The following is a 57,671-nucleotide window of genomic DNA, read 5'->3' as shown; positions in this document are numbered from 1 at the left end:
GTGCAAATTATGTATAACAGGGACCGCCTTGATGTTGTCAGCCTCAAGCCTCATTAACCGTGTAAGGTTGTGAGTGAAGCCATTCGGAGTAAAGTCGTCGTCGAAACTGAACAAAAAGTCGTATCTGCCTTGCGCAATCTTCGTATAGTCTCGATATTTGAAGAATAGCTTGTCGCTTTCGATCAAGCGAGACTGAACGCTGAGTTTCTTGTCGTTGTTGATACTGAAAGCGCCACAGTCAAGGATTAACTCATTGATCATGCTCCTGTAGGTAATGGTGTAGTCCCTAGGACGCTGGAGTCCGTAGAAGGTGACGAGAACGTTGGGCTTCAAGTTCGGGTTGATCTTGTGCAGCCGCTTAATTACGGGGATACTTAAAGAAGAAAGGAATATCTTCATGGGGTGTTCTCCTGGGGGATGGCTCCTCCTGGTAATCCAGGAGGAACCTTGGCTTGTTGTTAATGGCACTATTCCGAGGAGTAGGGCTCGCCTTCTTCTAAGACGCCACGCATACATTCCCTTGTGACTTCTCCTGAGATGACACGCTGGAGAAGTTTGGCTGGCGCATCCGGGGCCGCGAGAGAAAGACTTTCCAGGTAGCGCATTTCCTCGTCCGTAAGATTCCCTTCAACCTGCAGGAATGCGCGGACTACTTCGAATGGCACATGAATGCCGACCTTCTTCAAGTTGTGAAACTGCATCGCCTCATTGACACGCCTGTTGTACTCATGACGAAGGGGCATCAATTTCGCCTCGTCTAAAAACGAGAACAGACTTGGCTCTTCATGGTCATCTTCTCTGAAGCGGAGGTGCGGAACAAGTTTCATTGAGCGCTCCTTATGGCCCCTCCGGCAGATTCCAGAGGGGCCTTGTCAGTACTTGGGGGCTAGGCAGCAACTTCCTGGACGCTCTGAGCATCCTGGACATCATGGCCCACCGTCAGCAGGCGGTCGATGTAATCTCTGAGCTTGATCAGATGATCGCGGTCGACCGTGGTATCCAGCTTGATGCCCTGAGTGGCTATTGATTCCAGCGAGTTGTAGAGTGTGAGAACCTGTTGCTCGATGTTCGGACCTGAAGAAGCATTGCCAGAACTGGCATCGGCAGAGGAGCCCTGGCTGCTTGTTTCGGAATTGTCAGAGGCCCCTATGAAGTTTTTGCGCTCCAAATCGCCCACGATAATCCATTCAAGGAGCTTGACCGCCTCTTCCTTGCCCAGCTTCACTAGGTGCTTGCGTTCCTTGGGAGTCAAGGAAGCCTGCTTTCGCAGGAATGAAACCATCACGTCCAAGGGGAACTCAAGGTTCAGGCGGTTCAGCGCCTTGACTTCAAGAATGGCATTGAACCGAAGGACGCGCTCATCATACGAGGCCTCCTCCAAGTCAAAATCCTCGCCCTCCAAGTAGGACTTCAGGGGATCAAGACCCATCTTTTTCTGTTCCGTGTCGCTCTTGGAGGCATACAAAGAGCCGAACTCCGCCAAACGCTCGACTCCATATTCAAGGTGTGTTTCCACCATGGGAACGTTGGCCAAATTCATGTACTTCTCGCGGCTTCGCTTCTTGATGTTTGGAAGCTTAGCGTGAATCCAGGTTTGCCAGTCACTACGTTGTTTCTCGGTCCTAAGCGCCTTGAGCCTGAGAAGGCGCTTGCCCTGCATGAATGCGTAGAACGCATTGACCGCGTTGGTTTTCTCCAGGACAAGATCCAGAGTGGTCTGGCAGGTGTTTAATTCCTCCACGATTTTGTCGATGCTATTGATCTTATTGACTTGGTCCGAGAACCGCTGGCCCAGAGCTGCAAGCGATTGTTTGTCCTTCGGGATGTTGCCGATTGATCCGGGCTGCCCCTGCCCGCCAGTGGCCCCGTAGAGCCCGGTGCCGGCGACATTCCTGGCAAAGGTGTCAACCCCTTCTTCAATATCCAGAATCGAGCTGATTTTTCCGCCAAGCCCGCCGCCGAAGCCGGAAGCGCCACTGCCGCCAGTGTAACCCGTGCCACCAGTGCCGCCGGTAGAGCTGGTGGAGCTGGTGTCATCCGAATTGTGGGGTTTGCCAGGACCGCCGGTGACGGAGATGTTCGGCTTGTTGTCGTTGCTCATGGTGTCCTCCAAGAATGCCCCCTGTCGGGGGAGGTGGCTCTTTGGGGAGGCGGTCCCTGTGACCGGACCCCATTGCGCCGTTGCTCTTGAAGAACGGTCTAAGCGAGACCCACTTTGTGTTGGGGACAAGAGGTTCAGACACCTTTTGTCTCTCAGAAAACCAAAGAGATCAGATAGATATCTGAAAAAATTGGGGAGAAGTTTTCAGACAGTTCGAAGGCGGGGCTTGGAGCGGGAGGAGAAGCCTCAAAGGCTGAGGACGTCTTTTATCGGGGGGAGTTGCTTCCCGTTTTGCTTAGTGCAAAGGGGGTTCATGGTATCAATCTTGATGCAGAGATTTTCATAGTATTCGAAAAGTCTCTGCCTCTTCTGAAGGAGAGTGGCTATCTTGTCATTATGTCTGTGTTTCAAAGGAATTGCTTTTTTGAGCAGCTCATGAACTTCATTAAAATCTAAAGGATTATCTTCATCGTCTTCATGGGCCTTGTCCCACATCCACAAAAGAATCAATCGAGTCATATCAGCGCTTACGATGTGATCACCAGAAAGGCAGAGTTTGTAAACAGCTTCCAGGGTTTCATCGCTTATGCGCTTGTTCGAAAAAATGCTGTCGATTGTGGCATTGAATATTTTAACGGCATGAAGTTCGAGCATAACCTGTTCAGGGTCTTTGAGTGCTTGCTTGTGGTCCAGCAGGATGCCAGACGTCTTGTCCAGGTCTGACATGTAATGATTTGGTGCGTCATCATCTATGCTCATTGCCCACTTGTAATACGAACGAAGCAAGGCATTGATGTCGGCGTGGTCTTTGCTTTCAAATTTAACAGATTTCCCATTGAGGATGGCATCAAGGGCCTCTTCAGTATTCAAACCAATGTAGGCGTTGCGATAAAGCCTATGAAAGCGCCGTCGCACTGCTTCTTCCAGACAAGACAATCTGAAAAAAGCGATGCGAGCTTTCACTTCATATTGTTCCTCAAGGTACAGAGCATAAGGATGGTTCTTCGGATTGGGGTCCTCCATGTCAATCGAGTCTGAATTGAACCCCTTGCAACCCTCCTCTGACTCGATGACCTCCAACTCGCCAAGCGCATCGAAGTAAGCCCTATAATTTTCAATGACATGGGAGAAATGGCGATAGGCAGGGTTCCTCCTTTGATACTCCCAAAACCAAAAGGCGACGCTCCTGATCCTGTGGGAGTCAAAGCGAAGAACTTTTTTCTCGTCAGACTTCTTGGGCATGGTCCAGACGTAGCAAAAGCGCCTCTGAGCGACAACCCAGGCTGGCTCAGGGGAGTCGCCGCCGACTGAATCCAGAAGCGCAGGATACTGCGCATACGGTCATAGCCTCTATCGAATCGCTGCCCAGACGGGGGACACTGAAAACGGACGTTGGGCCATACCTGCGATTTCCTGCGGTTTTGCTCAAGGGGGGATACCCAAACCCCAGGACCAGCCCCCAATCCCAGGAAGGGGTTGTCCCGCGCAAATCCGGGGCCAGGGGGACAAGGGGGACGGGGGGCCGGGGTAGGAAGCCCAAGTCGGCGAAGGGGGAAGGGTTGATTCCCGCCCCCTTTGTTCTCTTACAGGCAGGGTCTACGTCTTTCCTTGGGCTGGTGTCAGGCAAGATGCCCACGGACCAGGGGCGGCGAATCCGTCATGTGCTGGAACTATCCCTGGATCAACTGAAGCGCCATCTTGGGCAGGGAGTTTGCCTGGGCCAACATGGCTGTCGCAGATTGCGCAAGGATTTGGTTCGTGACCATGGCTGTCATCTCCTGGGCAACGTCCACGTCAGATATCTGCGACTCGGCAGCCTGGAGATTTTCAGCCTGAATTTCTAGGTTCTGGATCGTGTTGGACAAGCGATTCTGTGTAGCGCCCAATGATGCACGGATTTTATCTTTCTGCACAATCACACTATTGAGCACGTCAAGGCTTTTCTGAGCCCTTCCCTGCGTCTGAATATCGACAACTGGTGTATATATTGTTGCCAAAGCTCCTGCTGCGGACGGATCAATGGATCCATCATCAGACTGATATGCTACGGCAAACCCTCCGCCTTTTAATGAAGTTACATCAGTTACATATTGATCATTGGCAACAACTTTGTTGACTTGAAACTCGCCTCCGACCTTTGCCCCGTTGTTGTCATACATTTGGCCAAATGTCCCCCAGCCTGATCCGTCTTGCCCGACAGCGCCCCATGTCACTACAAATCCAGTATCATTTACCCTTGCGAGCCTTGGCCACATTTGATTAGACATGTATGTAGTATTGACGGTAAACTCTGCTCCAAATTTTGTTCCATCTGCATTGAAAATCTGTGCAGTCGGATGAAACTCTGGCGACGCAGACGAGGGCTGGTTGTTCCAGGCAACAACAAACTTGCCATCACCTAGGGACGTTGTTGACTGAAAATTCTGCAACCATGTGGTTGTCGTATTTATTCTGTACTCAGACTCAATCAAATTACCATTTCTATCTACAATCTGTCCATATATACCCCAGTTTGAACCGTCTGGAGAAAACCAAGATACAGCATAGTTACCATCTTCTAGCCTGGCAGTCGCAGGATATCTTTGATCAAGATTTGTTGTGGTATTGATTCTGAACTCCGACGTGTGTGAATTCCCTTCAGCATCAAACATCTTGCCGTATATCCCGTCTAAAGACCCATCCTGCCCAGTCGATGTCCACGTGGTAAAAAAACCACCGCCATCTGCTCCAACGGTGTTCGATCTATACTGATTGTTCGCTGTAGTTGAGTTGACTTGAAACTCAGAATTGATTTTGCGTCCATTCATATCGTACAATTGAGCGTAAATCCCTGTCCCTGACCCATCTTGATTGGCCGATGTCCATGAAACTACAAACCCACCATCGTCGCGAGCTGCAACACTGGGTTCGCTTTGGTTGCCATTTGTAAATGTATTAACCTGAAACTCATTTCCGACCTTATTCCCGTCTTGGTCGATTATTTGTCCAAAAATTCCATCACCTGATCCGTCTTGGCTCGAAGAAACCCAAACGGAAACCATATTGCCATTTTCTAGCCCTGCAATCTTTGGTTCCGTTTGATCGTTAGCAGTCGTAGTGTTTAATCGCAAATCCTGCGAAGTTGCCTCAAGGAACATTGGCTTTCCTTCGTCGAACTTGCCGATTGCCATTCCATCAGGATCAAACAAAGACTCAATCTTTGAGCTGTTGATATTTACATAGTAATAATCCTCCGCAGATGAATTCCCGGTGCCAAAATGCACTTTCATTTGGCCTGTTGACTCAAGTCCACTCCCGTCATGGCTACCAGACAGAGATCCATCTAACAGCTTGACTCCATTAAAATCCGTTGCATTTGAAATTCTTTGAATCTCCATAGCCATGGCTTGATATTCGGAATGAATAATTAATCGTTGTTCTTGAGTATATGTTCCTGTCGCCGCTTGTTCCGCAAGCTCCTTCATCCTGATCAACTTCTCGTCGATAACCTGGAGCGCTCCATCAGCGGTCTGGATCATCGAAATGGCGTCATTGGCGTTCCTGACCCCTTGGTTGATGGTGCTAATATCCGAACGCATCATCTCGCGAATCGCCAGCCCAGCGGCATCGTCAGCGGCGGTCCCGATCCTCAAGCCAGACGACAGCCGCCGCGTAGAGGTCGCAATCCCCCCGTACGCGGTGTTCAGATTTCTGGCGGTGTTCATCGCCATTAGGTTCTGGTTGATGGTCAACGCCATGGTCCGGCAACTCCTTCCTGGTTCGCCGGGGCATCAAGCCCAATTCTCACGTATCCACTTTCCCAAGTGGCTCTCCCCATGGGAAAAACCGCCAATAAACACGGCAAAATTTGCGCTATATAAAGTTTACTTTACAATTAACAGCAAGATACATGCCTTGCTTGCTTATTCAGCTGGATTGATGGTCCTAGACTGTCCGAAAAGGACGGTCCCATGGGCGAGATTCTTAAGGTTTTTGGCAAGCGCATGCGGTCCCTTCGCAGGGCGAAGGACATGACCCAGGAGCAACTTGCCGAACGGGCAGGATTGTCCCTACAAAGCGTAGGAGAAATTGAGCGCGGCAGGGGGAATCCTACCTTGGTGAACATTGAGCGGCTATCTGCTGCGCTGGAAGAAGACCTGACCGTCCTCTTCGACGTGGGTGACGTGGGGTTGACCAAGGAGCAGGTCCAGAAAGAGCTGGAACAGCTTCTCGCCGGGGCGTCCGAAGAGCAGGTGCGGGCAGTCCTGACGATGGCCAGGGTCTTGATCCAGAAGTGACGAAGTGAAGCCTCCATCACATCAGCCCTCATTCGTCTTCAACCCTTCGGTGAACACGTTCCAGGGTTTCCCGGAACTGCGCCGACAGGTTCAGCCCGATTTCCGAACAGCCCCTGACCAGTGAAGCTCCTCCGAAGGCATCCGGGGCAACAGCCCCCATCAACTGAAAGAGCTTTTCGATCGGTCGGAAGTGTTCAATGAGGACATCCAACTGATCCAGGTGGTCCGGCTTCTCCTGCCCCGTCTCTCCCTCCAGAGTGTTCACAAGTCCTCCGGCAGACAACAGGTCAGAACAGGTTCGCCATGATCGCCAGGGCCAACATGGAGAACGCACCGGACCTTTTCGTGCTTCCCCAGCTCCATCAGAAACAGCACCTCAAATTCGACTCGATCCTGTTGAAGTCCCGTTCGCGCCGACACCGCAGCAAGGCTCATCAAATCGTGCAGGCGTCCCGCCAGCGACTGCCCCTCCCCTTCCAGCCCCGGCGGCGGAGTGACGTAGCGGTTGAACAATTTGTCGCCGATGACAAATGGCAGCTTGAACCCGTAGAATTTCGCCTCGGCTGTGACGTCGATTAAAACCCCGTCCTCAATGGCCTGGGCGCGTGAGTAACTGAATATGATGGGCCAGGATTCGTCAGACATGGCAACTCCTTCGATTCTTCAGCCTACAAGGGCTACAGGTGGGCTTTTACGCAAAAGCATTTGAGAGCCATCATGGCCCGGTCAATATTCTTCGCAGAGAAGTCCTCAGCCAAGAGGCTGCGCAAGTGTGGAAGAGCGATGAAGCTAATGCTCGGACGATGTGACTTTATTACCACGATGACTCTGTTCAGCGTCTTCGCTGAAAATGCGTCAGCGAGAATCGCTCTAACATCGTAAATACGAACGTCGCCTGAGGCTACATAGTCCGTAGTCATCCTTCCCTCCTCTTATTGAAGGGCGTTAGGGGAGGAAGAAAGGGTAGCCTGGGACAGGCGGGTTGGTCACGGGAGGAGTATGAAAACTGGAAGCGCAGGATCCTGCGCATGCGGTTTGAGCCAGTGATCAAAACTTGGTTTGACCACGGGCGCGGGCACGGGCTATCTAAGGCAGGAATAATGTTGGCTATGTCTCGTCAATTTCAGTCGTAGCGTGCCCTTGGAGCTGTGGATGGATTACTCGGCGGACCAACTTATCGGATTCATGCAGCAGTCGGAGCCGGTTGACGACGCGACACGCATGAAAATTTTCGAGTTCCTATCCCAACGGTTCTCACTGATCCCCGTAAAGGGTGGATTTCCAGCTCCAGGCCAATCTCCCCGAGAGTTCAAGGCTCCTGTCGAGAACAACTGGAGCCAGTGGTGCTCCCAGAAAAGACCATTCGCCAATTCCGACTTCTTCCCAGAACGAGCTGGCATCGCCTGTGGCCCAGCCAGCGGCGTCCTTGTCCTGGACATCGACGACATGTGCAAATTCCAGGAATGGCTTGCCGCCCATAAGCTGCATGAGCTTCCAGCGACGTTGACGATCAAGACTGGCGGCACCGGCGAGCGATACCACTACTACTTCCAGTATCCTCAGGATGGTAAAAGCTACGGGAATCGCTCCGTCAGAGGCGTGTTCGACATCAGAGGCCAGGGAGGACAGGTCCTTTGCCCCGGCTCACTTCACCCTGAGACGCGGATGCCCTACGTCATATCCAATCTTGCTGAAATTGCCGAAGCGCCCTCATGGCTTCTGAACTATACCCTCCACAAGTCCGTTCAGGCAGATAATGCCGCTCCTTCCCTGACGAATGAAGCGACCGAGGTTCCGATTATGACTCAGAGTTCAGCGACTCCCCAGCCCAGCGTTCAGTTTGTTGCAAATCTCCCGGTATCAGACGAGATCAAGCAAATGATCCTGACGCCGTTCCCAAAGGGGCAAAGATCGGAACATTCCATGGCTGTCCTTGTCGGGTTGTTAAGTGCGAACGTCGATGAAAAGACCATTCTCAGCATTTATCATTCCTATCCCATAGGCGAAAAAGCAAAAGAAGTTGGCAACCAGTGGCTTGAACGTGAAATAGAAAAAGCGAAGGAGCACATCGCTAAGGTAAAAACTAGCGCCCCTGTTCCTACTAATCCTTTTGCTCCATCTGGGAATCAAGCACCCAAGGTCAGTTACTGCGTCTTCAATGCCATGGACGTAGTAAATAAGAACATCCAATTTGATTATTTCATCGACAACTTCTGGCCTAAGGGCGAGCCTTTGTTGATTACTGGTCCTGGTGGTTCTGGGAAGTCAATCATGACACTTCAAATTGCCATGGATTTGATTTTTCCTCCTGCGCAGGGCTTCCTGGGTACATTTAATGTGAAGCCAACACCGCATAAGGTTCTTTTCGTCCAGTCGGAGAATACATTCGTCGGAATGAAACAACGATTTGTGGAAGTTCGTTCGCCAAAGTCTGGTTATCAAATCGCTGACCAACTCCTCCAGGACGGGATATTCTTCCTGGGTGTAAACAACGACATCCGGTCGATTGGTGACATGATGAGCCAGTCGTTCTTGGATGCGATCCAAAAGGCTGTCGAAACGCATCAGACGGACATCATCATCCTTGACCCGCTGATCAGCTTCCATGGGCAAGACGAGAACTCAAACGACCAGATGCGCCGCTTGCTCGATCAGGTAGCGGTTTTCACCGAGAGCCTTGGAGCTTCACCGCTCCTGATTCATCACCACGGGAAGTTCACCAGCGAGTCGGGACCTGGAGGAGGAAGAGGAGCCAGCGCCATTGGCGACTGGTCCCCGAACACCTGGGAACTGACATATAATAAGAACCAGAAGCGTTTTACCCTGACCCACAAGAAAGCCAGGAACCTTGCCCTTCAGGGGAGCCTTGACCTTGAGCTTCACCACCTGAGGTTCCGTCCCTTGACGTCTTCATCAGCTTCAGGAGCAGGACAGATAGCTGTAGAAGCTCTTAAAAACCTTGGCGGAACTGCTACTTCTAAAGACCAGCTCAAGAAAGAAGTTCAGGACGTCTACCGCAACCAGAACAAAGGAGAGACCATTTCCTCAAACACTGCTGGCAAGCGTATTGATGAAGCAGTCGCAGCGGGATTGATCAAGGAGAATCCCATTCAAGGTAGCAAAAGCAAAGGATACTCATTTTAATCCAGCAAAGAGACGGACCCTTGGGGAATTTCCGTCAAAGGCAACATCGGCAATTGACGTCAAAACTTATTGTGCCTTAAATCCTCTAAAGATTTCATATGGTTAACTTGAGATTTCAAAGGCAAAAGCAAAATCGCTCTGACGGTGGTAACATATTGATTTTATTTTAAAAGCAAAGGCAAAATCGCTTATATATTTAGGGGTGGGTGCCTTTGCACCCCACCCCCTATCACAATAGTGACGACGACGCTGCAAATGAAGACGACACAAGACAAAGTAGCTATAAAAACGTTATCAAAGAATTTTTCAAAGAATATAATCCAAATAATGTTTGCTTAAAATTGAAATTATTTGACAGAGAATCATAGACAGCGACGACAGTAGCTATATCAATTGACACTGCACCTGGGACATTACTCGTTCAGACAGTACATTCAATCGACGACGTCTCTTGCCTTGAAAAGTCAGAACTTCAAGCCGGTGGAGATCGACATGGGATTCAAAGACAATCTCAAGAAGCTGAAGGAAGTGGCAAGTGCAGCCAAAGACAAAGCTGTCAATTTTGTCTCTGAAGAAGTCATTGAATATGAATCTGGCCCGAACGGCAAGCAGATAAAGACTAGAAGAGTTAAGGAATGGGTTAAAACAGCAGGAGCTGTTGCAGGCACTGTTGTCGCTGTAGTTGCCGCAAAGAAAGGATATGACGCAATCTCTTCCAGTTCAAATGGTGGTCAAAATCCAAAGCTGCCAGGGAATCTCTCGCCTCAGCAAGCTTATTATGAAGCCCACAAGAATAAAATCAAACCAGCGCCTGCCACGTCAAACAATCAGGGCAATAACGGCAGCCAGCCTTCAAAAGCAAAAGAAGTTGCTGGCGCTATAGGTGCATTGTTTGGCGGATTCGCTGCAGGCGTTGCGAGCTTTAACAGTCAAGATATATCACTGGACAACCTTATAAGATCTTCTTCAAACATTGAAAATTTGCTTGAAGAAAAAGGTGCCGTCGGAAAAGGTCTTCATGAAAAAGTTTCAAGCATAGAAAGCGATCTCCCTGAGGGCTCTGTTAAATCCATAAGATTTATAGCGTCAATCAGGAATCAACTTGTTCACGAAGGACCAGACACAGTCTCATTCGAAAAAAAGCGTGACTACCTGGAGGCGTGTCAAAGAGTTGAGCGCGACTTGAATTCATTGAATTAGCATTGCTGACTGTTTGCGTTCTGGCGCGAGAAGGTCCATCGCTGAGGCAAGTGACGCGAGGATTCTGGTGGGTGGCGGGTAACAGGGAGGGCCTGGGACCATCACCTGATTCAGTGAAACCGGAAGCGCAGGATCCTGCGCATGGGGTTCGGGCAGAGATGGGTATGAGGCGGGTCAAGGTTGCCAAGGAGTCCGTGGCAACAAAATCCATCAAGGGACCCTGACAGCCCTTGTAAGTGAGCCGGGGGCGAGGTATTCAAGAACTGCTTAAGCCTTAGAGATCACGACACAAAAAGTCGTAATTGCGCACTTTTCAATGCAGCTTGGGGAGCCACGCGGAATAGCGAGCCAACCCAGCCAAGGGTGACATGTTCGAGCAGGCGTTCAAGAATATTGATGACTTTCTCTGGAAAGAAGCCGGGGCCTCGTCAGACCTGGATCATAACGGGCAGTCCTCGTGGATGCTTTTCTTGAAATGTCTTGATGACCTGGAAGCCGAACGAGCCAATCAGATTCCAAGCCAGAGCCATTCCTACGTTATAGAAGACCTTCGCCGCTGGTCCAAGTGGGCAGCCCCCGAGAGAGCGGGTTGCAGCCCGGACCACGAGACCTCTCTGGCGGGTGACGACCTATTCACCGACGTCAATGACAAGCTATTCCCCTGCCTCAGAGACTTCAAGCAGTGGGCCTCCTCCCCGGACACCATCGAGTACAAGATCGGTGGATTCTTCGTTGAGATAAAGAGTAAGTTCCAGAGCGGCTTCGCCTGCGCACAGGAGAAGGATGGAATCGCATGAATAATTTGTTTTTTGAAAAACCTATCCTTAACTCACCATATGAGTATCCTGCACAACACTGGGAACTCGATGGGCAGGGACAGCCAACACAGAAAATCAATCCTTACCGCCGCCAAGCTGACTTCATAACCCCTATTCCAAAGCCCAAGAAGCAGAAGGCCAAAGCCGAACAAGTCAAGATGGTCTTTGACGAAGGCAAAGGGCTTTCCACTCAAGAGCAGCAGTATTCCAAAACCGCTCGAACCATTAACGCCCTTCGTGAACACGTGGATGCATGGAGGAAGATTCCTGACCCAGGCGAGTGGAAAGTAACGCCTGAAACTGCCCGCCTCCTTCAGCACTGGAGACACCACAAGTTCAGCGGCATTCGCCCTTTCTTCTGTCAGGTCGAAGCAATTGAAGTCGCCATCTGGTTGACCGAGGTCGCCCCTAAGATGGGCAAGACGGGCAAGTCCTTCCTGGAAGTGCTCGAAAACGCCAATAACGACGCGAATCCCGAATTGATGCGATTGGCCCTCAAGCTGGCTACTGGCGCGGGCAAGACTACGGTCATGGCGATGCTCATCATCTGGCAGACCATCAACGCCGTCCGTCACCCAACCAGCAACAAATTCACTCGAGGATTTCTCATCGTAGCTCCAGGACTGACCATCAAGGATCGGCTGCGGGTGCTCCAGCCCAATGATCCCGACAGCTATTATGCCAGTCGTGAACTGGTCCCTAATGACATGATGGTTGACCTTGAGCGGGCCAAGATCGTCATCACCAACTACCACGCCTTCAAACTCCGTGAACGCATGGAGCTGTCCAAGGGGAGTCGCTCCTTGCTCCAGGGACGAGGGGAGGAACTGAACACCCTTGAAACTGAAGGGCAGATGATCCAACGCGTCATGCCAGACCTGATGGGCTTGAAGAATATTCTGGTGATCAACGACGAAGCTCACCATTGCTACCGAGAGCGCCCCGGCAGCACGGATGTTGATGATGCCTCCGGTGATGAGAAGGACGAAGCAAAAAAGAACAACGAAGCCGCACGGCTCTGGATTTCAGGACTTGAGGCGGTGAATCGAAAGCTTGGTCTCACGCGTGTCATTGACCTTTCGGCAACGCCTTTCTTCTTGAGAGGCTCAGGCTATGCTGAGGGAACCCTGTTTCCATGGACAATGAGCGACTTTTCTTTGATGGATGCCATTGAATGCGGCATCGTCAAGCTGCCTCGCGTCCCGGTGGCGGACAACATCCCTGGCGCGGAGATGCCCAAGTTCCGGAACCTCTGGGAGCACATCGGTAAGAAGATGCCCAAGAAAGGGGCGAGAAAAGCTAAGAACCTTGACCCGCTCGCAATTCCGACTGAGCTCCAGACGGCGCTGGAAGCGCTGTATGGTCATTATGCCAAAACCTTTGAGCTATGGAAGGAGAGCGGCATCACTGTACCGCCTTGCTTCATCGTAGTGTGCAACAATACCTCCACGTCCAAGCTCGTTTACGAGTATATTTCCGGATTCACTAGGGAAAATGATGATGGCTCAAAAACTCCAGTTCCGGGTCGGTTGGAATTATTCAGAAATACTGATGAACACGGTAACGCACTCCCCAGGCCAAGAACCCTTCTGATTGATAGCGAGCAGCTTGAGTCTGGAGAAGCGCTGAACGACACATTCAGGGATGTGTACGACGTTGAAATAGAACACTTCCGTCGGGAGATTATCGAACGGACCGGGAGCAAGGAACAGGCGGACAACCTCACCGACCAGGATTTGCTCCGTGAGGTCATGAACACGGTGGGAAAGAAGGACCGTCTCGGGGAATCTATCCGGTGTGTGGTCTCTGTCTCCATGCTGACGGAAGGCTGGGATGCCAACACCGTGACCCATGTCCTCGGCGTTCGGGCTTTCGGAACACAGCTTCTGTGCGAACAGGTCATTGGTCGAGCATTGCGCAGGCAGTCCTATGATCTGAACGAGGAAGGGCTGTTCAATGTCGAGTATGCCGATGTCCTGGGCATTCCCTTTGACTTCACAGCCAAGCCTGTGGTGGCACCTCCGCAGCCTCCGAGAGAAACGATCCAGGTCAAAGCTGTCCGCCCTGAGCGTGACAACCTGGAAATCCGATTCCCACGTGTTGAGGGATACCGTGTTGAGCTACCGGAAGAGCGCCTCGAAGCTGAATTCAATGACGATTCCATCCTGGAATTGACGCCGCTGCTGGTGGGGCCTTCCGTCACCAAGAACCAAGGCATCATCGGCGAGGATGTTGACCTCAGCCTTGAACATCTTGGAGACATGCGCAGGTCCACGCTGCTTTTCCATGTGACCAAGCGGTTGCTTTACACAAAGTGGCGTGATCCTGGGGAAGAACCCAAGATGCACCTGTTTGGTCAGCTCAAGCGCATTACCAAACAATGGCTGGACAACTGCCTCGTATGCAAGGGTGGCACCTACCCCGCTCAGTTGATGTACCAGGAGTTGGCGGACATGGCCTGCGAACGGATCACCGCAGGGATCACCCGCAAGCTGGTGGGGATATGCCCGGTAAAGGCGGTGCTAGATTCGTTTAACCCAGTGGGCTCGACCATACATGTCAATTTCAACACTTCAAAACGGGATCGCTGGCAAACGGACTCGCGCAAGTGCCATGTAAACTGGGCCATCCTGGACAGTGACTGGGAAGGCGAGTTCTGCCGCGTTGTGGAGTCTCATCCCAAGGTCAAAGCATACGTCAAGAACCATAACCTGGGGCTCTTCGTCCCCTACCGCTATGGCTCGATTATGCGCACCTACATCCCGGACTTCATTGTCCAGGTCGATGACGGGCACGAAGACCCGCTGAACCTGATCGTGGAGATCAAGGGCTACCGGGGTGAGGACGCCAAGGAAAAGAAATCGACCATGGAGAACTACTGGATTCCAGGCGTGAACAACCACAAGCAATTTGGGCGATGGGCATTCGTCGAACTGAGGGAAGTCTTCAAAATAGAATCCGATTTCGCTGCCAAGGTGGAATCATCCTTCAATGAAATGATCCTTGGTGCCACTGCCCCTCAAGGTGAAGACTGATGCTTGCCATTGAAGAAGCCATCGCTATCGGCACTAAGGATGGTAGAATATGCCCTCAGCCACAACGCTGGAATGAGCTATGGGGGTTACTACCAAATAGGGAAAGGAAAGGTGCTGGTTGGACTCCTCCTCTGCCACTTATTCTTGCTGCTTGGTGGGAAACCAGCGACTCTCAAAAGCAAGAGCGATTTCATGAGCATCTTCGCTGGGCAGAAAATCATGATGCTATCGGCGCAGTACTCAATTTCTTAAAAACACTTCAAAATAGCGACTGGCATTTCAAGGAATAGATACATGGCAAGCAACAAGATTCTCAAGACTGTTGAAACCATCACGCACGAGGATGCTTCGCGGAAGCATATCCCGACCGCAGAATGCCAGTCCATCTTGCGCAAGGAGCACCAGAACCCCATCCGTGTGGCATATGAACGGCGCAACCGCGACCTTGATCCCCAACTAGTCTGGCGCGGCAAAGATGAACAGGACTGGTCGGACTTGGTGGTTCATGCGCCGCCGTTGTTTATCCAGGAAAAAGTTCACCCAAAGGTGCTCATAGATGACCTGACTGAGCGGACCAGAAAGCAGGAGGGGGCCAAGGTTCCCCAGCAGATGAGTCTTTTTGATGACTTCAATGGCCTCCCAAATGAAGACGCCAAGACGGAATTCTACCAGCACGACGCCAACTGGTCGAACAGGATGATTCTTGGTGACAGCCTTCAGGTCATGGCTTCGCTTGCTGAAAGGGAGGGCCTACGGGGAAAGGTGCAGTGCATTTATTTTGATCCGCCTTATGGCATAAAATTCAACTCGAACTTTCAGTGGTCGACAACTACACGAACTGTATCAGATGGGAAGAAAGAGCACATAACCAGAGAGCCAGAACAAGTAAAAGCATTTAGAGACACATGGAGAGACGGCGTTCACTCATATTTGTCGTATTTGAGGGATAGGCTTACAGTGGCCAGAGATCTGCTAAAGGATAGCGGATCAATATTTGTTCAAATTGGAGACGACAACGTTCATCGAGCTCGCACTTTAATGGATGAGGTTTTTGGCGAGAAGAACTTTATTTCAATGATAACACTCACGAAAGCTGCGTCCCAGAGTTCATCTTTGCTGGCCAATGTGAATGACTACATCCTGTGGTATGGGAGAAACAAGGAGAGCACTAAATATAGACAATTATTTCAAGAAAGACCCCCTATCGAGAACCCAACTCACCGTTATATTTGTGTCGAGGACAGCGAAGGAACTATCCACGATTTAAGTTTAAAGCAGAAAATGGGAGAGGAACCACTGCCAGAGGGTGTATTCCTTAGAATGGTAACTCTTACTTCTCAAACAGGATCGGAATCTTCACGCTTCCCATACCTTTTTAGTGGCAAACAATATCGTCCACCTGGAGCAAGAGGGTGGTCTACTGGGGAGGATGGGCTTTCTCGGGTTGAAAAATCTGGCCGAATGTGGGCAGTTGGCAGCACACTGATGTGGAAGAATTACCACTCAGATTATCCTTACAAACCTAGAGTGTCACTTTGGGATGATATCCGCTCCAGCGGATTTGGCTCAGAGAAATTATATGTTGTCCAAACACAACCAGAAGTGATTCAACGGTGCATCCTTATGGCGAGCGACCCTGGCGATCTTGTCATTGATCCAACTTGCGGTTCAGGAACGACTGCATTCATCGCAGAGCAATGGGGACGTAGATGGATCACTATAGACACGTCAAGAGTTGCCCTTGCCCTTGCTCGTGCACGCATAATGGGAGCAAGATATCCCTACTACTTATTGTCTGACAGCAAAGACGGTAAAGCCAAGCAGGCACAATTGAGTCAAAAGGATGTCTCACAAGCAGTCACACACCTTAAAGTTTCGCACGGGTTTGTTAACAAACAAATCCCGCATGTCACCTTACGATCCATAGCAAACAATGCAGAAATAGACGTAATTTATGAAGAATACAGAAATGAAATTGGATCATTATTAAATGAAATCAATCTTCTACTTGGAGAAAGTTGGAATGAAAGGCAAATGCCGCAAAAGGCTGACAGCGAGTGGCCCGCCAAGGTCAGGCAACTTCACGAGACGTGGCGGAAGCTTTTTGTTGAACGTCAAAACAGAATGGAAAAGTCTATCTCTGTAAATGCAATCTCTGAACAACTTTATGATGTTCCATATGAAGACAATAAAAAAGTCCGTGTAGCTGGCCCTTTCACCGTCGAAAGCCTCTCCCCCCACCGCGTCTTGACCGTGGATGAAAACGACGAGCTTGTGGATGAGCTTGCCAAGCCCGACCAGCAAACAGAGGCGCAGGACTTTGCGCAAATGATTCTGGAGAACCTCAAGACCGCAGGCGTCCAGCAGGCCCACAAGGAAGACAAGATCGTCTTCTCCACCCTCAAACCCTGGCCAGGGCATTACGTCTGCGCCGAAGGGGTGTACTACGAAGGTGAGGATGACTCCGGAATTGAGAAACGAGCAGCCATTTTCATCGGTCCCGAGTTCGGCACTGTCTCACGTCCAGACCTCGTAGCGGCAGCCAGGGAGGCTGGCGACGCGGGATTTGACGCACTCATTGCCTGCGCCTTCAACTACGATGCGCATTCTTCGGAGTTCAACAGCCTGGGGCGGATTCCCGTGCTCAAGGCCCGAATGAACGCCGACTTGCATATGGCGGACGACCTCAAGAACACCGGCAAGGGCAACCTCTTCGTCATCTTCGGCGAACCGGACATCGACATCCTGGAAGCCAAAAACAACCAGGTTCAGGTCAAGATCAACGGCGTGGATGTATTCCACCCCAACACCGGCGAGGTCCGCAGCGACGGTGCAGAAGGCATCGCCTGCTGGTTCATCGACACAGACTACAACGAGGAGAGTTTCTTTGTCCGACACGCCTACTTCCTCGGTGCGAACGATCCTTATCAAGCGCTGAAGACAACCCTCAAAGCGGAAATCAACCAAGAATGCTGGGACTCCCTGAATAGCGACATTTCTCGTCCCTTCGACAAACCCAAGTCTGGACGCATCGCCGTCAAAGTCATCAATCACCTTGGAGATGAAGTCATGAAGGTTTACCGGGTGGAGTAAGATGACTGCTGATTGGGTTGATGGGCTTGGAAGGTATGTCGAGAAGAAGCCACTTACCATTTTGGGGTTTACCCAAGGTGAATGGCTTGCCCTAACTTCATCTCGAAGAGGTCGTAGCGAATTTACTTTTGCACGGGAACATGTTGAATTTGAATTGCTCAAGCCTCAATCTCTGTGCTTGCTAATGGGTGCATCTGAAGATGGAGAATCTCGACTTTACATTGGGCAAGTGCATTCCAAGAAAGCTATCACTACTATTCAAACACGTATTAAAATTACAAATCATGCACGGCTTTGGCCTAATAGCCTCAGAGAGATTGAAGGGCTTTTGACGAAGACTATTCACATTGCCAAATTCAAAGGAATAATTGCAGATCTGGGTGCTGGATGCAGGACGCTAACACCAAAGCTTGGTCGGCATATTATTGAAGTGCTTGCCAATATTGACAGGAATGCCTCACCCTTAAACGGGGCTTACCTGTCAATTGCTCCTCCTGATAATAGACCACCGAATTATGGTTTTCAGAAGAATGCAATCTCAACCGCGCTAAAGATATTTGGACTGCCAGCCAACAGTGAGGCGTATAAACTGGATATCGCAAATCAATCCGAGTCTGCTCTGTCAAGAGTTAGCATTCTCGAGGACGCAGTAATTGAGCATGAGGCAAGATTTGTTGATGGGTATGATTTAATCGGCAGTGATGTCACTGGGCGTGCTGTATTTTTAGGTAACGATGGAAAACTTGAGGTGTATACTGCCAATAGGCGAGAATTAGAGCATTGTCTTGGTGTTGATTTAATATACTTGAATATTACAAAGAAAAATATTGTAATGCTTCAGTACAAGATGCTTGAGTACAGTGGCAAAGACGATGACGACTGGATATACCGACCTGATGCCCAACTTGACAAGGAGATCAGACGGATGAAGGTCTTCTCTCAGACAAATACCCCGCTGCCCCAAGAATACCGTATAAATCCTGCCGTGTTCTTTTTAAAATTTGTTAAAAGAGATGCATACAGTCAAGGGGGCAGCATGATAACACCGCTTGACCACTATGAACAGATAGTCCAATCCCCTGAATGCAAAGGGCCCAGAGGAGGCATCCGAATTAGCTATAAGAGCCTTAGTGGTCGGTATTTACGTCCAGGTGCGTTTATGGACTTGGTTGGTTCCGGATACATCGGTGCTTACGCTGAAACAACAGCTGGTTTTAAGGCTTTGATTGATGCTGTATTAGTTGACAATCAAGCTGTTGTAGCTGCGATTCAACATCCAGTTGAGGATAGGTAGATGGAATTCCGCATAGCCGACACCTTCACTGATAGCCTGGGCAAGCTCACGCCACAGGAACAAAAGGCGGTCAAAACCACTGCCTTTGACCTGCAAATTAACCCGGCGAGTCCAGGGATACGATTTCATAAGCTGGACAAGGCGAAAGACTCAAATTTTTGGTCCGCCACCGTCAGCATGGATATTCGAATCATCGTCCACCGGACTGAGAACAGCATCCTGCTCTGCTACGTGGATCACCATGATAAGGCGTATAGCTGGGCTGAGAGGAGAAAGCTGGAAACGCACCCGAAGACAGGGGCGGCGCAGATCGTCGAGATTCGTGAGACGGTGAAGGAAGTCACCGTTCCGGTCTATGTGAAATCGGAGCAGCCAGCAGGCAAGCCCCTCATCTTTGAACATCTCACCGATGAAGAATTGCTCGCGTATGGTGTTCCATCCAGCTGGTTGGAGGACGTGAAGCAGGCGACTGAGGATTCACTCCTTGAGATAGCTGGCCACCTTCCGAGTGAAGCTTCGGAAGCGCTGCTTGATCTTGCCACTGGCGTCACTCCGCAGGTCCACACCATGCCCGAGGGAAGCGACCCCTTCGCCCATCCTGATGCTCAACGGCGTTTCCGTCTGATGACCGACGTGGAAGAGCTGGAGCGGGCTTTAGACTATCCGTGGGAGAAGTGGACAGTCTTCCTGCATCCAGCTCAGAGGAAGCTTGTTGAAAGGGATTACTCTGGTCCTGCCCGTGTTTCTGGATCGGCTGGGACTGGCAAGACCATCGTTGCCCTACACAGGGCGGCCCATCTGGCTCGGACCAATACGAACGCTCGGGTGTTGCTCACCACTTTTTCCGATCCCTTAGCGTACTCTCTTCAAAACAAGTTGTCCCGGCTTCTTGGCAAAGAACCTCGGCTGGGAGAACGGCTTGAAGTCGCATCCATGAATGCCGTGGGTATGCGTCTATACAAGGCGAACCTGGGCAGTCTCACCATTGCTCCCAAAGAGGTGATCAAGCAGTTCTTGGAGGACGCCTCGGCTCAAGTCCAGAACCACAAGTTTAGCTCTTATTTCCTGCGCACGGAATGGGAGGAAGTCGTTGACGCATGGCAGCTCGACACATGGGAAAAGTATCGTGACGTAGTTCGTCTTGGACGAAAAACGAAACTTCCAGAGCAGCAGCGAAAGGTCCTTTGGGAGATGTTTGAGATTGTCCGTTCCGGCTTGGATAACAAAGGGATGAAGACGCTCTCGCAGATGTTCAGTGAACTTGCCGTTCATCTCGAAGGAAAAACAAACCCTCCATTCGATTATGCCATCTTAGACGAAGCCCAAGACATCAGCATTGCCCAAATTCGGTTTCTGGCTGCATTATCGTCCAGGCCAGACAGCTTGTTCTTTTCAGGAGATCTCGGGCAGAGAATTTTCCAGCAGCCATTTTCTTGGAAGTCGCTTGGCGTGGATATACGTGGTCGATCCTTTACGCTTCGAATCAACTACAGGACATCCCACCAGATTCGGCAGCAGGCGGACAGACTTCTTGCCCCGGAGTTGGCGGACGTGGACGGCATTGTAGAGGAACGCCGCGCCACACAGTCCGTGTTTAATGGCCCTAAGCCCACCATAGAAGTCACTGACAGTCAGGATGAGGAAAAAGCTGTTGTCGCCACTTGGATAAAAGAGCTTTTGAACGATGGTTACAAGCCGGATGAAATCGGAGTTTTTGTCCGCTCAGACAGTGAAATATCAAGAGCACAAAACGCTGTCCAGGAATCAGGCGCCCCCTTTGTAATCCTTGACGAAAAGCTCCTTCCTTCTTCGGAGAAGGTATCCATCTGCTCGATGCACCTCGCCAAGGGTCTGGAGTTCCGGGCTGTAGCTGTCATGGCGTGCGATGATGAGATTATCCCTCTACAGGCTCGCATTGATACCGTGGTCGATGATTCCGACCTTGAAGAGGTCTACAACACGGAGCGACACTTGCTCTATGTCGCCTGCACCCGTGCCAGAGACCATTTACTTGTAACCAGTGTGAGTCCAGAGTCTGAGTTTGTTGACGACCTGAGTATTTGAAATGGTTGGTCCTGGTGCAGGGTCTGAAGCATCTTCTTCGCACAACCTTTGAACGGTTAATATCAATGCTATGCCAATCAGCGAATTCGAACATGCTCGCCTGGAGAAACTTCTACAGAAGTTCTGCGAAGAACAAGGACCACCTGCCCATATCCGCGATCAACTCCGCTGGGGCTTCCGGGTGGACCAGGAGAAGCAAACCATTGAACTTTTCGAAATCCGCCCTCATTTCATGCACAAGGGAAAATTGATCGAGGGCATGGTCGCCAAGGCTGCATACGTGAAGAAGGCAAAGGTCTGGAAAGTTTACTGGATGCGGGGAAATATGAAATGGACCCGTTATGAGCCTTGTCCTGAGGTTCAGACTGCCGAGGAGTTCTTGAGGGTGGTCAAAGAGGATGCCTGGAACTGTTTCTTTGGGTAGCAATTGTTTTTTATAAGAACTTTTTACAAGTGAATGGTAATTTCAATGCCAAACTCAGAGTGTTTTCACTGGTCCCATGGCCTAAATGGACAAGCACTAAGGATCGCACGAGCTGAAGAAAGTCCACTTCGCGTTCTGGCAGGCCCAGGGACTGGAAAAACTTTTTCACTCATGAGGCGCATTGCTCGTATTATTGATGAAGGCACATCACCAGAAAGAATCCTTGTTTGTACATTCACCAGGACAGCAGCAAAGGATTTGCAGTCAGAGTTGAGACGCCTAGGTGCCGCTGGATGCTCGTCTGTTATAGCTGGAACATTGCATTCATTCTGCTATCGTGCATTAAATAGGGCCGGGGTGTATGAACTTATTGGGAGAATTCCAAGGGCATTGCTCGAATTTGAAAAGAGATTCTTGCTAGAAGATTTAAAAAGAGGAAATTTTGGAACCATAAACCAAATGAAGAAAGCTATCCAGGCGTTCAATGCTTCTTGGGCAAGGTTGCAACATGAAGAACCAGGCTGGCCTGTCGAAGTCAACGACAGGCTGTTTCATGAGGCAATAATCGATTGGCTCGCGTTTCACCAGGCAATGTTGATTGGTGAAATTATCCCAGAGACCCTACGTTACTTTAGACTCAATCCCCTTGCCGAAGAGCTTAGTCAATTTAGCCATGTTCTCGTAGACGAATATCAAGATTTAAACAGAGCGGAACAAGTCTTGCTTGACCACATCTCCAGCAATGGTTCTCTAACCGTTATTGGCGATGAAGATCAGTCAATTTACTCATTTAAGTGCGCACATCCCATGGGGATATCTCATTTTGAGGATTATCATGCTGAAACTACAACAGAAACTCTTACTGATTGCCGTAGATGTCCGCATTTAGTTGTAAACCTTGCTAACTCACTGATCAGCCACAACCGATCTCGCGCGCAGAGGCAACTTGTACCTTTTGACGGCAACTCGTTAGGTCAAGTTCTCGTCGTTCAATGGGGCAGCATTGAAGAAGAAGCGACTGGCATAGCACGGTTCATCAAGACGAAGATTGAATCAGGAGAAGTCGACCCTGGGCGCATTCTAGTCCTTTCCCCGATACGTCAAATAGCACAGGCAATACGAGAAAGTCTGTCACTAGAAGGGATTCCATCTTTGAGTTTTTTTCAGGAAGAACTACTTGATGGCAATCCGTCTAAAGTCGCAGAATCATATTCTCAACAGTCTATGTGCTTGTTAAAGCTTATCGTTAACCCTGATGATAGAGTTGCACTGCGGTGCTGGTGTGGCTTTGGTAGCCCAACGCTTAATAGCAGAGCATGGGACAATTTGATAACTTATTCGAAAGACAACAGTTGTTCTCCTAGGGTCGCCCTAGATCGCCTTGCGTCTGGGCAGATACAGATTTCTTACACTTCTCCTGTTATTGAAAGATATCGTTTGCTTTTGTCTGCTATTGAAGATTCCTCTAGGCAGACCGGAGCTGATTTTATTGAATGGTTATTCCCGTCTGGAAACGAATGGGCTGACCCTTTTAGATACTTATTACGCGACATTGCCACTGACAATGTTACCCCAGAAAGCGTCCTTGATCATTTACAAACTGCGGTCACCCAACCAGAATTGCCGACAAAAGTTGACTATGTAAGAATCATGAGTTTGCACAAGTCAAAAGGATTGACTTCTGACCTTGTTGTAGTTGCTGGCTGTGTGCAGGGGCTAATCCCGCGTAGATATAATCCTGATAAAACTGACTTGTCCCAATCGGAATTCGACGAAGAGCAACGACGTCTGTTTTATGTTGCCATAACTAGAACGCGGAACATACTGGTATTATCGAGTGTAAACAGGATTTCATTGCACGATGCGCACAGAATACAAGCTCAGGTTGTGCCTATTCAATACCAAAGTGAAGGGCGAGCGATAACTTCTAATTTCATTTCTGAGCTAGGCCCACAGTGTCCTCGCCCTGTCAATGGGAGGGCTTTAGTTGAATAACACTTTTGTGCGCAGGATCCTGCGCATGCGGTTCAGCTTGCTCGCTGAGCCAAAACCAAATGGTTTGCCTTCATCGAGGGTTCGGAACTAACTGGGATGGGGTCAGCGGCGAGGAATAGACTGTTATTGTCAATAACTTCAAATGCTTGATCGCATCACAGCTTTCTCGGTTCCGTACTTTCTCACTTCTCCCCTGTGAGAAGTCCACACGCGGTCCACACCCTGGGGCGAACACAGCACCTCTCTTGATCGTGGTGCTCGGGTAAAAATCAAAGTATTTGAAGGTGTTTGATAAAGTGTTTAAGTCGGCTCGGCCACTCTCACGCCGCTAACAGGGGTTCAAATCACCCGAGTGACGCTAAAAAATTTAACTTGTTAAGATCACCCTAACCCTGCCAGGAACAGGTCACAGGAGCTGTCTGGGATCGGCTTCAAATTATGGTGAAACCGGAAGCGCAGGATCCTGCGCATGGAGTTCGGGGGGGAGATGGGCAGAAGGAGGGCCACACGTGCCCAGGAAGAAGCAGCGCACGACAAACCTCCAGAGGATGCCCACCCAGCCCTTGTAAAGTCGGTTCTACAAAGTTAAATAGCGGGAACTGTCGGTATAGGTACAGGGAAATGTTGGCGGGATATTCTTCTATACTCTGCCCAAGGGATCAGAATGCCCACAGAGGGAATCAATCCTATAGCCTGCCATTTTAGAGGGTACTCCGGGCTGCGGATGCCTCGCTCTTCCGACCAACATCTTCCCTATTCTAATTTTGCTGGGATTGTCCTGTAACCTGTCCGCCCCAGGTATGCTTTTTGGGTACTTTCAATGGGCTATTCGCATCATGCCGCTTGTGTGGTGCGGATTGCATACAGTGCAAACAAACTGAAGAATCATAGCATTTCACCGGGAGACTATATGGTCAAGCATCTCTTTGTTATCTTAGTGTTCTTGCTTATTCCGTGCTCGCCATTTGCCGAAACAGGATCTTTCGATGATAAAAGTCTACAAGAAATTTCGGGAAAATCAAAAAAGAAAGAGCAAGCCAGGACTATTAATAGTAATACAAAACTTGCATATGAAGGATCTACTCAGCCACTGACGACTACGCCTGTCGTTGGAACGCCACGTCTCAAATATAATGCCACGTTTGTACCTGGAACCGAGTCTTTGGCTCCTGACGAGGTCCGTGTAACCATCCTCGGCAGTGGTGATCCTTTCGTTAAGCCAAGCCAGGCGTCAGCCTCTGTGCTTATGGAGGTGGGAAATGATGAACGTGATTTCTTTTTTTTCGATCTTGGCTCAGGAGCATTGGCACACTTCAATGGGCTGAAGCTTCCGGTCACCGCGACAACGAAAGTGTTTCTGACGCACCTCCATGCCGATCATGTTGGGGATATGCCAACTTTAATATGGAGCCTCGCTAAGTCCGGAAGGTCAGCTCCCGTTGAAGTCTGGGGACCTGCAGGTGAAACTGAAAGGCTTGGGACTCTCGCGTACACGAAGCATCTAGAAGCTGCCCATGCGTGGGACACGGAAACCATGAAAGGGCATCCCGGAGAGGCGGGAGCGCGTACGATAACTACTGAAATTCCGTACGACAAGCCGACAGTCGTTTATGAACGCAATGGAGTAAAGATATCGTCGTTTCCTGTTGTTCACAGCATAAAAGGCGCGATCGGCTATCGGCTCGACTACCGGGGAATATCGGTCGTGTTCTCTGGTGACACGCTTCCTTGTGAGACGATTGTAGAGGCATGCAAAGGGGGCGTAGACCTTCTTATCCACGAGTCCTTTCCTTCAGCCCCTGTTTTCGCAAAAAAAGCTAACGTCTCTGTCGAGCACGCAGAAATAATTGCAAACAAGGGGCACACTACTCCTGTAATGGCGGGAAAAATTTTCAAGAGCGCCAATGCTCGTATGTCTGTGATGTGGCATCTCGTGGTTGATCATGATACGGTTGGACCAGCCTACCAAGAAGTCTGCAGCCAACATGATGGGCCAGTAACTATTGCGCAAGATCTGACTGTCTTCAATATCACGAAAGATGCCATAGTCACTCGCCAAGCAGTTGTTGACCCTGTGGCTTGGCCAACTTTTCGCTCGTCAAATCCAGGTCGTAACAAATGATAAAAGTGACGACTGGATTTGCTAAGCCGAACCTCCGCATCTTCGGAGACTATGTTTTTGCGCTTCGTTGCATTTGAGATTTTCAACTGCAAAATATCAGTAAATGCAATCATGGCATATTTGTTATGCCGAAAGACTGTAGATGTTTTTTCAGAAAACATACTACAGCAGCAAAATCCCAAAGGAGAACGTCCGATGGAAATGAAGCAGATTAGCGCAAGCTGCTATGCGATTATGAATGAGAAAAATCGCGTATGTGACGCTAACTCCGGATTTATCAACAGGGGCGGCGGCGTTGTCGTTGATACTCAGTCAGACTTGGCCCATGCCCAGCAAATGATCAATATGCTGAGCAAAGTGTGGTCAGGAAGTCCGAAACGCGTGCTCATCACACATGAAGATGGTGACCACGTCTGGGGCAACCAACTCTTCCCAGGGGCGGAGTTCATAGCCCATCAATCAGTTCCTGAGAGAATGAAGCACGTTGCCAACCCGGCAGAAACCCAGCACCTGTTGCACGGTGTCGCGAATGAAACCACTAGGATGGCGATCCAGCAAGCCCATCCGGGTGTAGTGGCCCTTGGACAGCAATTGTTAGAAGACTACAACCTCGACGGCATTGAACTTGTCATGCCGACAACGCTGTTTGACGAGCGTTACAGTGTTGACCTGGATGGCATGGACGTCCAAGTGATTTACGTTGGACCATGTCACTCTGCAGGAGATGCGATAGTGTTTATGCCAGATGAAGGAGTATTATTTGCTGGCGATGTAATTTTTCAGCAATGCACACCTATGGGATGGATTGGCTCGTATGAAAAATGGTTTAAGGCTCTTGATCTGATCATTCATTTATCCCCTAAAGTTATCGTTCCAGGGCATGGTCCATGCTGTGGCGTTGAAGGGGCTGTCGCAATGAAGGAATACCTCCAATACGTTCGGAATGAATCAAAGAAATGTTTTGATGCAGGCATCACGTCGCTAGAGGCTTCAAAGCGCATTGAGCTGGGGCCATACGTTGAATGGCGTGCTCCTTGTCGGTTATATATGAACGTCGAGCGGGCTTACCGTGAATTTCGCGATGAGCCGATGAACGCGCCTTGGAACGCACCAGAGGTATTCGATGCTCTCTACGAAGTGGCAAATGCTCGAGGGCTCAAGGTTGAGTACTAAACATAAACTTAACCTATAGGAGCATTGCTATGAAACTAATTCGTTTTTCTTCGGCAGAATCCACCACGCCCCAATTTGGTGTCGTTGTTCGGGAGAAGGCTATCTCGTTTGCTGTGCTTCAAAACAAAGCAGGGAACTCCTCTGCCTTTTTGGCAGACAGTCGGTCCTATCTATCCAACCTTCCGGATAGTGAGCAGGTAGCAAAGGAACTGCTCTCATGGGCTGAAACACACCTTGAAAATTTTGCCAAGAGTGAATGCCATCCTCTTGATGAGGTTCATCTTTGGGAACCGGTGGATGTTACAGCTCTTTTCGACTTTGGACTTACGCCACAACATCTTAAGAACTCAGCTGAAACTCTCATGAAGTATGAGAAGGACAACCCCCAGACAGCGCCACTACTGCAAGCGTTTGCGAAAGCAATCTTAGCCCCTAAACCAACGCCCGCACCAGGTCGACCAGTCCCTCTGTCTTATTATAAATGCAATATGAACACTATCGTTGGTAACGACATAGTTGTTCCTTGGCCTGCTTACACTTCGCGGCTGGACATTGAGCCAGAGCTGGCTGTTGTATACGGAAATGAAAGACAGCCTGTTGCAGGGTTTTGCATATTCAATGATATCTCGGCCCGTGACGTCCAGGCTACAGAGTTCATCGGTGGATTCTGCCTAACCAAGGACATGGCTAAAGGGAATCAACTTGGACCTTATTTGGTGACTCTTGATGAGGTTGGCGACCCGTACAACCTTGAAGTGACCGTTCTCGTGGATGGGCAAGTCAAATACAGAGGGTCGACTTCGGAAATTAGCCATAAAGCAGAGGATATTTTTGCTTGGCTGACGTTCATCGCCCCCCCCAAGCCCGGATCAGTCATGGGCTTCGGAACCATTCCCGGATGCACGGGTTGCGACTTTGACGACTTCCTTGACCCCGGTGCCGAAGTTCAGATCACTATTGAGCGACTCGGAACACTGAAATGCAGCTTTGGCAAGCCAGCTGGCAAGCTGTTGCCGAGCCGATGGCCGGTCCGTGAACAGTTAAAGCCTTATCACGAATAACAAAACATTGACTATAAGAACGGAGACAATGATGTCCCAGGACGACTCCCGATACGATCGTGGGCTGGAGACTATGCGATCAATCTTCGGAACGGGGATTGAATCTGCGCTTAAAGGCCTTGCTGCAACGAGTCCTGACCTTGCACGCTGTCTCGTCGAGTTTCCGTTTGCAGACATCTATCCGCGCCCTGGTCTTGATTTAAAGACTAGAGAGATGCTCACTGTGGCTGCCCTTACCGTCATAGGCTATGCTCAAGCGGAGTTAAAGGAACACATCCAGGGAGCCCTGAACGTTGGCTGTACCCGAGAGGAAATTTTGGAGATAATTCTTCAGATGGCTGTTTACGCAGGTTTTCCTGCTGCACTTGAAGCAGTTAAAACAGCAGCTTCTGTATTTGAGGAGAAACGGTAGTCTTTCCGAGTCGGTATGGTGCGCTACTTGTTGGTCGGTGGAGCAAGCACCCTGCCAACTGGCTCTCCCAAATCACGCTCAACCACTTCGGGTCCAGCAGATCAGTCGGGCCTGTCCCGACTCCGAGGTGGCAAGGTAAGCAAGGCAGGGAGTGAACTGGATGTGAGGTTCAGCCTCAGGGCGAATCTTCAGCAGTTCCTCCCTCCTTAGGGTTGATTACCTCGAGCGCTCCTTGGCCTTCTTCCACTTCGTCAGGCGGTTCAGCTGGATCATTGAGCCAAAACCAAATGGTTTGCCTTCATCGAGAAATCAGAACCATTTGAGATTAGTTCGTCGGTGAAGATCAATCTATTATTGTCAATAATTTCATCGTATAAGCGACGTCATTGATTTCTCGTGTCCGTACTCGGCCACTCCTCCCCTGTGAGAAGTCCACACGCGGTCCACACCCTGGGGCGACCACAGCCCCTCTCTTGCTCGTGGCGCTCATTCAAAAATCAAAGTATTTGAAGGTGTTTGAGTAAGTGTTTGAGTCGGCTCGGCCACTCTCACGCCGTTAACAGGGGTTCAAATCCCCTTGGGGACGCCAAAGAAATCAACGGGTTAGGATGAAAATCCTAACCCGTTTTTCTTTGCGGAAACGGTTACGGAAACGGTTTGTCGAGAATAGTTGCTCTACCTTCGTCGCTCTTCGCTTTCGAATTATGCCTATACGCCTTCAGATCACTTGGCAGACTTCTGCTTGCGTCTGCCCTTCTAAGCGCAGCAAATGACCTCCCACAATTACCTCCCAACACAAGGGAAAAATGTCAGAGCGGCCCTGTTATGTAGGAATGTTTTTAAGGGGGGATGGCCAACCTTTGTGTGTTTGCGGGACGAAGTTGACAGGCTGGAGGAAACCGGTGTGGCGCAGGAAATTCAAAAATTGGACTTGGGTTCTGGCCCACTTGAATTTTTCGCTATGTCTTCCTGTTCAGGGGGCCGAGAGCAAGATCGTCAGTGGCAGGAATAAGGGCCTTGCATAGGTAAACGATGTCGAAGCCCAAGTGCTTACGTTCCCGGCTTGATCTTTGCTGCGCACGCGCCAATACCATTTGCCGTACTTGTTGAGGGCTTCATTCGCGGCCAATTGGTACTTGGTCTGCCCGTTGACGCTCACTTGCACGAGCGGCTGGTTGAAGTCTGAGTTGTCCGCAACCTCCACAAGGTAGGCAGTGAAGTCTCCCGCAGTTGTCCAGGTCAGGGTCGGGCGCTTGTTTGTCACCTTGTTTGGGTTACCCGCCTCCGGGATCGTGGGCATGTTGGGGTCCACAAACCAGGTGTATGTGGTGGGGGTGGAATAGGATTGCCATATATACCACTGATCACACCCTACGATATCAAGCGTGTGGGATCCTCCCTGGACGGTGAAAATGATGGGAGTGTTTATGCCCGCAGCGCTACTCCAGGAGCTTCCATCCAGCCTATATCTATACCAAGTGATATTCGTGCTGTCCACCGTCAGGGAATAGTTTGTCTGGTTAGTGGGTGAAGCAGGTTGACAGGTGAGTGAGGCGGCAACGGTCATGGCCGTTCCAACCTGGATACGGTTGTTATTCGTATCCGCCACGTAGACGTTTCCCGATGCGTCTAAGGACATACCATAGGGATAATTAAATTGCCCGCTGCCTGAACCCTGGGTGCCCCAGGCGGCAAGAACGACGCCGGACGGAGACAGCTTCACGATACGATGGTTGCCTGTGTCCACAACATAAACACTACCTGACGCGTCTACGGACACACCTGAAGGGCCGTTGAACCGCCCAATTCTGGAACTCAGGCTATCCCAAGTGTCCATGTAACCGCCGGACGGAGAGAGCTTCACGATACGATTGTTGCCCGAATCCGCCACGTAGACGTAGCCTGAGGCGTCCACAAACACTCCCGAAGGGAAATGAAATGATAGATAATCCCATTTGGCCAGGACGACGCCGGATGGAGACAGCTTCACGATGCGGTGGTTATACGTATCTGCCACGTAGACGTAGCCCGAGGCGTCCACAACCACTCCTGAAGGGTAATTGAATTGCTCACTGGAATCGTAACTTCCCCACGTGGCCAGGACGACGCCGGACGGAGACAGCTTCACGATACGATTGTTGCCCGAATCCGCCACGTAGACGTAGCCTGAGACGTCCACAAACACTCCCGAAGGGGAATAAAATTGCCCGCTGCCGGAACCGTAACTTCCCCATGCGTCCAGGACGACGCCGGACGGTGAGAGCTTAATGATACGATTGTAATTAGTATCCGCTAAGTAGACGTTGCTAGAAGCGTCCAAGGCTAGCCCCCGGGGGAGATGTAACTGGCTGCCCCAGACGTTTAAAAAAACTCCGGCTGAGGACAGTTTCACCATGCGGAAATTGCCTGAATCAGCGACGTAGAGGTTGCCCGAAGGGTCCACTGACACTCCACGGGGGCCATAGAACTGTCCATTGCTGGAACCGTAACTTCCCCAAGTGGCCAGGACGACGCCGGACGGAGATAGTTTCACGATACGACTGTTGCCCGAATCCGCCACGTAGACGTAGCCCGAGGCGTCCACAACCACTCCAAAAGGGAAATAAAATTGCCCACTGCTGGAATCCTGTCCCCAAGTGGCCAGGACGACGCCGGATGGAGACAGCTTCACGATGCGGTTGTTATACGTATCTGCCACGTAGCAGTTACCTGAGACGTCCACGGACACACCCTGGGGGAAATGAAATTGCCCGCTGCCGGAACCCTGGCTGCCCCAAATGGACTGGAAAACACCGGATTGAGACAACTTCACAATGCGATGGTTGGCTGAATCCGCCACGTAGACGTAGCCCGAGGCATCTACGGACACGCCCTGGGGGGCATTAAAATTCCCACCGCCGGAACCGAAACTTCCCCACGTGGCCAGGACGACGCCGGACGGAGAGAGCTTCACGATACGATTGTTGCCCGAATCCGCCACGTAGACGTAGCCTGAGGCGTCCACAAACACTCCCGAAGGGAAATTAAATTGCCCGCTGCCGGAACCCTGGCTGCCCCAAGTGGCCAGGACGACGCCAGATGGAGACAGCTTCACGATGCGGCTGTTATTAGTGTCCGATACGTAGACGTTGCCTTGTCCGTCATTTGCCGTATTCTGGGGAGTAAGAGATACGTACGTGAAATCGCCGCTATTCTTGGGGGCTAACTGGCTGAACTGCAGGGTGGTTTCGCCCCTGACGGGTAAAGTCAAGGCCAGGAAAGCAAGAAGAAACAAGCCGACGCGCGAGAAGCCGCTCCTTTGCATGGTCCACCTCGTTTGGTTCATCCTTTCGGTGGGTTGCCACCCTGAAACCGAACAATAACATGCAACATGTCGGTATGCAGAACTGAGCGCATGGCTCCAGATTTGCAAAGCTAACAATTAAAATTATATTATAATAATTTGGCTTTGTCCAGCATGAATCTCGGCAATGGTATGCTACCGCTCTATGGTAGAATTGGAGTTGTCGTAGTTAAATGTGATATTCATCTGCGGTGAAATCGCAAGGCGTGGTGAAAGGTATTGCTGTTGGAGCTCAGCCCAAAAGCAAAAAACGACGAAGGTAATCCACGGAGCCGCTTCGTCATCACCGGCCAGCAGCCTTCGCTTTTTCGTCGAACCTGTCGCTCAACAGCATGTTGTCGGAACCGGTTAAGCGATCGTGTAAACCTCCCATCGTTAGTGCCAGTCGAAAGTTGAGACCTCGGGCGAGTTGATGGCGAGGTACTCGGAGGGGGTGAGATCTCCGAGCGACTCATGGGGCCTCTGCTCATTGTATTGCTTCAGCCAGACTTCCACGATTTCCCTGACTTCGCTCGGTCTGCTGAACACATAGAAATCCAGCACCTCGTGGCGAAAGGTCCGGTTGAACCTTTCGATGTACGAGTTCTGCGTTGGCTTGCCGGGCTGGATGAATTCCAACACCACACCACGTTGAGCGCGTCTATCGCCAGGAAGGGCTGTCGTTGCGTCAAAGGCGACGCAGAAAACGTCCGAGTCACCTGCGTCTCGTGAGGCCAGGTCCGACTGAAGCAAACCAGCATTGGGCCATGGATTTTGTGAGCGACAGCTTGGCCGACGGGCGGCGTATGCGGATTCTCACCGTGATGGACCTGTGGGACCGACGAAGCCCCTGCCTGGAGACGGATCGTTCCATCACCGGGGAACGTGTCGCCAGGCGGTTGGACGCACTGCGCCTTCAAGGGCAGTGTCCTCAGGTCATCCGGGTGGATAACGGGCCGGAGTTCACGAGCAAGGCGCTGGATCGGTGGGCGCACGAACATGGCGTACGCCTGGAGTTCATCCGCCCGGGCAAGCCGACGGACAACTGCTTCATCGAAAGCTTCAACGGGCGATTTCGGGACGAATGCCTGGATGCAAACCTGTTCACGAATCTCGCGGAGGCTAAGAGGGTCATCGAGGAGTGGCGGCAGGACTACAATACCCTGCGCCCCCATGGTTCTCTTGGCGGAATGAGCCCGGATGAATACAGAAAAGCCGCGACAGGGGAAAACCTAAACAACCAGAGTCCGAACTTAAGCGCGGTATACCCGGAGGGGTAAGGTCAGGCGTACATCTGCTTCAGGCGACTATGCTCGGCCTCAAGCTCCTTCAAACGGCGCACGTCAGACGCCTCCATGCCGCCGAACTTGGTCTTCCACTTGTAGAATGTCGTCGAGCTAACGCCGTTCTCACGGCAAATGTCCGAGACTGGGCGACCAGCTTCGGCCTCTTTGAGCATCTTGACGATCTGGCTTTCTGAAAACCGAGATTTCCGCATCGTTCCCTCCGGGGCTGCTTTGCTAGAAATCTCAACTTTTGGCTGGTCCTATTCTAGGGGAGGGTTACAGGGCCAGCAGCGCGGGCAGAACGGGGTGAACGTCTGGATCGGCGGCGGGGTGGGGACCCAGACCATGCAGAGCTTCTCGGGCCTGGCCGGCGTCAGCGGCACGCCCTTCACGGGCTCCGTGGGCGCGGACTACCGCATGGGCTGCGGGCTCGTCCTGGGCGCGGCCTTCACAGCCGGGACCCAGGCTCAGCGGTTCTCCATGGGCGGCGGGCGGTTCGACCGCAACGAGCAGGTCTTCAGCCTGTACGGGGCGTACCAAGCCGGACCGGTCTGGGGCGACGTGATCGGCTCCTACGGGCTGTACCAGGGCAAAACCACACGACAGGTTCCCCTGGGCCTCTACACGGACCAGAACACCGCCACACCGGGCGGCGATTCCCTCGGCCTTGCCCTGCGCGCGGGCGGCGATATCAGGCTCGGCCCGCTGGCCACCGGCCCGGTGGCGGGCATGGTGCTGCAGCGCATACGCATCAACCACTTCACGGAATCCGGCGACAGCGGCGTCACAGCCCTGGCCTTCGGCGAGCAGGTGCGGGATTCGGCCTTGCTCCAGCTCGGCTGGCGCGCATCGGCGGAGCTGGGCCGCTGGCGACCCTTCGCCGAGGCCAAGTGGAACCACGAACTGGCCGACACCAAGAGCAGGCAGGTCCAGGCCGCGCTCACCTCGGCGGCGGCCCCGCCCTATTCCATGCAGGCGGCCCCGGCGGCGCTGGACTGGGCCTCCGCAACGCTTGGCACGTCCTTCAAGGTCAACGACAGCCTGATGCTTCGCGTCTCCGGTTCGGCCACCTCCTTCAACCCCCAGACCGTGGGCTACGGCTGCGAGGTCGGCGCGAGCGTCAGCTTCTGACGGCACCCCGCAGCCGCTTGGGTCTGTCGGCGAAGCCCCTGTCAGGGGTGCGGAAACCGGAAAGCCCCCGGAGAACAACGGGAGCCTGACTTTTGCCGCACGCCCATGATGACCGGGGACGGCGCGAAACCCGTGCGTCCTTTGGCGGCGTCGCCCTGCCCGCCCAGACTCCCCCATCCTGAAATCCCGTCCGTGATTCCGACTTTCGTTGACTTCCGCGCTCCGCAATCGTAGTGCTCAATTGAGCAAAACAAGGAGCCCCGATGCCCCGCCCAAGACTCAGCCGGAAGGTGTCCGCAACACCGAAGGCCGCCTATTTCAAGCCCAGCGGGGTGCCCCTGGCCGAGCTCGGGGAGGCCCGCCTCACGGTGGAGGGGCTGGAAGCCCTCAGGCTGGCCGACCTGGAGAGCCTGACCACTTCCGAGGCGGCCCGGCTCATGGGCGTCTCCCGGCATACGTTCGGGCGCATCCTGGCCCAGGCGCGCCGGGCCGTGGCCAACTCCCTGGTGAACGCCCTGGCCTTGCGCATCGAGGGCGGGGAATACTCCGTGGTGGAGCAGGAGCCGGGCGCGACCCCGGAAGCCGCAATACGGCCGGACCCGGGCCTTGTGGCCGTGAGCGCCGCCGGGCCGGGCCTGGACGCCCTGGTGGAGGCGCGCTTCGGGCGCGCGCCGGGGTTCGTGCTGGTGGAGCTCGGCACAATGGCCGCCACCTGGCTGGACAACGGCCCCTCCCTGGCCATGGCGCACGGGGCGGGCATCCAGACCGCCGAGCGCGTGGCCGAAGCCGGAGCGGGGGCGCTGCTCACGGGCGTGGTGGGAGCCAAGGCCTTCCGAGCGCTCAAGGAGGCCGGGGTCGCCATCGGCCTGGAGCTCGGAGGCATGAGCGTGGGGCAGGCCGTGGAACGGTTCAAGGCCGGGCAGGTGCCCGAAGCCCGGGGGCCCAACCGGCCGGGGGACCAATAACCGGGCATCCGGCCCCGACGGTACATTTCGGTACAGCCATCAACCGCGCCAAGCCGGGCGCGGCCACAAGCGACAGGAGCACGTATGACATGGAAGGCCGACAAGGCGAGGAAGCGCATCATCGTGGTGGGAGGCACCGCGGCTGGCCCCAAAGCCGCAGCCAGGGCCAAGCGGCTCAACCAGGAAGCCGAGGTGGTCCTGATCCAGAAGGCCCCGGAGCTTTCCATGGCCTCCTGCGGCTACCCCTATTACGTCTCGGGCGGGGTGGCCAGCCGTGACCAACTGCTGAGCACGCCCGCCGGGGTTGTCCGCGATCCCCTGTTTTTCGCCGGGGCCAAGGGCGTCAAGGCCCTGGTGAACACCGAGGCCACCGCCGTGGACCCCAAGGCCAAATCCGTCACCATCCGCGACGCGGCCGGGAAGCGGTCGACCCTCGAATACGACAAGCTCATCCTCTGCACCGGCTCCGTGCCGCGCGTTCCGCCCTTCCCCGGGGCAGGGCTGGAGGGGATATTCACGCTCCATTCCTTGGCCGACGCCGACGTCCTGCGCGCGGTGGCCGCCGCCTCCGCCGGGAAGCCCGCGGTGGTGGCGGGCGGCGGGCTCATCGGCATGGAGACCTGCGAGGCCCTGGCCGCCAGCGGCATGAAGGTCACCGTGGTGGAGAAGCTGCCCAACATCCTCGGCTTCCTGGACCCGGACCTCTCCCTGCTGGTTCAGAACCACGCCCGGGCCAAGGGGGTCGAGGTCATCACCGGCATGGGCGTGGCCGGTTTCGAGGGCGCGAACGGGCGGGTGAGCGCGGTGCGCCTGGAGGACGGCCGCAGCCTGCCCTGCCATCTGGCCGTGGTGGCCCTGGGCGTGGCCCCCAACGTGGAGCTGGCGCGCGCGGCGGGCCTGGCCATCGGTTCGCTCGGCGGCATCGCCGTCAACGAGCACATGCGCACCTCCGACCCGGACATCTACGCCGCCGGAGATTGTGTTGAAGTTACCTGCCGCCTCACCGGGGCCAAGACCCTGGCCCCCTACGGCGACCTGGCCAACCTGGAAGGCCGCGTGGCGGGCGAGAACGCAGCCGTGGGCGACCGGGCCGCCTTCCCGGGCACCATCGGCAGCGGCATCTGCAAGGTTTTCGACTTCGCGGCGGGCGCCACCGGGCTTTCGGAGCGCCGGGCCAGGAACGCGGGCTACGACGTGGTGACCGCCGTGAACGCCAGCCCGGACAAGCCCGGCTTCATGGGGGCCAAGCTTCTTGTTTCAAAGATGGTCGCGGATAAGGGCACCGGCAGGATCCTGGGCTTCCAGTGCGTGGGCGCCGGCGAGGTGAACCGCCAGGTGGCCGAGGCGGCCGTGGCCGTCATGGCGGGCATGACCGTGGAGGAGGCCGGCATGGCGGACCTGCCCTATGCCCCGCCGTTCTCCCTGGCCATCGACCATTTCATCGCCACGGCGCACATCCTGGACAACAAGATGAAGGGCCTGTTCGAAGGCGAAAGCTGCATCGAGGTGCGCCGCGCCATGGACGAAGGCCGGGAGCAGTTCCTGCTGGACGTGCGCGGCCCCAAGGAATTCGAGGAGATGCGCCTGGGCCGGGGGGAGACGCTCATCCCCCTGGGGCAGCTCCGCAGCCGGTTCGACGAGCTGCCCAAGGACAAGGACGCCCGCATCGTGGCCTTCTGCAAGGTCTCCATGCGCGGCTACGAGGCCCGGCGCATCCTGGAGGGCAAGGGCTACCGCAACGTGGTGGTCATGGAGGGCGGTCTCATGGCCTGGCCTTACGCCCGCGAGAAATGAGCCCCTGCCCGGGCGCGCTGGTGCCGACAATGAAGAAGGCTCCGGGATTTCCCGGAGCCTTTTCGTTTTCACGCGGCAGTTGCGGGGAGGTCTGGCCGATTGTTGTGAATGCCGGTTCTTCCAGCCGGCGGGAACTGTTCGACAGGCTGCTAGCCGAAGCTGTTCCAGGGCCTCCAGGCCAGCGGCTTGTAGCCCTGCTCCTGGGCCAGCACCTCCAGGGGGATCATGCCGAAGGGCGCGAGATCGATGTGGAAGGGGAGCTCCTCGCCGCTCAGGTCGACCACGGGCAGGTAGCGCCCGCAATCCTGGCAGACGTGGATGCGCCGCTCGGGGCGGCCTTCGGCGGTGAGCACCGTGAGGCGCTCGTGATCCTCCTGGCCGCAGGCCGGGCAGACCAGGCGCACGAAGCGCCACTCGTGGGAGCACATGGAGCAGTGCAGCAAGAGCCTGCCCGACTTGGTGACCAGATATTCCGACGTGTTGTCCTTGGGCTTGAGGGTGCCCAGGTCCGGCCGGGAGCCGCACACGGGGCAGTGGCCCTTGAACCAGAGGTCGCCGTCGGCGAGTTTGCCCAGGACCGCGGCGGCCCGGCGCAGGCAGGGCCTGAGGCACTCCTGGAGCAGGAAGCTGAGCGTGGGGGCGTCCATGCCCAACTGCTCGGCCAGGGCGGCCAGGGCTTCCGGGTCCGAAGCCATGACGGCCTTGAGGCCCTTGGCGGCCAGGTCGGGGATTTCCTCCAGGGCCGCGCCGAGCGTCCTGGCCTGCGCGGCTGCGGCCGGGAACAGCCGGGCCACGGCGGGCAGGACGGCCAGGGCCGAGTCCTGGAAGAGCTGCACGAAGGCGTTGTCCACGAGCCCGGCGATCAGGGGGCTGCCTTCGCTGAAGGCCTCCGAGTCCAGTTCGGTGAATGGCGGCCAGGGGGATGCCTCCCCGGTTATCTCCTCGGACGCCCTGCCCAGGGCTGCGAAGGCCTCGGCCACGCCTGCCATTTCCGGCAGCTCCGCGCGCAGGGCTTCCAGGGCCCTCTCATAGGCCGGGCCGGAGTTGGCGTGGGGGGTGTTCATGCTGACGTCTCCCTGCTTGAAGCGATGGAGGCCGGGCCGCCTTGGGGTGACGGCCCGGCCGGGTGGTCCGTACGCCACGGCCCGGGGCCGCGCCTACGAGATTCCAGAGGCCTCTAACCCGCGACGGTCCTTGCGGGCCGGGCGAGGCGCGCGAACAGCGCCCTGGTCAGCGGGCTGAGCTCGCGTTCGACGTACTTGTGGTACATTTTCTTGGGCTGGGTGATGAGGAACACCACGCCCACGTCGTCGGGGTCGACGAGCAGGGCGCCGGGGTGGGCCCTCCTCACGGTTTCGAGGCGTTGCTTGGCCAGGGCCAGCATGTCGGCGCGCTCGCCGAAGTTCATGGTGCCCGTGCAGCAGACCTTGACGCAGGAGGGAATCATGCCCGCCTGCACGCGGTCGATGCACATGTCGCACTTGGTGAGCATGCTGTTCTCCGGGTTGCGCCGGGGAATGTTGTAGGGGCAGGCCTCGGTGATCTCCTTGCACTGGCCGGCGCTGAGCTTCTTGGTGGCCTCGGTGTAGACCACGATGCCGGTGGCCTGGTCCTGCAGGATCGCGTCGGGGACGTAGGCGTCCGAGACGGCCTTGCACGGGGGCTGGACGCAGTGCCTGCACTGGTCGGGGAAGAAGAGCCAGTGGACCCTGCCGTCGATCTTGTGCTCGTTGAAGCGCACGAGCTTGTAGTTGTAGTGGGTGAGGTCCGGGGGGTTCTGGTGGCTGCCGCGCTGCTTGGTGGGAACGGCGGGGAAGCCCTTCCACTCCTTGCAGGCGATCTGGCAGCCCCTGCAGGCGGTGCAGCGCGAGGTGTCTACGAATATCGCCTTGGGCATGATGCAATCTCCCTGCGGGGGGGGGGGGGGGGGGGGGGGGGGGGCCCGGGGGTTAGTGGTGGGGTGGGGGGGGGGGGGGGGGGGGGGGGGTTGTATGGGGCTTGGTGGTTTTTGCCCAACGGGGGGGCCCCCCCCCCCCACCCCGCCGGGGGGATGATCCCCCCGGACCCCGCATCGGCTTCGCGTTCATGGGGATGATAATTCAGGTCTTGGGCCGCTTCGTAAAACAAAGCCCGGGAAGGCTACGCCTTCCCGGGCTTTAAGTGTTGAGTAAGACCGCAATCCATTCGCGCATGCACGCGCAGCTATTGCGGGGTCCAGGGGGATCATCCCCCTGGCGGAGGGGTCCGGGGAGGCTGGCCTCCCCGGCAATCTCACGTTGCCCTAATTGGCGACGATGTTCACCAGCTTGCCGGGCACCACGATGATCTTGCGCACCGTCTTGCCTTCGATGTGGCGGGCCACGTTCTCCTCGGCAAGGGCCTGGGCCTTCACGGACTCCTCGTCCGCGTCGGTGGCAACGTCGATCTTGCCGCGCAGCTTGCCGCAGACCTGCACCACCACGGTCACGGTGTCGGTGGCCAGGGCGGCGGGGTCGTGGGCGGGCCAGGGGGTCTGGGCCAGGAGGGTCTTGTGGCCGAGCATCTCCCACAGCTCCTCGCAGATGTGCGGGGCCATGGGCGAGAGCGCGGTGACCAGCGAGTTCACCGCCGAGGACAGGGCCTCGCCGCCCTCGAGGCGCAGCTCCTCGGCGTTGGCGAACAGGAAGTTCACGAACTCCATGATGGAGGCGATGGCCGTGTTGAACTGGAACTGTCCCTCCACGTCCTTGACCACCTTGGCGATCATGGCGTGCTCGCGGCGGCGCATGTCCTTGGCCAGGGGCGAGAGCGCGGCGGGGTCCAGGGCCAGGCAGGGGCCGGTGGGGGCGACCATGCCGGCGAACTCCTCGGTGACCAGGCGCCAGGTGCGCGAAAGGAAGCGGGCCGCGCCCTCGATGCCCGTGTCGGACCACTCCAGATCCTTCTCGGGCGGGGCGGCGAAGAGCATGAACACGCGCACGGTGTCCGCGCCGTACTTGGCCACCATAACGTCCGGGTCCACCACGTTGCCCTTGGACTTGGACATCTTGGCCCCGTCCTTGATGACCATGCCCTGGGTGAGCAGGTTGGCGAAGGGCTCGGAGTGCTCGATGAAGCCCAGGTCGCGCAGGGCCTTCACCCAGAAGCGCGCGTAGAGCAGGTGCAGGATGGCGTGCTCGATGCCGCCCACGTACTGGTCCACCGGGGACCAGTAGGACACGGCGGCCTTGTCGAAGGGCTCGGTGTCCAGCTTGGGGCAGCAGTAGCGCAGGAAGTACCAGCTCGACTCCACGAAGGTGTCGAGGGTGTCGGTTTCGCGCCGGGCCGGGCCGCCGCAGGTGGGGCACACGGCGTTGACGAAGCCCGGGGTGTCCGCCAGGGGGGAGCGGCCGTCGGGGCGCACCTGGGCGTCCAGGGGCAGCAGCACCGGCAGATCGGACTCATTCACCGGGGTCATGCCGCACTTCTCGCAGTAGACCACGGGGATGGGCGCGCCCCAGTAGCGCTGGCGGGAGATGTTCCAGTCGCGCAGGCGGTAGTTCACGGCGCGGGTGCCCAGGCCCTTGGACTCCAGCCAGTCGGCGATGGCAATCTTGGCCTCGTCGCTGCGCTTGCCGCTGAACTCGCCGGACTCCGTCAGCACGCCGGGGGCGGTGTAGGCCTCGGTGAGGGCGGCGGCGTCCAGGGTCTCGCCCGGCGGGGTGATGACCACCTTGAGGGGCAGATCGTACTTCTTGGCGAACTCGAAGTCGCGCTGGTCGTGGGCGGGCACGGCCATGACCGCGCCGGTGCCGTAGCCCATGAGCACGAAGTTGGCCAGGTAGATGGGCATTTTCACGCCGGTGACCGGGTTCAGGCAGTAGCTGCCGGTGAACACGCCTTCCTTCTCGAGGTCGTCGGCCTGGCGCTTGATACGGTCCAGGTTGCGGATCTTCTCGATGAAGGCCTCGGCCTGGGCCTGCTGGGGCTTGCCCGCGATCAGCTTCTGGGCCAGCGGGTGCTCGGCGGCCAGCGACATGAAGGTCGCGCCCCAGAGGGTGTCCTGCCGGGTGGTGAACACGCGCACGCTGCCGGAGCCGTCCTCCAGGGGGAAGTCGATCTCGCAGCCCACGGATTTGCCGATCCAGTTGCGCTGCATGGTCAGCACGCGCTCGGGCCAGGCCCCGGACAGGGTGTCCAGGTCGGTCAGCAACTCCTCGGCGTAGTCCGTGATGCGCAGGAACCACTGCTCCAGGTCCTTCTGTTCGACCTCGGAGTCGCAGCGCCAGCACTTGCCCTCCTCCACCTGCTCGTTGGCCAGCACGGTGTGGCAATCCGGGCACCAGTTCTGGGGGGAGTTCTTGCGGTAGACGAGCCCCTTTTCCAGGAACTTGAGGAACATGAGCTGCTCCCAGCGGTAGTAGCTGGGGTCGCAGGTGGCCAGTTCGCGCTCCCAGTCCAGGGAGTAGCCCATCTTCTGGAGCTGGGCGCGCATGTTGGCGATGTTCTCGTAGGTCCACTTGGCGGGGTGGAGGTTGTTCTTGATGGCCGCGTTCTCGGCGGGCAGGCCGAAGGCGTCCCAGCCCATGGGATGGAGCACGTTGAACCCCGCCATGCGCTTGATGCGCGCCACCACGTCGCCGATGGTGTAGACGCGCACGTGGCCCATGTGGATGCGCCCGGACGGGTAGGGGAACATCTCCAGCACGTAGTACTTGGGCTTGGAGGGGTCCGCCTCCACGTGGAAGTGGCGGCCTTCGGTCCAGCGCTGTTGCCACTTGGCTTCGATGGAAAGGGGTTCGTAGCGTTTCATCTCAGCTGTCTTCCCTGCTTCGTGAGAGGTCTTTTTTCACGCTGAAGCGGCCCTGGTCCACGGCCTTGGCCACGGCGTCCAGGATGCCGTTGACGAAGCCCGGGGAGTTGTCGTCCCCGAACTCCTTGGAGAGCTCCACGGCCTCGTTGAGGGCAACCCGCAGGGGGATGTCCTCCACGTTCATGATCTCGTAAAGGGCCAGTCGCAGCACGGTGAGCTCCACCTTGCCGATGCGCTCCAGCTTCCAGTTCTGGGAGTGCTGCCCGACGACGCGGTCCAGCTCCTCGTGGCGGGTCCAGACGCCGCGGCAGAGCTCCAGCACGTAGTCGTCGCCGGACTCGGGCACGTTCTCGTCCCTGGGGGCCTCCTTGACGGCCTTGACCAGGGCGCGCTCGTTGACCGGGGGCTCGAAGGCGAAACCGTAAAGGATCTGGAAGGCGCGGCGCCTGGCCTTGCGCCTGGGGGTCTGCGGTCCGGACACTAGCACTGCTCCAGGACGCGGACCAGCTCCAGCGCGGCGGAAGCGGCCTCGACGCCCTTGTTGCCGGCCTTGGTGCCCGCGCGCTCGATGGCCTGCTCCAGGTTGTCGGTGGTCAGCAGGCCGAAGCCCACGGGCACGCCGGTCTCCAGGGAGATCATGGCCAGGCCCTTGGTGCACTCCCCGGCCACGAAGTCGAAGTGGGGGGTGTGGCCGCGGATCACCGCGCCCAGGCAGATCACGGCGCTGTATTTGCCGGAGGCGGCCAGCTTCTTGGCGGCCAGGGGCATCTCGAAGGCGCCGGGAACGCGCACCAGGGTGATCTCCTCGCGGGAGGCACCGTGGCGGGTGAGGTAGTCGATGGCGCCGCCAACCAGGCGGTCCACGATGGTGTCGTTGAAACGGGCGGCCAGGATGGCGAAGGAAAGGCCCGAGGCGTTCATCTGGCCTTCAATGGTGCGGATGTGCGGCATGGCTGCGGCTCCTTACTTGTTCTCGGGGGAGAGGTTGAGCATGTGGCCCATTTTTTCTTTCTTGGTGAGCAGGTAGTCCAGGTTCTGCTCGCAGGCGTCCATCTCGATGGGCACGCGGTCCACCACTTCGAGCCCGTAGCCCTGAAGCCCGATGATCTTCTTGGGGTTGTTGGTCATCAGGCGCATCTTGGTGACGCCCAGGGCCACCAGCATCTGCGCGCCGATGCCGTAATCGCGGAGGTCGGCCTTGAAACCCAGCTTCTGGTTGGCCTCCACGGTGTCGTAGCCCTTGTCCTGCAGGGCGTAGGCCTTGATCTTGTTGGCCAGGCCGATGCCCCGGCCTTCCTGGCGCATGTAGAGCAGCACGCCCTTGCCCTCGCGCTCGATCATGCGCAGGGCCTGGTGCAGCTGGCCGCCGCAGTCGCAGCGCATGGAGCCCAGCACGTCGCCGGTGAGGCACTCGGAGTGCACGCGCACCAGGGTGGGCTCGCCGGGCTTGATGTCGCCCTTGACCACGGCCACGTGGGTCTTGGGGTTCTCCTTGTCGTCGGTCTCGAAGGCCACGACCTTGAAGCCCGTGCCGTAGCAGGTGGGCAGGTCGGCCTCGGCCACCTTGTTCACGGAGAGGTTGCCGAAGCGCATGCGGTAGCGGATGAGGTCGGCGATGGAGGCGATCTTGAGGCCGTGCGTCTTGGCGAACTCGATCAAGTCCGGCATGCGGGCCATGTTGCCGTCCTCGCGCATGATCTCGCAGATGACCGCGCAGGGCTTGAGCCCGGCCAGCTTGGCCAGGTCCACGCTGCCCTCGGTCTGCCCGGCGCGCACGAGCACGCCCCCGGCCTTGGAGCGCAGGGGGAAGATGTGGCCGGGGGAGACCACGTCCTCCGCGACCACGTCGTCGGACACGGCGGTGAGGATGGTGGTGGCGCGGTCGAAGGCGGAGATGCCGGTGGTGACGCCCTTGCGCGCCTCGATGGAGACCGTGAACCCTGTGCCGAACTGGGACTGGTTCTGGTTGGTCATCATGGGGAGCTTCAGCTTGTCGGTCCACTCGGGCGACATGGGCAGACAGATGAGCCCGCGGCCGTGCACGGCCATGAAATTGATTATCTCGGGAGTGACCTTCTCGGCGGCGATGGTCAGGTCGCCTTCGTTCTCGCGGTCCTCGTCGTCCACCAGGATGATCATCTTACCCTGGCGGATCTCCTCGATGGCTTCTTCGGTGGTGCAAAGGGGCATGGGAGTCCTCCTGACGGCGGGCTGGTGAGCGTCGCCGGAACACGTCCTCGTAGTGCAGAGCGGCTAAAAGGGCAAGACGCCCGGGAGGCCGGACCCGGCCTGGGCTAAAAACCGTGCTGCTTCAGGAAATCCTCGGTTATGCGCGAGGGCTTGGCGGCGCCCTGGTAAGGGCCGAGCATCCTGGCCACGTACTTGCCGATGATGTCGGTCTCCATGTTCACGGCGCGCCCGGGAGTCCAGGAGTTGATGGTGGTCTCGCCCTGGGTGGCGGGGATGATGTTCACGCTGAGCCAGTTCTTGCCGCAGCCGTTCACGGTGAGGCTCACGCCGTCCAGGGCGACGGAGCCCTTCTCCACCACCAGGGGGCCGAACTCCTCGGGGAAGTCCATGGTGATGCGCCGGGATTCGCCCGCCGGTTCAACTGCGCGCACGGTGGCCAGGCAGTCCACGTGGCCGCTGACCAGATGCCCGCCCAGACGGTCGCCCACGGCCAGGGCCCGCTCCAGGTTCACCAGCGACCCCGCGCCCAGGGCGCCCAGGCTGGTCTTGTCCAGGGTCTCGGCGGAGGCGTATGCGGTGAAGGCGTTGCTGCCTCCGCTCTCCACGGTGAGGCACGCGCCGTTGACCGCGATGGACTCGCCAAGCACGATGTCCGCAAGTTCGAACAACGCCCTGATGGTCAGCCGCATCTGCCCGCCGCGCGCCTGAAGCGACTCCACCTTCCCCATACCTTGAACCAAGCCGGTGAACATGCTCTCCTCCGCGATATATCGGCGCTACATTTGCCCGGGCGGGGCGTCTTTGTCAAAGCCGGGCGGGCGGACGCAATAAGGCGCATCCGGGACGCATCGGCCCGGGGCGTTGCGTTCAGCGTTCCGGGCCGCCCCTCAGTTCGGCCGGGGTTGGCCTCCAATTCCCGGGCGCTCGGCTCCAACCCTTCGGGACCATCCAGACCCTTTTCCTGCGGGCGTTGCAACACGCTGTCCACCAGGGTGCATTTTTTTCGATCACAAGAAAAAGTGCATTTCCGATATTTACATCAAGCTGCAGTTTCGTATACTGGTCGAGGACACCACCCGTGATTGTGAGGAGCCACACTATGGATGATTATCTTAAGGAAGCGCTTGAAATCGTCAAAGCGCAGGCGAGCGTCCGCAACATGACCGAGGAGGAAATCACCTCCATGGTCAAGAAGGTTTCCGAAGGCATCCGCGGCATCAGTGAGGGCGTCGTCGTTGTTGAAGAAGGCGCAGCACCTGTCACCGACCCCAAAAAGGCCATCAAGGAAAAATCCGTCACCTGCCTGGAATGCGGAAAGACCTTCAAGATCCTCACCAAGAAGCATCTTGGCACCCACGGCCTGACCGCCGACGACTACAGGGCCAAGTACGGCTACAAGAAGGGCACCCCCCTGGTGAGCAAGTCCTTGCAGCGCGAGCGCCGCACCAAGATGAAGGACATGAAGCTCTGGGAAAAGCGCAAGAAAGCCGTTTAACCCGCATTTACACCACCACCCGCAGCATCGCCCCCCGAACCGACGGTTCCGGGGGCGCTGTTGTTTCCGGGCCCCCGGCATTCCTGGCGGATCGCCGCCCGCATGTTTGACGGACCTGCTCCGTCGAACCCCGTTCCGCATTGTTGCCCGACGATACACTGCCGTCTCAGCCGGAACAACATTCCTGCGTGGGATGTGCCGTGATCCATCCCGGCTGTTTGCAATGATGCGGCCAGGCAATCCCGCCACGCGCGGCGCATGCCCTGCGCGGGAAACACGCCTCAGGCCGCGTTGCCTTCGGCCACCACCACCGTGACCACGCCCGGCTTGGCCGTCTCCCCGCGCGGGCGGCCCGAGGCGATGACCTCGTGGGTCTGGAACAGATGCCGGCAGGCCCCGTTTCGGCACCAACGCACCCTGCACACTGTCTTGTTGAGCTTTTCCGTCTCCACCACACGCGTATCCATGCCGCACTTTGGGCACCACATGCGCTTTACTCCCCGGCGCAACAGACGCCGCACTGTTTCCCTGCCGTCACTCCCTGATGCCGCACAACTCTCGCAACAGTGGCAACCGCCATGCCTCACGCTCCCGACAATCCGGCTGCCGCCCGCGCTTACAGGTCGCGGCGGCCTTGCTGCCCTCCCAGGCTGGCCGGGTAATCCTCGCCCGCAGCCCGGCGGAGGCCTTGCTGGTGGCGGGCTTCCGCCTCGGCCTCCTCCCGCGCTTCGCCCGAGAGTTCGAAGCGCAGGCACCAGCCAGTCGAAGAGGTCCTGCACGTCGCCAGCCCGTGCACCAGCAGCGCCGCGTCCAGGCGCAGGTGCTCCGTGATCTCCTGGCAGAAACCCACCAGGCTGTCCCGGGTGTCCCAGTTCGAACAATTCGCGCAACGGCGCTCCATCACGGCCACCTCTCGAATACTGCGGCACAGCGGCCGGAATGCGTGCCTGGCCTTCCTGGGAAGGCCGGGACGGACCCTGGCACATTTCCGTCCCGGCCTGGGTTATGAAGCGTGTCGCCTGCTGCCCCCGTGGAGGGCGGGGGGCCGGATGGGTAAGCCCTCACCGGCTTCGGGCAGTCCTGTAGTGTAGGACGCTATACGTCATTTGCGAACGTGCGGCCGCCAGCTTGCGGACTTCCCTCCCCCCTGCCTGGCCCCCGTTATTGGGCCTCGGAACGCATGGCGTTTCGGGTCTTCCGGTACTTGCCTCGCCGCGTCTGCCGCATTCCTTCACGCACGACGCGACACCGAATCTATTCGTAAACGTATTTTTGTCAAGGCGTGGCAACTTTTGGGAATACTGTGTGATTGAGAGGTAATACTTGCAAAATTATCCCTCACATGGATAAATTATCTCATGAAAAGAATTTTTAATCGCCCTATTATGCAATCAAATATCGTCAGGCAAAACAGCATGCCTTTTGCAATTCCGAACCACTGGCCGGAATTTTCATGAAGGGTATGAGTGACCCAGAACAGGCCCGGAATTGGCGCAATTATGCGAATTAGGCCCATGCGGCTCGCCTTGCCCCCAAATGAGGCCACGCCTGAAGGGGGATGCCGCTAGCGCAGCCGCTCCCATGGCGGGCTGTGACGAGGAGGAGCCCTGAGCAAGGGGATTTGAGCAGGCCTGCTGCGTGGCGGAAACACAGAGGAGGCAAGCCCGGAGAATCGCGGCGGAATGCGCGCGCCACGGTTCGGGCGCACGCCCCCCCCTGGACACGGAGCATCTTTGAGGATCAAGGCTCGCTCGGCCGACAGCGAACGGAGTGGACAGAGACGGGCAGGGCCGGTTCAACGCCCGTGCCGTTGGCCGGATCGGCGACGCCTTCCGGGCGGCCACCGGCGGCTCCAGGCCAGACCCGGCACGGCAAAGGGTCAGCCAAGGGCGGGCCAAACATGGCCCGGGCGGCGAACCCGGAAGCCCCCCCCCAGACAGCCGCCGATCAGGAGCGCCCCGAGGAACGAAAGCGCCGGAGAGGGATGCGTGCGAAAGCGAGGGGAGTTACTTGCGCGTCATGTCCGACCAGGCCCAGACCACCCGCCCGATGATGGCGCGGCGCAGGTCGCCCTGGTAGTCGGCCTCAAGGTTGTAGACCCTGGGGGGGAAGGAGCGCTTGTCGGGATTGTCGGAGATGAAGGTCACCAGCGTCTGCCCGTCCCGGCGGCTGGTGTAGACGCGCTTGACCGAGACCTCGGCGTCCGGCCCGGGCTCGCGCACCAGGAAGATGGAGCCGTCGGGCTCGGGGCGGAAGTCGTCGCGGTCCACCAGGACGATGTCCAGCGGGTGCAGGGTGGGCACCATGGATTCCTGCCCGCGCCCGATCTCGAGGGCCACCAGGTTGGTGCGGTAGCGGATGGAGGACTGGTCCTTCATGGCCAGCACCCAGCCGCGCACGGCGTCTTCGGGGATGAGGCCGGGGCCCGCCGCCACCTGCCCCTGGGCCAGGGGGATGGCCATGTAGTTCTCGGGGTCGGGCTGGCCCGCGCCTTCGGCGGCCCCGCCGGAGCGCCTTGCGCCCACGAAGACCACGGGCTTGGTGGTGTCGCGCTCCTCGTCGGGGAAAAGGATGCGCGCCCCAAGGGTTTCGAGGATGCGCGCGACCGTATCGAAACGGGGGACGGCCTTGCCGGAAAGGAATTTGGAGATGTTGGGCTGCCCCACCCCGGACTTTTCTGCAAGGCTGGAAGGCCCCCCGTGCTCACGCGCCATTCGGGAGATGCCCTGCCTGACCTTTTCAACAAGATTCATGGCGTTCTTCCTTTCCTGCATTCCTAAAGAAATTTATATCACAAGTAAATACTCAAAAGGAATACGCGGGGAACCCGCCGTCGCAGTGCGCCCCATCGTCCTAAACGCTGCACCACTGTAAAGCAATTCACCCCAAATGCAACTGAAAACATGACAACCGCGGCGCGTTGTCATGCCCGGCGCGGCACTCTTCCGGATGAAGCGGCCATGGGCTTTACAGTGGCCGGATGACATGCGGGATCACTGTTCAGGCAGCATGCTCGTGCAGGCTGAGCGGCCGGATGGAGGCATCGCGGCAGAGCCTGTAAACGCCGGGAACTTCCCTGCAATGGCTGGAGTCATTTTGGGGGGCGCCCGCTCCGCCGGAGGGCGAACCTCCGTGTTGGCGGGGAGCCCTCTGGAGTGCCGCACGCTGACCCAGATATGCCCGTGCGGCTATGGCCATCGCCGGGGTCCGCCGCCACGCCCTGGAGCATCGGGGGATGCCCATTCCGCAAAAAATGGCGAAACCGGGAAGGCCGGGCCGTTTTCGGCGCAATCACCACGCCGGGATGGCAAGAGGCGGCACTCTCCAGCCCGAGCGGACGAATTTTTCGTCCAACAGCCCTTTGTGGACTTATTCTTCGCCTTCTCCGTTATTGCGGAGAATCCTGCGCAGTGTGTCCTTGGTGATTCCGAGCTCCCGGCAGGCCGCGTTGCGGTTGCCCTGGTTGCGGCGCACGGCCCGTTGCGCGGCCTGCAGCCGGATCTCCACCATGCTCATGGGCATGTCCCAGCCGTTGTTGGCGGGGGCCGCCGGGCGCAGGTGCCTTGGCAGGTGCCCGGCTTCTATGAGCCCGCCCGGACAGAGGATGCAGGCATATTCGATGATGTTCTCAAGCTCCCGGATGTTGCCCGGGTAGTCGTAGCGGCTCAGGATGCGCATGACCTCGGGGGTCACCCCGCTGATCTGCTTGCCCGGCGTGGAGCCCCGCCGCAGGCGCAGGAAGTGCTCCACCAGCAGGGGGACGTCCTGGTTGCGCTCGCGCAGGGGCGGCAGCTTGAACTGCACCACGTTGAGCCGGTAGTAGAGGTCGCCCCGGAACAAGCCTTCCTCCACCATCCTGGCCAGATCGCGGTTGGTGGAGGCCACCACGCGCACGTTGGCCTTGATGCTGCGCACCCCGCCCAGGGGCTCGTAGACGCGCTCCTGCAGCACGCGCAGGATCTTGGCCTGCAGGGAATAGGGCAGGTCGCCGATCTCGTCGAGCAGCAGGGTGCCGCCCTCGGCCAGCTCGAAGCGGCCGGGCTTGTCCTTGCGGGCGTCGGTGAAGGCCCCGGCCTTGTAACCGAACAGCTCGGATTCCATGAGCTGCTCGGGCAGGGCCCCGCAGTTCACGGCCACGAACGGCCCCTTGGAGCGCCCCGAGAGCCGGTGCACCGCACGGGCGAACAGCTCCTTGCCGGTGCCGGACTCGCCCAGCAGCAGAACGGTGGCGTCGCTCTCGGCGATCTGGGGCAGGATGCGCACCACGTCGGAAAGGTAGGGGTCCCGGGTGCAGAACTCCTGGGTGGTCCTGTCGTCCTTGGCGCGGCCGGGGCGCTCGAAGCCGGTGAGCTCGCGGAAGGTCTCCACCCCGCCGATGATGCGCCCGGCGTCGTCTTTCAGGGGGGCGGCGCTGATGGTGACCTGCATGGGGGTGCCGTCCTTGTGCAGGATGGTCATGGTGCGGTGCAGGATGCGCTGGTCCCGCTCGATGCAGGCCTTGAGCACGCAGGCCCCTTCGCAGTCGCGCGTGCGGAACACCTCGGCGCAGGTGCGCCCCAACGCGAATTCGGCCGTCACGCCCGTGATGAGCTCGGCCGAACGGTTGAAATAGGTGATCTTCCAGTTCAGATCGATGGTGAACACGCCGTCCGCCACGCTGTCCATGATGAACGAGCACATGGACGTGCAGGCAAACGGCTCCCCGATTGCTTCCATACCGTAGGTTCCCCCCGCGTTTCTGCCGCGCGCTTTCCCACCTTCCGAGACCTGCCCCCCAGGCCACCGGACTAAAAATACGTCTACCTTGAAGCGGCAAAAGCCGCAACTTTTTGCAACATGGCGTAATTTCGACGCATTCAACTTTGGCCCGGATTATGCTCTTTTTTTCACAAAGCCAGCCGGCGCGACCTCCCCGCGAAGCGCGCCGAATACCATAGGAGGCTCCTTATGAATCTCACACTCACCATCACCGGACGGCGCTGCGACCTCGCCCTGCACCCCGTTTCCGCCAAGACCGTCGACCGCATCAAGGAGCTCGGCCGCAAGTTCTACACCAAGAAGTACATTCACTGGTGGCGCAACGGCAACACCAGCACCTGCGGCATGAAGATCGACGACGAATGCGTCATCAAGGTGGACCTGGACGGCCAGCCCGCCCCCATGGACTCCACCGGCATCGCGGACAGCGCCGTGCTGCTGCGCCGCCGCCACTACCTGGACAGCAAGGCCCGCTACCTGGCCCTGCTCGGCTACGACGACGAATACTGCCACATGAACTGGACCTGGAAGGATGTGGACTCCTTCGACCCGGAGCGCTTCCACTTCTTCGTTCACCGCTGGGACCGCATCCTGGGCGCGACCGACTTCCTGATCCTCGACGACGTGCGCTACAACGGCCGCTTCGCCGACGAGCAGGACTGGGGCGGAAGCTGCGGTTTCAGCCTGGTCGACCCCACCGTCATCGACCTGGACGCCGTGCGCCGCGAAGTGGCCGTGGAGAGCGTGCCCGAGCTGGCCATGCAGGCGCCCGAGCACGTGCCCGCCAACACCAGCGCGGCCATCATGCCCATGATGCCCGAAACCCCGCTGACCATCGCCGTGGACGGGGCCAACGCCACCGGCACCTACGGCTGCACCAGCTGCAACCTGCCCATCCGCATGGATCTGCGCATCAAGGACGGCACGGTGGAGGCCGCGGGCGGCACTTCCGAAGGCTGCGAGTACAGCAAGCAGTGCCTCACGGCCCTCTCCTCCCTGGTGGAAGGCAAGAGCGTGGACGAGTGCGCCTACCTGACCCACGAGGACCTGCGCAAGCACCTGCCCAAGCTCCCCGGCAGCCTCTACTGCGACGTGTTCACCGTCGGGGCGCTCAAGATCGCCCTGCGCAACTGGGAGAGGAAGGCCGCCTAGCCGCCGGTCACCGGCGAGGCGCGGGAACCGAAAAGAAACCGCACGGCAACAATCGCAACACCGGCCCCCCGTAGTGTCGGGGGGGCCGGCACCGATACGGCAAACTTCGTTCCGCCCCGGCCGCCCCCCGGCCGGATCCAGGCCGCCCGGCCCCCCCGGGCGGCCGGCGGACGAACCCGACAGAGAAGGCATCAAGCCTTTGGGAGCGCCCAAGAGAGCGGGGCGCGCCCGAAACTCCTCGCGTCCGCCCCCCGGTCCTCCCCCCCGGCCGGGGGGCGGCCTCTTTTCGAGGCGGTTCATCCGTGCGCCGCGCTTCGCGCCCGTGCGGCCGTGAGCGTCGAGGCCCCGCGAGGCGCGCGTGAATCACCTGCCTGGGGCCTCCCCACGCTGCCCTGCCCCCCGGACGCGAAATCTCACTCCCGTCGGCCCGCACGGGCTTCCCGGCTGACGGCCCTACGCTGAAGGCCGCTTGTACCGGTCAGCAAGGGGGCGTACCATCGGGACAATGTCCCAAACACGTCCAAGGCGGCCCCGCCATGCCTGAACAGCCCGCACCGGATTCACGGAACATGACGCCGCCCTGCCCCCCGGGGGTCCAGGCGCATGCGTTCCTGTGGGGCATCGCATCGCAGTCTCAGGCCAGGATCGAATCTCAGGGAGCATGCTCCCCGAAGGACGCCGTGATCGCGGTCGTTTTCTCGTTCATGGCCCTGGAGGCCTACGTCAACGTCATCGGCCCCCGCCTGGACCCTCTCTGGCCCCCCGACTTCAAGGCCGAGAAGAAGTACTTCGGCCGGCTCAACGCCCGGGGCACCATCAAGAAGATCAATTACGCCGCCAGGCTGGCGGGCCTCAAGCCGTTCAGCGAGCACGAAAGGCCCCTGAAGACCATCGTCGCCCTGCGCGAGCTGCGCCACGCCCTCGCCCACGCCAGGCCCGGGCTGGAACAGGCGGCCCTGAGGGAGCTGGCGTCTCCCGGTTTCGCGGCCATGGCGCTCTGCGACGTGGAGGAACTGGCCGGAACGCTGCACGCGGCCACGCTGCGCACACTGGCGGAAAGAGGTGACTGCCCGGAAGATGCGTTGCACCTGGATCCCCGGCCTTTCGGGTAGCTGGTCCGCCACCGCGCGGCCGTTCTACGGGAATATCGGCGCTGCTCCCCAGGGGACTGCCCAAGGTGCCGGAGTGATTACTGGCCCCATCCGGCCCTGGGGCCGAAGGCCTTCGCCGACACCGCCGGGGCCTGAATGGCCCGGCCCGCACCGGCGCTCAGCGGGGGTCTATGAGCAGATGCCTGTATTTGGCGGGAATGTCCGATGCCTGCGCATACGGGCTGGCGAGTTCGATCATGGTTCTGCGGCGAACCCAGGCGGTGTCGATCTTTCCTTTGTATTGCTCGAAAATCCGGATGAACGAGCCGTCGCGGACCATGATGTCCAGCCCTCTTTCCAGGCTCTCCAGCAGGATCGCCGCATTGGGGGCCGTCCTGGAAACCCAGATGAAGCGGAACCAGGGATAGTGGATGACGATGTGGCTGTCCGCCACGATGCCCAGGCCTTCCTCCTTTGCCCGCTCCAGGAAGGCCTCGAATTCGCTGGTTCCCATGGGCAACAGGTCGAAATGCCCGGAGGCCAGCGCACGCAACGGGGCGGACTGCGAACTGAACGGGGCCTCCACCACCGTGATGCCCGCGCCCGCGTACACGTCGATGTCCCCCCAGCCGTAGCCCTGGCCAACGCGGAACCGCCTGAGTGCCTCCACGGATGTGACGCCCTTGAGGATGTCCTTGTCGTTGCCCCGTACGAGGCAGACCCGCCACCCAAGGAGCCCCCTTTCCAGGGGGACCCTGATGGCTGCGATCAATTGCCTGCCCTCGAGCGCCAGGCGGTTGGCGTTGGGGGGGATGAAGGACAGATGGAGCTTGCCCGAGGCCATCTCGGCGTCGAGGCGGTTTTCGGCAGCCACCGGGAACATCTCGAACGTCGCGTCCAACCCGGCTTTATTCAAGGCTTCGATGCAAATCTCCCTGGCGAAGGCGAGATGCTGGTCCGACTGAACATAAATCGAAAGCTTCTCGGCCAGGGCCTGGCCTGAATACAATACTGTCTGTAGAAGAATTAACAACGCGACGGATACAATTTTCATTCTCCTCCGATAGTAATTAGTCGGTCAACGTGCAAGAAGCCCCCCGGCAGATACCGGCCAAGAGTTTCTGGAGATGTGCCGATGCCGCGCCGTGCGCCTGGGAAGCGGCACTATTCGGGGCTGGCCGTGTTTACCTATGGAGGGAGAACTCCTGGAACGAGGCGCGTCCGGCACCGTTCCGGGAAAAGGCGGCAAAAATCTTGGGGGGAGCGCGGCGACGGCTCCGGTGATCCAAATTCCCGAAGCGCTTCGCAGAGGCCTGAACCACCCGCCCCGCCTGCAACGAAAAACCCCGCCAGGAGTGCGTCCTGACGGGGTTTGAACGGTCTTTTCTGGCGGAGAGGGAGGGATTTGAACCCTCGATACAGGTTTTAGCCCGTATACTCCCTTAGCAGGGGAGCGCCTTCGGCCAGCTCGGCCACCTCTCCGCGCAAAGCGGGTTGATACATATCCCGCGCGGCCTCGTCAAGAGGGCATTTGCGCCTTTGACACCACGGCCCGCCCCGGCTACATTTTCACATTCACTCACCATAGAAGGAGCCGTTCGCGATGCATAAATTCGCGCGCATGGAGCGCCTGCCTCCCTATGTCTTCGCCGTCGTCAACGAACTGAAGATGCAGATGCGCCGTCAGGGCGTGGACATAGTCGACCTCGGCATGGGCAACCCGGACATTCCCACCCCCAAGCACATCGTGGACAAGCTCACCGAGGCTTCCCAGAAGGGTGTGAACCACCGCTACTCGGCATCCAAGGGCATCCCGGGCCTGCGCCTGGCAATGGCCAACTGGTACCTGCGCCGCTTCGGCGTGGAGCTCGACGCCGACTCCGAGGTGGTGGTGACCATGGGCGCCAAGGAAGGCCTGGCCCACCTGGCCCTGGCCATGCTCCAGCCCGGCGACGTCGTCTTCGCAACGGACCCGGCCTACCCCATCCACCCGTACGCCTCCATCATTTCCGGCGCGGACGTGCGGCGCATTCCCTTCGGCAAGGGCCGCGACTTCTTCGAGGATCTGCTCGCCGCGACCAGGCAGACCTGGCCCCAGCCCAAGCTGCTCATCATCAGCTACCCGCAGAACCCCACCGCCGAAGTGGTTGAGCTGGAGTTCTTCGACAAGATCGTGGCCTTCTGCAAAGACCACAACATGCTCTGCATCCACGACTTCGCCTACGCCGACCTCTGCTTCGACGGCTACAAGGCCCCCTCATTCCTCCAGGCCAAGGGCGCCAAGGACGTGGGAGTGGAGTTCTTCTCCATGTCCAAGAGCTACTCCATGGCCGGCTGGCGCGTGGGCTTCTGCTGCGGCAACCGCGAGATCGTCCAGGCCCTGACCCGCATCAAGAGCTACCTGGACTACGGCATCTTCCAGCCCATCCAGATCGCGGCCGCCGTGGCCCTCAACGGCCCGCAGGACTGCGTGCAGGAGATCTGCGACATCTACCGCGACCGCCGCGACGCCCTGATCGAAGGTCTGGAGCGCGCCGGGTGGATCGTGCCGCCGCCCAAGGCCACCATGTTCGTCTGGGCCCAGATTCCCGAGGAGTTCAGGCACATGGGTTCGGTGGAGTTCTCCAAGATGCTCCTCAAGGAAGGCCACGTGGCCGTGTCGCCGGGCCTTGGCTTCGGCCACTTCGGCGACGACCACGTCCGCTTCGCCCTGGTGGAGAACCGCCACCGCATCAACCAGGCCGTGCGCGGCATCAAAAAGGCCCTGTCGGGAGAATCGTGATGTCATCCCAGGTGCGCATCGGCCTGGCCGGGTTCGGCATCGTGGGCCAGGGGTTGACCTCCATCCTCACCGGCAGCGCCCAGTGGATCGAGCGCCGCCTGGGCCGCCCCGTGGCCGTGCACGCCGTGGCCCTGCGCGACCCGCACAAGCAGCGCGCCGTGCCCATCCCCGATGGGGCGCGCGTGGTCTCCAATCCCTTGGAGCTCGCGCAGGACCCGGACATCGACATCGTGGTCGAGCTCATGGGCGGCCTGGGCATGGCCTACGACCTCATCCGCCTGGCCCTGGCCTCGGGCAAGCACGTGGTCACCGCCAACAAGCACCTGCTGGCCGAACGCGGGGAGGAGCTCTTCGCCCTGGCCGCGCAGAAGGGCGTGGGCCTCTACTACGAGGCCAGCGTCTGCGGCGGCATCCCCATCGTGCAGACCCTCAAGGAGTCCCTGGCGGGCAACCGCATCCTGGCGGTGACCGGCATCCTGAATGGCACCTCCAACTTCATCCTCTCGCGCATGTCCTCCAAGGGGCTGACCTACCAGGCCGCCCTCAAGAAGGCCCAGAAGAAAGGCTACGCGGAAGCCGACCCCACCCTGGACGTGGAGGGCTTCGACGCCGCGCACAAGCTGGTGCTGCTCATCCGGCTGGCCTACGGGCACGACTACCCGCTCAACAAGCTCCCGGTGACCGGCATCACCGGCGTGACCCCGCTGGACATCGCCTACGCCAAGGAGTTCGGCTGCCAGGTCAAGCTCATCGGTCAGGCCAAGATGGTGGACGGCAGGATCATGGCCGGCGTGCACCCCATGATGCTCAGCCAATCCTACCTGCTGGCCCAGGTGCACGGCGCGTTCAACGCCGTGCGCGTGGTGGGCGACGCCGTGGGCGCGGTGATGCTCTACGGCCAGGGCGCGGGCGGGCTGCCCACCGGCAGCGCCGTGCTGGCCGACATCATGGACCTGGCCCGCGACGGCGCGGCCCCCAACAACACCGGCTTCCCCGAGAAGATGCTCCCCCCGGCGGACATCCTGCCGCCCGAGGAGGAGTGCAGCCGCCGCTACTTCCGCTTCAACGTGGAGGACAAGCCCGGCGTGCTGGCCGCCCTGGCCCAGGCCCTGGGCGACGTGGGCATCTCCATCTACCAGGTGGTGCAGAAGGTGGACCCCTCGGCCCCCGACAGCAACATCGTGCCCATCGTGTTCATGACCCATCAGGCCAAGCAGCGCGACGTGGAGAAGGCCCTGGAGAACATCCGGGCCATGCCTTTCGTCAAGGCCGAACCCGTGCACCTTCGGGTGCTGTAAAGCTCCGGGCGGGGGGCCCCGGCTCCCCGCCCAATCTTCACCCGCCCCGAAGGAGGCCTTATGCCCAGGCCCGGACGCTGCCTCTTCGCCGTACTTCTCCTGACCCTGACGATCCTTGCCGCGCCCCGGCTTTCCCTCGCCGCCGATGCGCTCTCCTTCGAGCCCGGCGACAGCATCGAGACCCTGCGTGAGAAAATCCGCCTCAACGGCTACGACTTCACCGTGGGCGAAACCTGGGTCTACAACCTTCCGGAATCAAAGAAAAAGAGCCTTTACACCAGGGGTGCCATCCCTTCATCGCCGCCCAAGGCCGCGTCCCCACGCCTGACCTCCCTGGATGCGGCCGCGCCCCTGGCGCTGCCGGCCTCCTTCGACTGGCGCGACAAGGGCGGCAAGAGCTACATAGGCCCCGTCAAGAACCAGGGCGATTGCGGCGCCTGCTACGCCTTCGCCGCCGCCGCCACGGCCGAGGGGGCCTACAACGTGGCCACCGGCAGGACAGGGGCCGCCTGCGCCGACTTCTCCGAGCAGTTCATCGCCTTCTGCCTGGGCACCTACGGCCCCTACTCCAGCCATTTCAACGGATGCGACGGCGCCGACTACGACTACGCCGAGCTGCTGGCCCTGACCCAGGTGGGAGCCGCCAACGAAACCGCCCTGCCCTACACGGGCGTCACGCCCTCCGGGTGCAACAGCTCGGCCTATCCCGTGATCCGCTTCAAGAGCTGGGGCCGGGTGGCCTGCTCCGACACCGACGCCATCAAGGCCACCATCATGGCCAATGGGCCGGTGGACGCGGCCGTGAACGTCACCTCGGCCTTCGACGCCTACACCGGCGGCGTCTACCAGGACGACCAGGCCGGCTGCCCCGGCTCCGACTGCGCCTACACCGTCACGAACCACGCCATCGCCCTGGTGGGTTGGAACGACAACGGCGACGCCGCCAACAACGGCTACTGGATCCTGCGCAACAGCTGGGGCACAGGCTGGGGAGAGCAGGGCTACATGCGCATCAAGTACGGCTCGGCCCGCGTCTCCTGCTCGGTGGCCTACCTGACCTACCCCCTCCAGACGGGCGGGCGCTTGCCCGGGGCGCTCAAGCTGCTGCTTCAGTAGCCTCACCCCGAAATCGGACATGAAAAAGGCCGCGACGGGCACCCGTCGCGGCCTTTCCTGTATTTGCCGAGTTGACGCTGAAGACGCCTCCGGCGGCCAAAGGGACTTCGTCCCTCTGGACTCCCATCTAGCTTCGCGCAGTCCGCGGCACCCGCATTCTTATCCCGTAACCACGCATAATTCCTGGCATGGCCTGCGCGGCCCACACCCCGAGACGCCATCAGCTTCACGTTCCCCTGCCCCGCATGTCCAGTTCATCGCCGTGAACGAAATTGTCTCCCCTGCCGGGCTGCGGGCGGCAGCGCAC

44 protein-coding genes, 1 tRNA gene and 4 pseudogenes (1 of these 49 running past the window's edge) are annotated in these 57,671 nt (G+C 57.5%); 25 read left to right on the top strand and 24 right to left on the bottom strand.

The window, feature by feature from the left end; translation table 11 throughout:
• The 6 genes and pseudogenes from MLE27_RS08715 to MLE27_RS08690 form a co-directional block, all read right to left on the bottom strand.
• Positions 1-399, bottom strand: partial view of a hypothetical protein gene (locus MLE27_RS08715; RefSeq protein ID WP_243311678.1) — the start only. 525 nt of this gene lie to the left of the window's left edge; only the first 399 of its 924 coding nucleotides appear in the window; the start codon lies at positions 397-399; its stop codon lies beyond the left edge, outside the window.
• A gap of 68 nt (positions 400-467) precedes the next feature.
• Complete coding sequence (locus MLE27_RS08710; protein WP_243311677.1) at positions 468-827, bottom strand: hypothetical protein; 360 nt, start codon at positions 825-827, stop codon at positions 468-470.
• 59 nt (positions 828-886) lie between these two features.
• A complete protein-coding gene (locus MLE27_RS08705) occupies positions 887-2,101 on the bottom strand; it encodes a hypothetical protein (protein ID WP_243311676.1) in 1,215 nt (404 codons plus the stop codon).
• 246 nt (positions 2,102-2,347) lie between these two features.
• Positions 2,348-3,343 carry a hypothetical protein gene (locus tag MLE27_RS08700; protein ID WP_243311675.1) on the bottom strand — a complete coding sequence of 332 codons (996 nt, stop codon included), beginning with the start codon at positions 3,341-3,343 and terminating at the stop codon, positions 2,348-2,350.
• Between the two features lie 428 nt (positions 3,344-3,771).
• Positions 3,772-4,068 (bottom strand): annotated as a pseudogene (locus MLE27_RS08695) (flagellin); the annotation flags it as partial.
• A 1,241-nt stretch (positions 4,069-5,309) separates the two neighbouring features.
• A pseudogene (locus MLE27_RS08690) lies at positions 5,310-5,838 on the bottom strand (flagellin N-terminal helical domain-containing protein); the annotation flags it as partial.
• Between the two features lie 213 nt (positions 5,839-6,051).
• Between MLE27_RS08690 and MLE27_RS08685 the strand changes: the two are divergent.
• Entirely contained in the window at positions 6,052-6,378 is a 327-nt protein-coding gene (locus MLE27_RS08685) for a helix-turn-helix domain-containing protein (RefSeq protein WP_243311674.1), read from the top strand.
• Between the two features lie 28 nt (positions 6,379-6,406).
• Here the strand turns inward: MLE27_RS08685 and MLE27_RS08680 are convergent, their stop codons facing one another.
• Both MLE27_RS08680 and MLE27_RS08675 read right to left on the bottom strand, forming a co-directional pair.
• The gene (locus tag MLE27_RS08680; protein WP_243311673.1) at positions 6,407-6,643 is read right to left on the bottom strand and encodes a hypothetical protein; all 237 of its coding nucleotides are present in this window, start codon (positions 6,641-6,643) and stop codon (positions 6,407-6,409) included.
• Positions 6,640-7,023: a DUF6573 family protein gene (locus MLE27_RS08675; protein WP_243311672.1), complete on the bottom strand. Its 384-nt coding sequence runs from the start codon at positions 7,021-7,023 to the stop codon at positions 6,640-6,642. Before MLE27_RS08675 ends, MLE27_RS08680 begins: the two co-directional genes overlap by 4 nt.
• A 507-nt stretch (positions 7,024-7,530) precedes the next feature.
• Between MLE27_RS08675 and MLE27_RS08670 the strand changes: the two genes are divergently transcribed.
• From MLE27_RS08670 to MLE27_RS08605, 14 genes are all read left to right on the top strand, one after another.
• Positions 7,531-9,522 (top strand): AAA family ATPase, encoded by a 1,992-nt coding sequence (locus MLE27_RS08670; RefSeq protein ID WP_243311671.1) that lies wholly within the window; start codon positions 7,531-7,533, stop codon positions 9,520-9,522.
• A 492-nt stretch (positions 9,523-10,014) separates the two neighbouring features.
• Complete coding sequence (locus MLE27_RS08665) at positions 10,015-10,722, top strand: hypothetical protein (RefSeq protein WP_243311670.1); 708 nt, start codon at positions 10,015-10,017, stop codon at positions 10,720-10,722.
• A gap of 368 nt (positions 10,723-11,090) precedes the next feature.
• Positions 11,091-11,519 (top strand): hypothetical protein, encoded by a 429-nt coding sequence (locus MLE27_RS08660; RefSeq protein WP_243311669.1) that lies wholly within the window; start codon positions 11,091-11,093, stop codon positions 11,517-11,519.
• Positions 11,516-14,575 (top strand): BPTD_3080 family restriction endonuclease, encoded by a 3,060-nt coding sequence (locus MLE27_RS08655; RefSeq protein WP_243311668.1) that lies wholly within the window; start codon positions 11,516-11,518, stop codon positions 14,573-14,575. The genes MLE27_RS08660 and MLE27_RS08655 overlap by 4 nt, the downstream gene beginning before the upstream one ends.
• Positions 14,575-14,865, top strand: coding sequence for a hypothetical protein (locus tag MLE27_RS08650; RefSeq protein WP_243311667.1), 291 nt, complete (start codon positions 14,575-14,577; stop codon positions 14,863-14,865). The genes MLE27_RS08655 and MLE27_RS08650 overlap by 1 nt, the downstream gene beginning before the upstream one ends.
• 4 nt (positions 14,866-14,869) lie before the next feature.
• Positions 14,870-17,668: a site-specific DNA-methyltransferase gene (locus MLE27_RS08645; RefSeq protein ID WP_243311666.1), complete on the top strand. Its 2,799-nt coding sequence runs from the start codon at positions 14,870-14,872 to the stop codon at positions 17,666-17,668.
• Between the two features lies 1 nt (position 17,669).
• Positions 17,670-18,962, top strand: coding sequence for a hypothetical protein (locus MLE27_RS08640; protein WP_243311665.1), 1,293 nt, complete (start codon positions 17,670-17,672; stop codon positions 18,960-18,962).
• The gene (locus tag MLE27_RS08635) at positions 18,963-21,026 is read left to right on the top strand and encodes a 3'-5' exonuclease (protein WP_243311664.1); all 2,064 of its coding nucleotides are present in this window, start codon (positions 18,963-18,965) and stop codon (positions 21,024-21,026) included.
• A gap of 70 nt (positions 21,027-21,096) precedes the next feature.
• Positions 21,097-21,450, top strand: a complete 354-nt coding sequence (locus tag MLE27_RS08630) for a DUF3024 domain-containing protein (protein WP_243311663.1) — start codon at positions 21,097-21,099, stop codon at positions 21,448-21,450.
• Positions 21,451-21,483: 33 nt separating this feature from the next.
• On the top strand, positions 21,484-23,445 hold the full coding sequence (locus MLE27_RS08625; RefSeq protein ID WP_341482515.1) for an ATP-dependent helicase: 1,962 nt from the start codon (positions 21,484-21,486) through the stop codon (positions 23,443-23,445).
• 910 nt (positions 23,446-24,355) lie between these two features.
• Entirely contained in the window at positions 24,356-25,567 is a 1,212-nt protein-coding gene (gntH, locus tag MLE27_RS08620) for a guanitoxin biosynthesis MBL fold metallo-hydrolase GntH (protein ID WP_243311661.1), read from the top strand.
• A 51-nt stretch (positions 25,568-25,618) separates the two neighbouring features.
• Positions 25,619-26,740, top strand: coding sequence for an MBL fold metallo-hydrolase (locus tag MLE27_RS08615; protein WP_243311660.1), 1,122 nt, complete (start codon positions 25,619-25,621; stop codon positions 26,738-26,740).
• Between the two features lie 29 nt (positions 26,741-26,769).
• Complete coding sequence (locus MLE27_RS08610) at positions 26,770-27,801, top strand: fumarylacetoacetate hydrolase family protein (protein WP_243311659.1); 1,032 nt, start codon at positions 26,770-26,772, stop codon at positions 27,799-27,801.
• A gap of 31 nt (positions 27,802-27,832) precedes the next feature.
• On the top strand, positions 27,833-28,213 hold the full coding sequence (locus tag MLE27_RS08605; protein WP_243311658.1) for a carboxymuconolactone decarboxylase family protein: 381 nt from the start codon (positions 27,833-27,835) through the stop codon (positions 28,211-28,213).
• A gap of 973 nt (positions 28,214-29,186) precedes the next feature.
• Here the strand turns inward: MLE27_RS08605 and MLE27_RS08600 are convergent.
• Both MLE27_RS08600 and MLE27_RS08595 read right to left on the bottom strand, forming a co-directional pair.
• On the bottom strand, positions 29,187-31,517 hold the full coding sequence (locus MLE27_RS08600) for a glycoside hydrolase family 78 protein (RefSeq protein ID WP_243311657.1): 2,331 nt from the start codon (positions 31,515-31,517) through the stop codon (positions 29,187-29,189).
• Between the two features lie 414 nt (positions 31,518-31,931).
• Positions 31,932-32,180: pseudogene (locus tag MLE27_RS08595) on the bottom strand (integrase core domain-containing protein); the annotation flags it as partial.
• Between the two features lie 38 nt (positions 32,181-32,218).
• Between MLE27_RS08595 and MLE27_RS08590 the strand changes: the two are divergent.
• Positions 32,219-32,815, top strand: coding sequence for an IS3 family transposase (locus MLE27_RS08590; RefSeq protein ID WP_243311656.1), 597 nt, complete (start codon positions 32,219-32,221; stop codon positions 32,813-32,815).
• 5 nt (positions 32,816-32,820) lie between these two features.
• Here the strand turns inward: MLE27_RS08590 and MLE27_RS08585 are convergent.
• A pseudogene (locus tag MLE27_RS08585) lies at positions 32,821-33,033 on the bottom strand (transposase); the annotation flags it as partial.
• Between the two features lie 94 nt (positions 33,034-33,127).
• Between MLE27_RS08585 and MLE27_RS08580 the strand changes: the two are divergent.
• The 3 genes from MLE27_RS08580 to MLE27_RS08570 all read left to right on the top strand — a co-directional run bounded on the left by MLE27_RS08580 (position 33,128) and on the right by MLE27_RS08570 (position 36,711).
• Positions 33,128-33,952 carry an autotransporter outer membrane beta-barrel domain-containing protein gene (locus MLE27_RS08580; RefSeq protein WP_243311655.1) on the top strand — a complete coding sequence of 275 codons (825 nt, stop codon included), beginning with the start codon at positions 33,128-33,130 and terminating at the stop codon, positions 33,950-33,952.
• A 263-nt stretch (positions 33,953-34,215) separates the two neighbouring features.
• Positions 34,216-34,917, top strand: a complete 702-nt coding sequence (locus MLE27_RS08575; protein WP_243311654.1) for a DUF134 domain-containing protein — start codon at positions 34,216-34,218, stop codon at positions 34,915-34,917.
• 84 nt (positions 34,918-35,001) lie between these two features.
• Positions 35,002-36,711 (top strand): FAD-dependent oxidoreductase, encoded by a 1,710-nt coding sequence (locus MLE27_RS08570; protein WP_243311653.1) that lies wholly within the window; start codon positions 35,002-35,004, stop codon positions 36,709-36,711.
• A 149-nt stretch (positions 36,712-36,860) separates the two neighbouring features.
• On the opposite strand, the gene MLE27_RS08565 is transcribed toward MLE27_RS08570, so the two are convergent.
• The 7 genes from MLE27_RS08565 to MLE27_RS08535 all read right to left on the bottom strand — a co-directional run bounded on the left by MLE27_RS08565 (position 36,861) and on the right by MLE27_RS08535 (position 44,424).
• Complete coding sequence (locus MLE27_RS08565) at positions 36,861-37,775, bottom strand: formate dehydrogenase accessory protein FdhE (protein WP_243311652.1); 915 nt, start codon at positions 37,773-37,775, stop codon at positions 36,861-36,863.
• 113 nt (positions 37,776-37,888) lie between these two features.
• Positions 37,889-38,608: a 4Fe-4S dicluster domain-containing protein gene (locus MLE27_RS08560; RefSeq protein ID WP_243311651.1), complete on the bottom strand. Its 720-nt coding sequence runs from the start codon at positions 38,606-38,608 to the stop codon at positions 37,889-37,891.
• Between the two features lie 384 nt (positions 38,609-38,992).
• On the bottom strand, positions 38,993-41,482 hold the full coding sequence (gene leuS, locus MLE27_RS08555; protein WP_243311650.1) for a leucine--tRNA ligase: 2,490 nt from the start codon (positions 41,480-41,482) through the stop codon (positions 38,993-38,995).
• 1 nt (position 41,483) lies between these two features.
• Complete coding sequence (nusB, locus tag MLE27_RS08550; RefSeq protein WP_243311649.1) at positions 41,484-41,963, bottom strand: transcription antitermination factor NusB; 480 nt, start codon at positions 41,961-41,963, stop codon at positions 41,484-41,486.
• Positions 41,963-42,433 carry a 6,7-dimethyl-8-ribityllumazine synthase gene (ribH, locus tag MLE27_RS08545; RefSeq protein ID WP_243311648.1) on the bottom strand — a complete coding sequence of 157 codons (471 nt, stop codon included), beginning with the start codon at positions 42,431-42,433 and terminating at the stop codon, positions 41,963-41,965. The genes nusB and ribH overlap by 1 nt, the downstream gene beginning before the upstream one ends.
• A gap of 12 nt (positions 42,434-42,445) precedes the next feature.
• Complete coding sequence (locus MLE27_RS08540; protein ID WP_243311647.1) at positions 42,446-43,672, bottom strand: bifunctional 3,4-dihydroxy-2-butanone-4-phosphate synthase/GTP cyclohydrolase II; 1,227 nt, start codon at positions 43,670-43,672, stop codon at positions 42,446-42,448.
• A 104-nt stretch (positions 43,673-43,776) separates the two neighbouring features.
• Positions 43,777-44,424: a riboflavin synthase gene (locus MLE27_RS08535; protein ID WP_243311646.1), complete on the bottom strand. Its 648-nt coding sequence runs from the start codon at positions 44,422-44,424 to the stop codon at positions 43,777-43,779.
• A gap of 347 nt (positions 44,425-44,771) precedes the next feature.
• Between MLE27_RS08535 and MLE27_RS08530 the strand changes: the two genes are divergently transcribed.
• Positions 44,772-45,167 (top strand): Ros/MucR family transcriptional regulator, encoded by a 396-nt coding sequence (locus MLE27_RS08530; RefSeq protein WP_243311645.1) that lies wholly within the window; start codon positions 44,772-44,774, stop codon positions 45,165-45,167.
• Between the two features lie 281 nt (positions 45,168-45,448).
• Here MLE27_RS08530 and MLE27_RS08525 read toward each other — a convergent pair whose 3' ends face one another.
• The 4 genes from MLE27_RS08525 to MLE27_RS08510 all read right to left on the bottom strand — a co-directional run bounded on the left by MLE27_RS08525 (position 45,449) and on the right by MLE27_RS08510 (position 49,883).
• Positions 45,449-45,634: a hypothetical protein gene (locus MLE27_RS08525; RefSeq protein ID WP_243311644.1), complete on the bottom strand. Its 186-nt coding sequence runs from the start codon at positions 45,632-45,634 to the stop codon at positions 45,449-45,451.
• Positions 45,635-45,783: 149 nt separating this feature from the next.
• Complete coding sequence (locus MLE27_RS08520; protein ID WP_243311643.1) at positions 45,784-46,068, bottom strand: hypothetical protein; 285 nt, start codon at positions 46,066-46,068, stop codon at positions 45,784-45,786.
• Positions 46,069-47,173: 1,105 nt separating this feature from the next.
• Positions 47,174-47,920 carry an XRE family transcriptional regulator gene (locus MLE27_RS08515; RefSeq protein ID WP_243311642.1) on the bottom strand — a complete coding sequence of 249 codons (747 nt, stop codon included), beginning with the start codon at positions 47,918-47,920 and terminating at the stop codon, positions 47,174-47,176.
• A 616-nt stretch (positions 47,921-48,536) separates the two neighbouring features.
• A complete protein-coding gene (locus tag MLE27_RS08510; protein ID WP_243311641.1) occupies positions 48,537-49,883 on the bottom strand; it encodes a sigma-54 interaction domain-containing protein in 1,347 nt (448 codons plus the stop codon).
• A 231-nt stretch (positions 49,884-50,114) separates the two neighbouring features.
• On the opposite strand from MLE27_RS08510, the gene MLE27_RS08505 reads away from it, so the two are divergent.
• Positions 50,115-51,077: an iron-sulfur cluster assembly scaffold protein gene (locus tag MLE27_RS08505; RefSeq protein ID WP_243311640.1), complete on the top strand. Its 963-nt coding sequence runs from the start codon at positions 50,115-50,117 to the stop codon at positions 51,075-51,077.
• A 680-nt stretch (positions 51,078-51,757) separates the two neighbouring features.
• Positions 51,758-52,189, top strand: a complete 432-nt coding sequence (locus MLE27_RS08500) for a hypothetical protein (protein ID WP_243311639.1) — start codon at positions 51,758-51,760, stop codon at positions 52,187-52,189.
• A 157-nt stretch (positions 52,190-52,346) separates the two neighbouring features.
• Here MLE27_RS08500 and MLE27_RS08495 read toward each other — a convergent pair whose 3' ends face one another.
• Positions 52,347-53,222, bottom strand: a complete 876-nt coding sequence (locus tag MLE27_RS08495; protein ID WP_243311638.1) for a transporter substrate-binding domain-containing protein — start codon at positions 53,220-53,222, stop codon at positions 52,347-52,349.
• 333 nt (positions 53,223-53,555) lie between these two features.
• Positions 53,556-53,650 (bottom strand) — tRNA-Ser (locus tag MLE27_RS08490).
• Between the two features lie 121 nt (positions 53,651-53,771).
• On the opposite strand from MLE27_RS08490, the gene MLE27_RS08485 reads away from it, so the two are divergent.
• The 3 genes from MLE27_RS08485 to MLE27_RS08475 are packed head-to-tail and all read left to right on the top strand — an operon-like array spanning position 53,772 to position 57,364.
• Positions 53,772-54,950, top strand: a complete 1,179-nt coding sequence (locus MLE27_RS08485) for an aminotransferase class I/II-fold pyridoxal phosphate-dependent enzyme (protein ID WP_243311637.1) — start codon at positions 53,772-53,774, stop codon at positions 54,948-54,950.
• Positions 54,950-56,248 (top strand): homoserine dehydrogenase, encoded by a 1,299-nt coding sequence (locus MLE27_RS08480; protein ID WP_243311636.1) that lies wholly within the window; start codon positions 54,950-54,952, stop codon positions 56,246-56,248. The genes MLE27_RS08485 and MLE27_RS08480 overlap by 1 nt, the downstream gene beginning before the upstream one ends.
• Before the next feature lie 60 nt (positions 56,249-56,308).
• Positions 56,309-57,364 carry a C1 family peptidase gene (locus MLE27_RS08475; RefSeq protein WP_243311635.1) on the top strand — a complete coding sequence of 352 codons (1,056 nt, stop codon included), beginning with the start codon at positions 56,309-56,311 and terminating at the stop codon, positions 57,362-57,364.
• Positions 57,365-57,671: the final 307 nt, after the last annotated feature.

The sequence above is a fragment of the Fundidesulfovibrio agrisoli genome (assembly GCF_022808715.1).
Taxonomy (GTDB): Bacteria; Desulfobacterota; Desulfovibrionia; order Desulfovibrionales; family Desulfovibrionaceae; genus Fundidesulfovibrio; species Fundidesulfovibrio agrisoli.
The sequence above is the reverse complement of the archived record's forward strand: the minus strand, read 5'-3'. Positions and strand labels throughout refer to the sequence as shown.

Excerpts from the sequence above, each read along its gene's own strand:
- MLE27_RS08505 (WP_243311640.1), top strand. The coding sequence starts at position 50,115 with ATGAATCTCACACTCACCATCACCGGACGGCGCTGCGACCTCGCCCTG.
- ribH (WP_243311648.1), bottom strand. The coding sequence starts at position 42,433 with ATGCCGCACATCCGCACCATTGAAGGCCAGATGAACGCCTCGGGCCTT.
- MLE27_RS08565 (WP_243311652.1), bottom strand. The coding sequence starts at position 37,775 with ATGAACACCCCCCACGCCAACTCCGGCCCGGCCTATGAGAGGGCCCTG.
- MLE27_RS08570 (WP_243311653.1), top strand. The coding sequence starts at position 35,002 with ATGACATGGAAGGCCGACAAGGCGAGGAAGCGCATCATCGTGGTGGGA.
- MLE27_RS08710 (WP_243311677.1), bottom strand. The coding sequence starts at position 827 with ATGAAACTTGTTCCGCACCTCCGCTTCAGAGAAGATGACCATGAAGAG.
- MLE27_RS08660 (WP_243311669.1), top strand. The coding sequence starts at position 11,091 with ATGTTCGAGCAGGCGTTCAAGAATATTGATGACTTTCTCTGGAAAGAA.
- MLE27_RS08645 (WP_243311666.1), top strand. The coding sequence starts at position 14,870 with ATGGCAAGCAACAAGATTCTCAAGACTGTTGAAACCATCACGCACGAG.
- MLE27_RS08520 (WP_243311643.1), bottom strand. The coding sequence starts at position 46,068 with ATGGAGCGCCGTTGCGCGAATTGTTCGAACTGGGACACCCGGGACAGC.
- MLE27_RS08515 (WP_243311642.1), bottom strand. The coding sequence starts at position 47,920 with ATGAATCTTGTTGAAAAGGTCAGGCAGGGCATCTCCCGAATGGCGCGT.
- MLE27_RS08650 (WP_243311667.1), top strand. The coding sequence starts at position 14,575 with ATGCTTGCCATTGAAGAAGCCATCGCTATCGGCACTAAGGATGGTAGA.
- MLE27_RS08510 (WP_243311641.1), bottom strand. The coding sequence starts at position 49,883 with ATGGAAGCAATCGGGGAGCCGTTTGCCTGCACGTCCATGTGCTCGTTC.
- MLE27_RS08625 (WP_341482515.1), top strand. The coding sequence starts at position 21,484 with ATGGTAATTTCAATGCCAAACTCAGAGTGTTTTCACTGGTCCCATGGC.
- MLE27_RS08655 (WP_243311668.1), top strand. The coding sequence starts at position 11,516 with ATGAATAATTTGTTTTTTGAAAAACCTATCCTTAACTCACCATATGAG.
- MLE27_RS08705 (WP_243311676.1), bottom strand. The coding sequence starts at position 2,101 with ATGAGCAACGACAACAAGCCGAACATCTCCGTCACCGGCGGTCCTGGC.
- MLE27_RS08535 (WP_243311646.1), bottom strand. The coding sequence starts at position 44,424 with ATGTTCACCGGCTTGGTTCAAGGTATGGGGAAGGTGGAGTCGCTTCAG.
- MLE27_RS08685 (WP_243311674.1), top strand. The coding sequence starts at position 6,052 with ATGGGCGAGATTCTTAAGGTTTTTGGCAAGCGCATGCGGTCCCTTCGC.
- MLE27_RS08610 (WP_243311659.1), top strand. The coding sequence starts at position 26,770 with ATGAAACTAATTCGTTTTTCTTCGGCAGAATCCACCACGCCCCAATTT.
- MLE27_RS08600 (WP_243311657.1), bottom strand. The coding sequence starts at position 31,517 with ATGCAAAGGAGCGGCTTCTCGCGCGTCGGCTTGTTTCTTCTTGCTTTC.
- MLE27_RS08605 (WP_243311658.1), top strand. The coding sequence starts at position 27,833 with ATGTCCCAGGACGACTCCCGATACGATCGTGGGCTGGAGACTATGCGA.
- MLE27_RS08630 (WP_243311663.1), top strand. The coding sequence starts at position 21,097 with ATGCCAATCAGCGAATTCGAACATGCTCGCCTGGAGAAACTTCTACAG.
- gntH (WP_243311661.1), top strand. The coding sequence starts at position 24,356 with ATGGTCAAGCATCTCTTTGTTATCTTAGTGTTCTTGCTTATTCCGTGC.
- MLE27_RS08615 (WP_243311660.1), top strand. The coding sequence starts at position 25,619 with ATGTTTTTGCGCTTCGTTGCATTTGAGATTTTCAACTGCAAAATATCA.
- MLE27_RS08530 (WP_243311645.1), top strand. The coding sequence starts at position 44,772 with ATGGATGATTATCTTAAGGAAGCGCTTGAAATCGTCAAAGCGCAGGCG.
- MLE27_RS08475 (WP_243311635.1), top strand. The coding sequence starts at position 56,309 with ATGCCCAGGCCCGGACGCTGCCTCTTCGCCGTACTTCTCCTGACCCTG.
- MLE27_RS08665 (WP_243311670.1), top strand. The coding sequence starts at position 10,015 with ATGGGATTCAAAGACAATCTCAAGAAGCTGAAGGAAGTGGCAAGTGCA.
- MLE27_RS08635 (WP_243311664.1), top strand. The coding sequence starts at position 18,963 with ATGGAATTCCGCATAGCCGACACCTTCACTGATAGCCTGGGCAAGCTC.
- MLE27_RS08485 (WP_243311637.1), top strand. The coding sequence starts at position 53,772 with ATGCATAAATTCGCGCGCATGGAGCGCCTGCCTCCCTATGTCTTCGCC.
- MLE27_RS08675 (WP_243311672.1), bottom strand. The coding sequence starts at position 7,023 with ATGTCTGACGAATCCTGGCCCATCATATTCAGTTACTCACGCGCCCAG.
- MLE27_RS08540 (WP_243311647.1), bottom strand. The coding sequence starts at position 43,672 with ATGCCCCTTTGCACCACCGAAGAAGCCATCGAGGAGATCCGCCAGGGT.
- MLE27_RS08560 (WP_243311651.1), bottom strand. The coding sequence starts at position 38,608 with ATGCCCAAGGCGATATTCGTAGACACCTCGCGCTGCACCGCCTGCAGG.
- MLE27_RS08700 (WP_243311675.1), bottom strand. The coding sequence starts at position 3,343 with ATGCCCAAGAAGTCTGACGAGAAAAAAGTTCTTCGCTTTGACTCCCAC.
- leuS (WP_243311650.1), bottom strand. The coding sequence starts at position 41,482 with ATGAAACGCTACGAACCCCTTTCCATCGAAGCCAAGTGGCAACAGCGC.
- MLE27_RS08575 (WP_243311654.1), top strand. The coding sequence starts at position 34,216 with ATGCCCCGCCCAAGACTCAGCCGGAAGGTGTCCGCAACACCGAAGGCC.
- MLE27_RS08480 (WP_243311636.1), top strand. The coding sequence starts at position 54,950 with ATGTCATCCCAGGTGCGCATCGGCCTGGCCGGGTTCGGCATCGTGGGC.
- MLE27_RS08670 (WP_243311671.1), top strand. The coding sequence starts at position 7,531 with ATGGATTACTCGGCGGACCAACTTATCGGATTCATGCAGCAGTCGGAG.
- MLE27_RS08495 (WP_243311638.1), bottom strand. The coding sequence starts at position 53,222 with ATGAAAATTGTATCCGTCGCGTTGTTAATTCTTCTACAGACAGTATTG.
- MLE27_RS08640 (WP_243311665.1), top strand. The coding sequence starts at position 17,670 with ATGACTGCTGATTGGGTTGATGGGCTTGGAAGGTATGTCGAGAAGAAG.
- MLE27_RS08525 (WP_243311644.1), bottom strand. The coding sequence starts at position 45,634 with ATGGATACGCGTGTGGTGGAGACGGAAAAGCTCAACAAGACAGTGTGC.